Origin of the sequence: Barnesiella sp. WM24, assembly GCF_004570975.1 — a bacterium.
Classification (GTDB): Bacteria; Bacteroidota; Bacteroidia; order Bacteroidales; family Muribaculaceae; genus Muribaculum.
Window position 1 is genome coordinate 1 of sequence record NZ_SPPC01000011.1, and the last position, 56,534, is coordinate 56,534.

Consider the following 56,534-nt stretch of genomic DNA (forward strand, 5'->3'; position numbering starts at 1 on the left):
TATAAGAGACAGTTCCTGATAGAACACGATGGCGATGAACCAACAAAGATTCATAATTCTTTTGAGGACTTTCTTCGTACCATAATCGCTTGCTATAAGGGAAAAGTCTATTTTTTGGATGATGACGGGTATCTTGATATGGACTTTGACGAAGAACAACTTATCAGCCAAAAGTATAATCCCGATATTGACTACTGGTTTGAAGATTAAGAGCAAAGTAGGTCTCTCCCAAAAAACTGATGAGAATTTATCAACCGAGAGAGTCGATGCGTCCGTAAGTGTGCTATTACCTGGTGCTGGAAAGCGATGTGGACGGTGCCCATGCCTCTCGCTTCCTTGGCAAATTACAGGATGTAATCAACGATGACGAAGGTCTTGCAAATATGCGCAACCTCGGCGAAAACATGGCATGGTTGCTAAAAACATTATCCAATGAGTGAAGTAAGAATCGTTAATTTAAATAGTCATGCTTTGAAAAAGCCTATGGCTTTTTCCATTTATCTTCCCGATACATACCCACATAAGGGATTGCTGCCTGTACTATATTTCTTTCATGGTAGAAATGGGAATGAGTTATTTCTCAAACAGCTTGATATTCAGAACAAGGCGGACAAACTTATCAAAGAGGGTCTAATAAAACCGATGGCGATAGTCTGTCCTCGTATGGACAATACCAGAGGGCTTAACACTTCGGATAGTTCGGGTAAAATTACCAATGAGGGAATAGCTATTGATACAGGGAGATATGAAGACTATTTTATTCATGAAATCATCCCATATATAGAATCCAACTTTTCAGTATTATCTGACAAGTCAACAAGATTTGTGGGAGGAGCATCTGCCGGTGGATATGCTTCGGTTCACTACGGGTTAAAGTATCCTGAACTGTTTTCGCGGATTGGTGGACACATGCCTGCAATAGAGAAGCGGCTAGAACTTGACGATCTGCCTTACTATGGAACTGAAGAAGATTTCATTTTGAACGACCCACTTAGATTCAAGCCGTTCACAAATCTACATAAAGAACAGTCATGGTATCTTGATGCTGGTGATTGTGATGAGGGAGGATTCAACGAATCGGTATGCATCTTATCTCAATTGTTAAGTAGTCACGGTATATGTTGTGAGAGCCATATATTCAAGGGACATCATAACAAGGAATATATTGATAGCAATCTTGCAAAGTATCTTATCTTTTATGGCTCTGTTTAGAAGAAATAAATCTGATACTATTTAATTATTACAGCTTTATATCCAATGCGGTTTTGTGCATTATTTCACTGAGTACAAATGAACTTTGCATCTTTACGATACCATGGACTTTGGTCAGTTTCTCGAAAACGAACTTATTGTATTCATCTAAATCCTTCAATACAACCTTCAAAAGAAAATCGTAGAAACCGCCTGATAACATCAAAGGGACCCGGAACAACTCTTGAATTTGCACTTGTGCCATGTACAGCCTGACGTAATCTGAAGAAGCTGAGAACTCGCCTCGTATGGCGGACGCCATACCTGCCCTGTGAAATGTAGTTGCGGATATATCATATCTCGATTATTTTTTGTAACTTCGTAGTGCAAAATTAGATGATTATCAGCGTGGAATCAATGACTTACCTAAGGGCTTGACCCTTACCGAAAAGTTTGCATTGCTCTTAATCAGTCTTTTTGCAACTCAGGCTATGGCTAAAAAACTTGACTACGAATATTGCAAGGCTGCTCCGATGCTTGAATGGCTCGGCAACAAGTGGGCACTGGTTGTTCTCGTAAAGATTTCAGAGAACGGGCCGGTACGCTTCAACGAGCTGTACCGCAATATCCCGTCGGTCTCGGAGAAAGTGCTTTCGCAGGTGCTTCGTCAGCTTACAACCGACGGCATTATCCGCCGCGAACTCTTTCCGGATGTTCCTCCACGCACCGAATATTCGGTGACAGACTTTGGCAAGACACTGCTGCCTCATGTCGAGGCTCTGCTCAGCTGGGGGCGCGAGAACTTTGAACAGATAATTAAAAACCGACAAAATACAAAATAAACTATGTTTATCGCAATTCTGACCTACAAAAAGCCGCTTGAAGACGTTGACCGCTTTCTTCAGGCACATCGTGAATATCTTGCCGAGCATTATGACGCAGGCGACTTCATTGCATCCGGTCCGCAGACTCCCCGCGTGGGCGGCGTAATATTGATGAAGGCCGAAAGTCGTGCGGTTGTTGATTCTATCATCGAGCAAGATCCGTTCAACATCAATGGCATTGCTGACTACCGGATTGTTGAGTTTACACCGACAATGTTTGTAGAACCGAGCCTTTCCGACATTTTAAAATAAGGATTATACTAATGGAGAATAAAAGAGCTATAATTATTTGGCTGTCAGCCACCATCATTGTGATGCTTGCATTGCCTTTTGCTGTTGCCGGGCTTGCGTCTGAATGTTCCGGAATGGCACTGTGCATGATGCTTTTCTTCATTGTGAATCCAATTTATTCTGCGATTCTTGGTTATCGCTGCGGGAAAGACATAAAGAAAATGTGGAACCTTCCATTGGTGTCAGCCTTAGCGTTTCTTGCCGGCACATGGATTTTCTTTGATATACATGAATTGTGGTTTATCGTCTATGCAACAATATATCTTGCAATAGGCTGGACTGCAATGGCTATAAGCAAGCATATAAACAGTCCCAATAAGGGTAATGATATTTTCCCGTTTTCAGACGCTCCAAATACGGCTGTTTTCATATGCAGTCATATCCTGGATGGTAGAGAAAATATATTATTTGTTTCACACGATGCGGATGATGGAGCATGGCAATTCCTTTGTGGTAAAGAACACGACGAAAGCGATGCAAGGATAGTTTCATTAAAGTATGTATTGGATTTAGACCCGACTATCGTCAAGCTGAAAGATTTACCTCTTGGCTATTGTGCAGAAAGGAAATCCAAGAATGACAAGTGGGTGCTTGTAAAGAGTTAAACAATGTCATACATATCAATCGAAAGCATCAGACTGACTGATGAACATAAAAACACAGCTAATTGAAAATGAGCAACGAATCACACAGTATATTCCCGGGAATTAAAGCTCGTAAGCCGCAATATGTGCTGGGGACAGAGAATGGGACCAAACGCACATCAAACGTGACCGAGGCAAAAATTGTTGATGCCGTGTCTGACATAGAAGACAATGTGGCGATATACCTTGAAAAATGCGTACCGGTGGTATTGGTCCGCTATGCCGAAGCATATTCTATTGATTATTATAAGGACTGCAGCATTGCGGTGTGTTTCAGAGTCAACGGACATATGCTGCGCATGTGGCGGTCGGATGTAGATTGTGATATGGCGGCGGATATTATGTGTAACTTCTTCCGCACTGCCTCGCTTCCCGATATGACAGGCTGGCACTGTCAGAAAATCTATCCGGAGCAAGAGGAGCCGGAGACGAAACTATGTGTGGACGGCGAGGATTTCCGATACTTTGACATGGCTGACGTGTTCTGTGCATTGGAAAATATCATAGAGGGCAAATCGCTATGGATGCTTTATGATTTCATTAAAGGCGATGGCGGATATGTCAACATCCGCAGGCGCGACAATGATGCGGCTCCGACCGCCGTATATAAAGTTGAATATGTCAGATGGACTAAACCGACTCCGACCGGCTTCAGAGGTGTCGTTTCTGATGACGGACTTATGCGAAGCTGGCTGTGGAGTCTGATTGACAGCGAGAGGTTGCCCGATCCTTTGGATGATTGGGAGGAGTTTGACGTAAACAACCACTTTGAAAGACTGATGTTCAGATTTTTAGACGAAGAAAAAGATGAAAGGTAAATATAGCAAGCCGGTGAAAACGGCTGTCAAACTGATTTGGTCGAGTTTCGACCGTGAGAAAATACGCCAGGGCTATGCGATGCTCATGCAGGCAGCGCAACAGGGCGATGCCGATGCTCTGGCATTCATAGCCCGTTGCTTCATGGGCGAGGAATATGTGTGGGCACAGGCAGGCTTCACAGTTGACGATGCCAATGCATCGAAGCTAATGCAGAAGAGCGCGATGATGGGCAGTGCCACCGGCGTTCTATGTGCTGTGCGAAGCGCAAACCTCACACCCTCGGTGGAAAGGGCAATGCCGTTTGCTTCGTTTAAGGAAGCATTTGAGGAGATTCTCGGTCAGGCTGAGCGTGGCGACGCTTTCTGCTGCTACATGGTCGCCAACGTGTATTTCTGGGGCGACTATCTGCGTGTCGAGCCCGACTATGCCAAGCAATTCAAAGATGAAAGAGATTATAACGCATGGGCGTGGCCGATAGCAAAGGTGTGGTACGAACGTAGCTTCGACGGCGGACTTTGTGCCGGTTGGGGCAATTACTGCGACATACGCAAATCAGGTCTGGGCGACATCAGCCCGGATGTCTATGAGAGATACTATCAGATGCTGGCTGACATCTCGCCGATAATCTGCACTAACTACGGCTATTATCTTCGCAAAGAGAAGGGTGATGCATATGCCGGTCTGCTGCGTTATGTGGAAGCTGCCCGCAAGGGCGACCCTCAGGGCGCATACAATGCCGGGCACATCTATGAGGCAGGCGAGGAAGTTGATGAGAATATAAGCCTTGCCTGTCAGCTCTTTGAAATGGCAGCCAACGGAGGACTTGCTCAAGGGCAATTCGAGATGGGATATTACCATTTTGAAGGCTGTGGCGACTTAGAGCAGGACTATGCCCAGGCTGTGGACTGGTTTGAAAAGGCCTACTGGAATCCGAAGTGCTCTGAGGTTACCAAGGCGCAGTGTGCCGCCTATCTCGGCATCTGCTATCAGGAGGGGCTGGGAACGGTGCAGGACGACGATGTGGCGTTCGAGTATCTTCATGAAGCCGGCGATGGTGTCGATCATCTTTGGGATTCAATAATCGTCAGAGTACTCACCGCACTCGGCGTGGCTTATGCTTTCGGGCGTGGCACCGAGGCGGATATTGAGTTGGGATACCAGTATTTTGAAGATGCAGTAAAACTCGGTTCGGAAGAAGCCAAAGAGTATATCAGCTACATCAACTCGCCCGACTTTGAAGCCCGCGAGCGGAAAAAAGAAGAACCGACGACTCCCGTGGCTCCGTTCTGGCAGGGAGTGGCTGCAATGATCAGTGATGCGGTTGAAGCGGATCTGCGCGAAATTCTTGACCGCATAGACGATGAGCGCATTTACACAGTCGCTTTGGTCACCGACAGGTATTGTTGCTCGCTATTTCTTGCAGTGAACACCCTGGAGTATCTTGAAAGTGAAGACGAAGAGCCTGATGACGAAAGCAGATGGCATCCTGATGAATGGGGATATTCCGACGGGCATGACAGCGAACTGGTGAAACTCAGCAAAACTCTGTGGGAAAACCACAATACTTTGCCGGGAGAAGCCTTTTTCTTCAATGCAATGATTTCAGCGATGAAGCAGGTCAAAGATTCCGGAATATTAGGAGAACGCACCGATGAAATCACACTATTCATCTCGATATCAGACGATGAAGATGCTGAAAACCTCGAAGACTCGTCGGCTATGACGCTGAACAGCCCCGAACTGGCTGCCGCTTTCCTGGATAGAAACAGATAACATCATATTATGGCATATTATACTGTTTACTGGCCTCATGACTGGTTGGACGAACTAAGAAAATCAGATGACAACGGGCCTATAAAAGTAGTGTTTGGCAGCATCCACTCAAGGATGCCGTCAATAGCATCGATAAAAGTGGGTGATGTCGTATTCCCGGTCTCCCTTCTTGACAGGCACCTCTATATAATGGCAAGACTGGAAGTGACTCATAAGGAAAGAGCCTTCGACTATTGCATAAGAGAACTTGGGTCTCCTTACAGGTCTCTTATTCCAGAAGGCGTTGTCGTTAAGGCATCTGACACATTCTTTTGTGCAAAAGACGCTTCTTATAAAAGTCTCAAGAGTGTGCCTGAGAATCTCACGATGATTATTCCCGTTGACAAGCCCCATTGTAAGCATCAGGAACCGTTTAACTGCTGTGCCGAATGGGCAGTATGGGGAGACAATGGCAGCGTTATCCAACCGCGCCTCATTCCTGATGAAGTTGTGCCGCTTCTTAGATTCGGCTATCCAAAGAGTAAAGAAATGCCATTACGAATCAATTCAAAAGGAGTCGTGTTGGCTCAAAGCATTGCTGCAACCCGTCGTCTGTCGGAGGAATCCGCAATGGTTTTTGAAGAAATCATTAAAAAATCATGATAAAGTACACGAATAAATATACCGACACATCGTTCGATATCGCCAAATGTCGTGAATCGGCTGAATCGGGCTCTGTTCCCGCACAATATCAATTCGGTCAATGCTATGCCGATGGACATGGCGTGGAGCAGGATATGACCGAGGCTGTACGCCTGTACAAGAAAGCGGCGACCAACATAAATGAGAATACCGGATACAACGGACACGCCGGAGCCATGCGCTGCCTTGCCGACTGCTATGCCAACGGCGATGGCGTCAGAAAAAACGCGAAACAGGCCGCCGCATAGTATGCAAGAGCGGATTCCGCGAATGGCTGATGAACTGTCGTGAAGAAGCTGCAAAGTCGCCTCGTATGGCAGACGCCATATCTGCCCTGCGAAATGTCGTTGTTGATATATCATGTCTCGACTATTTTCATTAAATTTGCGGTGAGTCAGAGCGCTTTGCACCGGCTGCGCCGACATGCGCTCTAAGCTCAATTGGGGCGTGAGAATTTTAAACAGATGGAAAACCAACAAAATATTACTAACTATATGGATATGAAATTTTGTCAGAGCTGCGGAATGCCGCTCACAAATGATGTCATCGGCACGAATACCGATGGTACACCAAATGAGGATTACTGCATTTACTGCTACAAAGACGGCAAGTTCACGCAGGACATGACAATGGAGCAGATGATTGACCACTGCGCTCAGTTTACCGATGAGATAAACAGGAACTCGGGGCAGAATCTCACCGTCGAACAGATGAAAGAGCAGATGCGCCGGTTCTTCCCGCATCTCAAACGTTGGAAAAAGTAACAGACGATTATGAGTAACGAAGTTCTATATATACTCCTGCCGGACTATGCGGCGCATGAGGCGGTGTTTCTTTCGCAGGCCATTGCCTCTGATGAATATGCGATGAAGAAAAATCCGAAGTATGTCAATAAGGTGGTCGCCCCTACATTGGAGCCGGTGAAATCAATCGGCGGGTTCCGCACAATGCCCGATTATTCGTTTGATACGATGCCCGACGATTATGCTGCGCTGGTGCTGATTGGTGGTTTCGGATGGAGTACGCCTGTTGCTGAACGGGTTGTGCCAATTGTCAAAAAAGCAGTTGAAGGAGGAAAGATTGTAGGTGCGATATGCAATGCAGCATCGTTTATGGCAAAGCATGGTTTCCTCAATGCGGTGAAACATACCGGCAATGGTTTGGACCAACTGAAAATTTGGGGTGGAGAGAACTACACTAATCCCGACGGGTATATCCACGCGCAAGCCATAAGCGATGGCATCATGGTGACAGCCAACGGTTCTGCAACCCTTGAATTTGCAAAAGAGTTACTTACGTTGCTCGAAAACGATACACCGGAACGAATTGAAATGTACTATCAGTTCAACAAGCAGGGTTTCTGCAACCTTTTCTCGATCGAATGAATTATCGCGCAAGACCCGTTATATCAACGGCATTGCCGATTATCAGATTGTGGAGTTTACTCCGACAATGTTTCTAAATGATGATTTGAAAAATATACTTTCATAATGGACACTTACAGATTGATATTGAGACCTTGGCAGGAATCCGATGCCGAATCACTTTACAGATATGCGAGTGATCCCGACATCGGACCGATTGCCGGATGGCCTCCGCATGCCAGTGTTAGTGATAGCCTTGAAATCATACGCACTGTTTTTGCCGCTCCCGAAGTCTACGCCGTTGTGTTGAAAGACACCAACGAGCCGGTTGGCAGTTGCGGAATCATGTTTTCCAACGGTCTTCACTCGGCCAACATGACGCAGCGTGAAGCCGAGATAGGCTACTGGATTGGCAAGCCTTATTGGGGTCAAGGCCTTATTCCTGAAGCAGTCAACGCTTTGCTTTCACGATGCTTCAATGAGCTGGATCTTGATGCTGTGTGGTGTGGTCACTACGATGGCAACGACAAGTCTAAACGCGTCATCGAGAAAAGTGGATTCAAGTACCATCATACTGAGCATGATGTCGTTTCACCTCTTGGAGACAAGCGCACCGAACACTTTTACCGCATGACAAAAGAAGACTACAATGCCCTACATATCAATCGAGAGCGGCAAACTGACCGCTGAACAGAAGAAGCAACTTATTGAACGACTGACTGCAACAGCCTCCGAGATAACCCATATCCCGGAGCAGTTCTTTACCGTTACGATCAAAGAACTGCCCGATGAAAAGTTCTTTGCAAAGCAAAGCGCTAAAGCGATGATGGTATCGGCGGCAAGTCAATCGACGAGATTAAACAGAATTATAACGGTAAAAAAGTTTAGGAATGGCGTTTGACTACAAGAAAGAATACAAGAGTCTGTATATGCCCAAGGTTAATCCGACTATTGTGGAAGTGCCTAAGATGAAGTTTATCTCTGTCAATGGCTGTGGAAATCCTAATGAGCCGGACGGAGAATACCAGCAGGCTTTGGGCATTCTTTACCCGGTTGCTTATGCTTTGAAAATGAGCTATAAGACAGATTACCGTATCAATGGTTTCTTTGAATATGTTGTGCCGCCGCTTGAAGGTCTATGGTGGACCGACAATGCTATTTCAGATGATTTCACAGATAAGTCTGCTTTCCGATGGACTGCAATGATTCGCGTTCCAGATTTTGTGGATGAAGTTGACGTGGAATGGGCAAAAAGAGAGGTGTTCCGTAAGAAAGGGCTTGATTGCTCCTCTATTTACCATATGAGTTTTGAAGAAGGCCTATGCTCACAAATCATGCATATCGGGTCGTATGACACAGAGTCGGTGTCTCTTGACATTATCGACAAGTATATTGAATCAAACGGATACATGAAGGATATAACAGCTGCCCGCCGTCACCACGAGATATATCTTTCTGATCCGAGGAAATGCACTCCCGATAAAATGAAAACAGTTCTTAGAATCCCTGTTGCCAAACGCAAATGAGCCTCACATTACGCCCATATAAGCCGACGGATGCTGTGATAATCACATCTTGGCTGAAAAGCGAATACCTTATGCGCCAATGGTGTGCGGACAGGTATGAGCATTATCCCGTAACGCCCGAAGATATGAATTCATATCACGAGCGGTATATTGACGGCCAACGCTCGTGTGCCCTGACAATGACGGATGTCGACGAGGTTGTCGGTTACATCACATTGCGAACTCCGGCAGACGATACGACAGAACAGCGACTTGGATTTGTCATTGTAGATGATTCAAAGCGTGGTCGCGGTTTAGGGAAAGCTCTTGTCTCAATGGCGGTAAAATATGCTTTTGAAACGCTTGGAGCCACAAAAGTGTCGCTTGGTGTCTTTGAAAATAATCCGTCCGCCATCCATTGCTATGAAGCGGCGGGATTTCATCGTGTTTCACGGCAGGACACTGAGAGCTACCCATGTCTTGGTGAAACGTGGAACTGCATTGAAATGGAACAATATACAGATGCCATAATTCGCGATATTAAGTCAGACGAGATACCTCTGCTTACCGAGTTTCTTTATGAGGCGATATTCCAACCGCAGGACGCACCGAAAGTTTCGAGAATAGTTCTTCAGGAACCAATGATATGGGCTTATGTGAATGGATTCGGATTGCTCACCGGCGATTTCTGCCGTGTGGCAATAATCGGCGGTGTCATTGTCGGTGCGGCATGGTCAAGACTTGGGTGTTCATACGGTAAAGTGGATGCCTCCATTCCGGAATTGGCAATTTCACTATATCCGGAATATCGTGGAAGAGGTATAGGCAGCCGACTATTGGAATCCTTATTGAACACGCTTTGCGAGAATGGATATAAAAAGGTTTCATTGTCAGTCGATAAGACCAATTATGCAGTAAGTATGTACCGCAGATTCGGATTTGAGACTATCGTAGAGCGAGAGCATGATTATTTAATGGTCAAACATTTGAATCGCAAGTGTATAGACTGATAAATAACAATAGAAAGTGATCTTCCATGGGTGTCATTACGAAAGAAGCCGTTTTAGACCTGATAGACAGGATGCGTACCCCCGACCCGGAGGCAAAGGGATTTTATGAGGAGACAGTACAATGGTCAGCGTGGCAAGAAGCCCGGAATCTGACGGATATGTCGCTTATGCCGGTGCTGGAAGATATTATCCGTGAACATCCCGGCGATGAAGGGAGAGATGTACGTAAAACGGCTTATTTCATTTATCAGAAACTCCTTGGGCATCGGTTTGACGAGGCGGGATTCGTTTTCCTGCTTGGACGACTCGACAAGGAAATCACAAAAGGAAATGCCATCTGGTGGGTTGACTATCTCGAAGATATAGACGTTCAACCGGAAACATCCGTGCATACTTTGCTTTCGATAGCTATGCGCGGAGACAGAGATGACCTGAAATGGATAAGCCGCATCATCGAGGAATATGCCGGAAAAGGCAATATCGAAGCACGCAATGCACTGCCTGATTTGAAAGAGCGGATAAAGGCGGCATCTAAAACAGCGCGTCAGGCGACAGCCGATATTCTGAAAGAACACGGAGTTGTGTCGAAAGCCGATATGCAGCGGTTGCGGACGAGGATGGAGCTGTGCTTTATGAGGCATTGAAAGCAGGCGTCATGGAGGAATACGGCATCAGCCACAAACGGCTGGACAAGCTCATCGGAGAGATTCTAAAGTAAGTATTGGCTTAATTTTGAATGAAGAACTGATTACAGTATGGCTATTACACCTGACGACATTCTGAAATATTGCCTTGACAACTTTGAAGGGCTTGTAGAGGTAAACAGCTGGGGCGAGCGTGGGATTTTCTACAATCCCGGTGGTGTGCTTAAACGTGGTGTATATGTGTTGACAATCAAAGAAAAGGATGGTGACAATGACCGGGCTTCCCGCCTTGACCGCGAGGATGTGTGGCGTGTGAATATAGGAGTCAGAAAACAGACATTCCGCATTTTATTCGCCGAATTGCCACGACGCCCGGATAAAGGTTGTATTGTGGATATGCCGTATGACTTTACTGCAAAGGATGTCATTATGCCGCATCCGGTCTATGCATGGATGGGGTGGATTTGCGCTTTGACTCCATCTGAAACGACATTTGAATCATTGAAGCCTTACATCCTTGAATCTTACGAATACGCGAAAGAGAAATTCAGTAAAAAGATGACCGGGACAGTGAACCGGTTATCTGAGGACAATGACAGAACCTCTACCATTAAAGAAGCGATAAGGCGCTACAACGAAACTATTGAAAGCAACGAGCCTTTCTGTATGAAGGATGAGGCTTGGTATATGATGGGGCTTGCCTATCAGGAACTGTTCGACTATAAAAAAGCCTTTGCTTGCTTCAAGAAAGCCTCAGAGATGAATTATGACGAAGCCTTTGTCAAGATAGGAGATGCCTATATGGATGGGCTGGGAGTGAAGCAGAATCCGGTCATGGCTTACCGCTGGTATCGCAAAGGTGCTGACATGGGAGAGATGAACGCCATGCTGAAGTTGGCAGACTGTTATAAGCACGGTACAGGCTGCAAGGTCAATTATTCAAAGGCGATGGAGCAATACCTCTATCTGGCGGAACGCACCGGCCGCTATTGGCAGAAATACGCCGACGGCATAGGCACAGCGTTGTATGAAATCGGCAACATGTATCTTGAAGGCTTAGGCGTGCCGGTTGATTTGAAAAAAGCCTCCAAATATTTCCGACTTGCCGCCAAGAAAGGCAACCGAGATGCCGAAAGTATCCTTAATACCGAAAAATTTAATTACTTTGAAAAATAAAACATACTGCAATGAACCAACTGACAGAATATTATAAAATCTTACAACGCTTCTCCAGTCTGTACGCCGGGGAGGGCGACGACGAACTGGCGCTGCAGGCCGTCAATGCCATCACACCCTTAGCCGAAAAGGGCAACACCAAGGCGCAATATATGCTCGGACGGTATTACTCGTGGGGTTATCATCATCAATGTGATAATCAGAAAGCGATTTACTGGTTTGAAAAAGCTGCCGACAAAGGGAGCGACAAGGCTGCCGAGGCGTTGGCAAATCTCTATCGCTACGATTTTGGCGACGATGAGACGATCAGTGCGCAGGCTAAAAAAGACTTTACACACAAATGGCATTACCGCTGGATTGAGATACTGGAGGTAAAAGCCGTCAAGGGTGTGGCAAGCGCGGCTCAGGCTCTGATGAAACTCTATGCCTATGACTGTCCCGCTGACATCGACCGCGAAGAGGGAGTGAAGATTGCCTGCAAATGGTACTACTGCTGGGTTGAAATCCTGAAAGCGCGAGCCGACAAAGGCGATATGGCGACCAAGAAGCGTATTGCCGATATTCTGTCATGGGGTACAGGTGTTCCCGATGAAGTGTTGGAGATTGTCGAATATGATGATAATTACGAAGATACCGCCGCTGAGTTGTATACCGAAGTGGCTGAAGAAGAGAAGGATGCCGACGCATGGTTTAACCTCGGAATGATATATTACAGTGAGGCGACTGAAGAAGCTCTTCGGAAGTCATTTGACTGCTTTATGAAAGCCGCCGAAATGGGCTACAAAGACGCTTACCACTGCATCGGCGGCGCATACTTTGACGGGCGCGGTGTTGAAAAGGACTGGGGCAAGGCACTCGAGTGGTATCAAAAAGGAGCCGAAGCGGGCGATGTAATGTCGAAACTACATCTTGCCCAGTGTTATAAAAGCGGTATCGGCGGAGAAAAAGACTATGCCGAGGCTATGAAGCTCTATCGGCAGATTGCCTCCCGCCGCAACTTATACGGAAAATACAACCATGAAGTCAGCGTGGCACAGTACGAAATCGGCAACATGTATATGAAAGGGGTTGGCGTGGAAACCGACTTCCGCCAGGCTTTCGACTGGATTCGGCTTGCCGCTGAAAACGGCAACATCGCCGCCGAGAATGCGTTGAACAACAAGAAATTCAGAGATTTCAAAAGATCATAGCTGACGCTTTCAAGGGCAACATCAAAAGTCTGTTAGGTGAATTACATCATGTGCCACAAAAAAAAAGGATATGGAAAAAGAATTTGAAGGTTTTGATTTTACAAACTTCTGGGATGATAATTACTATGCTCGTGAAGAGTATATAAGTGATGCCCCCACTGATGAACTGATAGCCGATGTAGAGAAAGAATTAGGATACAAGTTGCCGGCGTCCTATATATGGCTGATGAAGCAGCATAATGGAGGCATCCCTTTCAATACTTGCTTCCCTACTGATTCACCCACAAATTGGGCTAAAGACCATATTGCTATAACCGGCATTTATGGTATAGGTAGGGAAAAGGACTATTCACTATGTGGTGAAATTGGCAGTCAGTTTATGATTGATGAATGGGGGTATCCTGCTATTGGAGTTGTTATTTGTGATTGTCCGAGTGCCGGGCATGATATGGTTTTCTTAGATTATCGAGAATGTGGTTCCCTCGGAGAACCCAAAGTTGTGCATATCGACCAAGAATCTGATTTCAAAATAACTCCTTTAGCAGAAAATTTTGAGGACTTCATACGAGGCCTTAAAAGTGCTGAAGAATACGAAGCAGAATGATAAATAAGGCACATAACAAGCGGATAAATCTCCCCAAAAGGTCGATTATCCGCCGGATATTATCGACCACTTCAAAAATATGGAAATGAGAAAAGAAAAGGTAATCAAATTATTAAGAAAAAGCGATGTTGGTTGGAGATTCTTCAATCAACATCAAGTTATTATTGATGAATATAGTCTTGAAAAAATCTTCATCAACAATAAAAACGACTCAATAAGAAAATGGACTGAAATAACAAATTCTAAGAAAGGTCACTTATTTAGATTGCCTGATTCGTTTTGGGATGGTCTGAATAAAATATCAACTCTATCTGTTGACTGGGACAAAATCAATTATCCTATAAGTTTATCCCCTTTTTTAGAAGCCAATGATAAGATTATATTGTTTTGGGGTAGTAACTGTTCGATTATCACTTTTGGTGATGTTTTTCTCACGTATTGGACTGATTTCTGCTACCCAGATGATGATAATATATTGATTGCTGTTCCTGCAAAAAATGTTTTAATTACTTTTGTAGAAGAGAATTTTGCATTTTATAATAAAAAGTCAAATGAGGTAGATAACAAGCTGCTCAACATCCCATAAGGAGTAGTTGGCTTCCGAACATTTGCATCATGTTGTATCACGAAATAAAAATTGAATGGAAAAAGAAATATCTTGTTTGATAGATGAATTTATTAGTCTATCTGATGAATTAAGGCCGGGTTATTCCTTGAGTATTGTAAAGAACAACGAGTTGCCCTTAATCCTTCCGGAATCATTAAATATATTGTACTCTAAAGTAAGTGGTACATATTACGAGAATGAAGATCAACGACTGATGGATTTCTTACCCGGTTATCTTCTAATCAGGGATGCTGAATACGAAAGTTTTATGCAGACTATAAAGGAAATGATTCCTAATGGAGAAGACAAGTATTATCCAATCCTTGTGAATTATTCCTCAGACTTTTACGCATTGAAAGTATCGGGAGGTAAAGAAGTTGGAATATTCCTGATAGATCACGATGGCGATGAACCAACAAAGATTCATAATTCTTTTGAAGACTTTCTTCGTACTGTAATCGCTTGCTATAAGGGAAAAATCTATTTTTTGGATGATGACGGGTATCTTGATATGGACTTTGACGAAGAACAACTTATCGGCCAAAAGTATAATCCCGATATTGACTACTGGTTTGAAGATTAAGAGCAAAGTAGGTCTCTCCCAAAAAACTGATGAGAATTTATCAACCGAGAGAGGAGTTGCGACCTTATGTGCGCTATTACTGGGTGCTGGAGAGCGATGAGCCTTTCAGCGTCCTGACATTTCCGATCGGTTGTCAGCAGATAATCTTTCATAAGAGAACTCCGCTTTATATTCCGGAACTCGACAAAAGCCAGTCGCAGTTTACGATTAGCGGTCAGGTGAATTTTCCTGCGCATATTCAATCCGGCGGAAGGCTGGAAATGATAGTGGCGGTCTTCTACCCGCATACCATCGGGATGTTTATCGACACTCCGCCCTCGACATTCTACAATCTTGAAATCTCCGGCTATGATATTGAGAATCGACAACTAAACGAAATAGCGCAAAGGATTTTCAACTGTGAGGATGACAGGGAGTGCATAGCTATTCTTGAACGGTTCTTGATGTCAAAGATAAATCCGTCATTGAATATCAAGAGGATAGGGAAATCAATAGGCACAATGCTTCGCAATCCCTCTACGCGTGTTGACGCTCTTGCCGGCAGAGCCTGTCTTGGCAGACGGCAATATGAGCGTGTATTTCGCGAAACGGTCGGGATGAATCCTAAGGAATATGCCCGCATCGTGAAATTTCAAAAGGCACTGTGGCTGATGCAACGAGGAGAAAGCAACTATGCCGGAATCGCTGCCGAATGTGGTTACTCCGACCAGTCACACTTTATAAGGAATTTCAAAGAACTGAGCGGTTATACTCCTGAGGCGCTTATAAAGCACTGCGCACCATACTCCGACCTGTTTACCAATCCGGTATAATGTCGCATTTATTCTATCGGGAGCGAGCCATGAGGTGTAATTTTGCATCAAAAATGATTATGCAAGAAGTAAATCCGGCAGCGACAACTCGCGCCTACGCCTATGAAATGTGGATGAATGCCCCGATGCCGATGGTGACACTGATAAAAACCCTTGATGTCACACGATTGCGTGCTATTAGCAGAAAGCGCGGTATGAAATTCAATATGCTGATGTGTTGGTGCATCTGTCGTGCCGCAACGCAAGTAAAGGAGTTCTATATGCTGCCTGTAGGTGATAAGCTAATCAAGTATGACGCGATTGCTGTCAACACAATTGTTGCCAACTCGGAGGGAGAGGTAAGCTCATGTGACATCCCGTTCTGTGATGACCTCAATAGGTTTAATGCCGATTATCTCCGCCTGACACGCGAAGTTGCCGATACATGTGAGAATCATGACATCACTGACAGTATGGTAATCGGCACATCAGCGTTGGCTCAATACGACATAGACGGTGCAGTCGGGATGTATAGCGGCATATTCAACAATCCCTTCATGATATGGGGTGCATACCGTCGCCGGTGGCTCAAGACGCGACTGACCGTATCATTCCAGTTTCACCACACCCAGATGGATGGAGCACACGCCGCCAGATTTCTTGGCAAATTGCAAGATGCCATTAACTCCCTTTAGTCAAATTGCGTTTGACCTCCTTCAAGTTATTGCGTCCCCATTCCGAGAGTTGATTGAGTATCGGGATTAGAGTCTTTCCTAAATCCGTCAACTCGTATTCCGTGCGAGGGGGAACTTCGGCATATAGAATACGCGTTACCAGCCCGACTGATTCGAGAGTCTTCAGATGTCCTGACAATACCTTCGGTGATATGTCGGGGATTGCCCTCGACAATTCGTTGAAACGCATTACGCCGAACTCGTCAAGTATGACAAGCAGGAGCATCGACCACTTGTTGGCGAAGTGAGCAATCACGTTTCTCATCGGGCATGATGCGATACAAGAATATTTTTCTGAAATTTTTTCTGCTTTCATATTGCTGATACTGACTAAAAGTGAGTTTAAAGTAAGTGGCTACTATTGAAGTAACCTCTTGTATGGTAATGTTTTGATACTTAAATTTGCGGTGAGTCTTGATGGCTTACGCCACCGCACACCGGCTTCGCCGACATGCGCTTCAAGCTCCCTCGCGAATGGGTATTTGCACTATCCGAAGGGTAGCTGTTATCCTTTGTAAAGTTAACAAAAAAGTAATAAATCTACAAATTATGACTGAAAACATTATCAGTATTCCGGTATCGGCAAAGCCTAAGGGAAAGGCTTCATTCGTGATGCTCGGAACTGGCTTCGATGAAATCGAAGCCCTTGCGCCCGTTGATGTAATGCGACGTGCGGGTATGGACGTATTCACTGTCTCCATGACCGACAACCGTCTTGTAAAAGGCGCTACCGGCAATAGTATTGTAGCCGACATGTGTGTCTCCGATTTAGACCCCGGACAGATTGACTGGCTCATATTTCCGGGGGCTGACAGTGAAGAGGCTGCCGTTAATCTTAGCGATAGCCTTATAATGCTTGTAAAAGAGCATTGGAATTGCGGTGGAAATATCGCGGCTATCTGTGCGGCTCCGGCACTTGTACTTGGACCGCTCGGGATTATCAGCGGAATAAAAGCGACAGGTTATCCGTTTCTGAAAGAAGAATTCAGGAATCACGGCGGTATCTATTCCGACGAGCCGGTAGTCGTCACTGACCGTCTGATTACATCAAAAGGGCCTGGCACTACTCTTGATTTTGCCCTCGCTATTGTCCGCAAGACAAAAGGAGAAGAGACAGAAATGGCACTCCGCGAAGGAATGGTGATACCATAAGCCGGATTGTAGCGACAAAGTATAAGCACTGCCTGCTGCTTAATAAAAGTTGCTGTGTCGCAAAAGATTAATTTAGATTGCGACACAGCAACTTCCCGGTATTTTCCCTGACAATTAATCCTTTTTCTCAAAGCATCCATTTGGACAGACAGAGACACATCTGTTGCACCCGACGCAACTGTAATAAAGTGGTTTTGCGTGTCTGTGCCACAGAAAGCGAATGCGAATTATAGCTTCATTAGGACAGATATCCACACATTTCCAGCACGCAGTGCAATTGCGGGACGAGAATTTAGGATGTTTTACTTCTTTTCTCATAAACTACAATGCTCACATAAAATTGTCTAAGCATGCAGGTGGAATTATTTATACGAAATCAATGCGTCATACAGCTCATGGAGTCTCTTGCGCAAGAACTTGACAGCATAGTGTTTTCTTGAAAGCAAAGTTGCTACAGATATGCCGGTTGCCTTTGAAATATCCTTTACCGGTATTCTGTCGAATACGGTCATGCAAAATACCTCGCTCTGCTCTGACGGAAGTTCAGACAGGGCGGCATCAAGCTCTTGCCACACCAGACTGCGCAAATATACTGTCTCCGGTGAATCCTGCAGCGGAGAGAAAAGAGTATGGGCTATCTCTTCACACAGGATGTCCTCCGTGTCAAGAGAGATTTCCCGCTTTTTCCTCCAGAAGTTCAATATTGAATTATGAGTCACGCGATAAAGCCACGATGACATACGCTCGATATCGGAGCCTTGCTCTGCCGATGCCCTGGCAAGCTGATAAAACACATCCTGAAGAATATCTTCCGCATCTTCAGGAGTGTTGACCTGCGAGCGGATGTAGTTGAACAGACGCGGAGTATATTTGACAACTATCTCGCCGATTTCATCATTCGGTCGCATCGGAATCAGCCGTCTTATGATTGCGCAATCCGAAATGCTCTCTTCGACGGCGCTCTATAAACTCGCGTTTCTGTTCCAGGGTCATGTTATGCCAGTGGGAATGCCAGTCGTCGGTATGATAATGGATTTTATGCATGATTCCGCCAACGAATAAAAACAGGAATATAAATCCTCCGGTCATGATTTGTCCAAGCAGAAACAATCCTGTACCTTGCCAGAAACATATTTCGGAAAAGCCGCATGTAGTGGCTATTATTGAATTCCAAAGCGGTGTTATTGCAAGCCCGGCAAGCGATGGTATAACTGCGATAACCACAAGAAGTGCTATGATTGTCTTAATTACTTTTTTCATAATTACTGCGTTAATTTATTTTGAGCGCTCTATTTATTAAGACACACAACGCTTAAAAATATTTTATCGCCTATGAAAAATTTCATTTTCGTTTCTGCTATCCTTTTCTTGGAATCTTGGAAACTATCTTATATTGCCAAATTTATGAAGTTGTGTCCATAAAATGTATTGCATATTTTGTGGAATCGTAAAATATATATAATTTTGCGTAATTAATTACGTAAATACATACATATATGGTCTTGTTTGAGAAATCAGGAATATTGACTATAGGCAGCAGGTTGCGCTGGCTTGCCGATGTGATTACTCACGATGCGGCAGAGATATATCAGCTCTACGGCATTGATATAAAGCCGAAATGGTTTCCGGTGCTTTATATGCTTTTCCATGGTGATGACGCTTCGGTCACCGGTATTGCAAAGGCAATCGGTCAGTCTCATCCATCAGTCAGTACGATTGTGAAGGAGTTGAAAGCAGCATCTCTTGTCGTGTACGGCAAATCGGATGATGACCGCCGCGCAACAGTAGTTAGACTTACTGACGACGGAGCAAAACTAAAGGAAAGGCTGCATGATGTATGTGAAGATGTCGAAAGGGTAGTGACGGCTATTGATTCTAAGGCGCCCAATAAGCTTTGGGCAGCACTCGACTGCTGGGAGAATGCATTGTCGGAGAAATCCTTGCTTAGACGAGTGAAAGACGTTAAATCATCTCGTGAAGAACAGAATGTCGAGATTGTAGATTATGAGCCCAAATATCTCATGACATTCAAAAGGTTGAATATAATGTGGATAAACAGCCATTGGTCACTTGAGCCCCATGACCTTGAAGTGCTGAATGACCCTGAGACATCTATCCTGTCTAATGGAGGACATATATTTGTGGCTCTCGTCAATGGCAAGCCGATGGGCGTAGTTGCCCTTTGCCCGATGGAAAATACGGAATATGATTTTGAACTCGCAAAACTCGCTGTCGACCCTGAATCACGCGGCAACGGAGTAGGGGAAAAGATATGTCGCACAGCGCTTGAATATGCACGGCGCAAAGGTGCGAAAAAGATTTTTCTTGAAAGCAACACCCTGCTTAAACCGGCGATAGGACTATATCGGAAACTTGGCTTCATGGAATTGAAAGAATATCATCCGGCATATGAACGCGGAGATATACAGATGGAATTAACCTTAAAATAAATTGATATGCAGAAGATTGTAGTAAAGAAAGAAGACGCATTAAACCGTGTGTTCAAAGGCGTTAATCTTGATTCGCTCGCTGTCGGCGAAAAATCAATGGTAACAAAAATGAATTACGTCAAAGGTAATTTCGCCACACTTCACAGTCATCCTCATGAACAATGCGGATATGTGATTTCAGGCAGCTACCGCCTTATAGTAGAAGCTGAACCGAGAATAGATGTGATACTTGCCGCGGGGGATTCCTATGCAATTCCCGGCAATGTGTCTCATTCGTTTGAGGTGCTTGAAGGGGGAGAGGTTGTCGATGTGTTCACCCCACAGCGAGAAGATTACCTATAGAAGGCGTCCGTTTCTGATCAGATTAACTCCATTGACTTTGCCAGACGGCAAGCTTCAATGGAGTTTTTTACTTGGAGTTTGGCAAGGATTTCTTGACGATGGCGATTTACCGTGTGCCTGCTGATGATGAGACGATCAGCGATTTCCACGCTCGTCAATCCTTCATCAATAAGCGACAGCACCTGACACTCGCGTTTGCTCAGTACAGTATTGTTGGTCGATGAAGTCAATTCCTCGGTAGTCCCGGTAAGCATATTGACAATGAGGCTTTTTCCCGTGAAGTCAAAAGGAAGCGGACCATAGAGGCATATCGCATACAAGACGTTTTCCTTCTCATCGTCATAGATGTAATACATGCGATGTAACACATTGACTCTTTTACCACCGGGCAGGCAGAATCGTAATTTGCCGATTAGACAAAAGTCACTTCGTTTCATCTTCGGCACATGACGCAGGAAATGGAAAAACCGTAACTCTGCAATGATTTTTAATTCTTGTTCTTCCTGTGACATCATGGAGAATATTCGGTTCTCCCATATTGAATCTTCATGAATATAGTCTTCAAGCCCGAGCATAGATGCAAAACCGCCGGCAATTATCCGGCTTCTTCCTTTAGACATATCGCTGACCACGGCTATGACGTTTTCCACGTTTGCTATTGCCTGAGCATAGCCGATTGCTTCTGAAAAGCGGCTGTCATCGCCGGCAGAATCACGCGACAAGAGCAGACTATCCAGCTTTTTTCGGTTCTTTATTGTCGATAAATGGTTATTTTTAGCCATTGCAGATTATATTACAGGTAATTAACTTTGCAAAGTTAAAACAAAAAGTGGTTATTAGCCCCATGTATGTAATTGATTAAGACAACCTGTAAAATCAAATTATAAAATAATGAAAACAATACTTCTCACATCTCTGTCAATGATTGCATGCATTTGTGTGTCAGCACAGACGAATTGGTTTAATGAACCGTCGGATTGGACCATATCTGACGGGAAACTCACAATGTCGGTAACACCCAAAAGTGATTATTGGCGTATATCACACTATGGATTTACCGTTGATGACGCTCCATTCTACTATGCTGAATATGGCGGAGAGTTTGAGGCAAAAGTAAAAATCTCGGGTGACTATAAAGTGCGTTTTGACCAGGCGGGCTTGATGATACGTATAGACCATGAAAATTACATAAAGACAGGAATAGAATATGTAGACGGGAAATATAATCTAAGTACGGTTGTGACACATAACACGTCAGACTGGAGTGTGATAGCACTGGACCGTCCCGTACAATCATTATGGATTAAGGCTGTGCGTCGTCTTGACGCTATTGAAATCTTTTATTCTTTCGATGACAAGGAGTACACGATGATGCGTAACGCATGGATGGAAGCAAATCGCCCCGTCAAAATAGGAATGTTTGCCGCCTGTCCTGACGGTGACGGATTCAAGGTCAACTTCTCTGATTTTAAGGTCACGCATCTCCCTGATAAGATAAGAACCGAATGGTTGAAAAGCAATTCAGATTAATCGCAGTTGCATAGCCGGCAATTTATCACTAAATTTGCACCGCCGATTATAAGCAGTAGTGTTTTGTAATCCTCATCGGAGGGCATCATACAATGCCGGATAAGATGACCGGGTAAAACCTCGATTCTTATTCGGCAATAATTATGTTTAACCCTTGATGTTGAGACAAAATGCAACGTGATTCAATTGACTTGGGGACAGTAAGGATTCCCCGGCTTTTCAGGATTTATTTTATACCTACATTACTTGGGATGCTGTCGCTATGTGCCGTAACAGCAACCGATGGCATTTTTGTAGGTCGTGGTGTCGGCAGTGACGGGCTTGCGGCGGTCAATATCTGTATTGCTCCTACAATGGTGATAATAGGCATCAGCCTTATGCTCGGAGTGGGAGCGTCGGTAGTGTCATCAATACATCTCGCCAACAATAACGTCAAGGCGGCGCGGCTAAATATCACGCAGGCTTTGATTGTCGCTACGATTATCGTGACTTTGTTCTTGATTGTGACATTATCGTCGCCTGCGGCAACAGGCAGACTGCTTGGCAGCTCAGAATCGCTTCTGCCGTTGGTAGAGAACTATATGCCTTGGATATTTGCCTCGTGTATGTTTCAGGCATGGTGTGGAATCGGTCTGTTTGTCGTCCGTCTTGACGGAGCACCAGGATATGCCATGTGGTGTAATGTCTTGCCGGGACTACTTAATGTGCTGCTTGATTACATTTTTATTTTTCCTCTTCAGATGGGGGTGAAAGGTGCCGCGATTGCCAGCTGTATAAGCTGCGCTGTTGGCGGTATAATGGTCATGTGCTATCTTGGCATTTTAGCAAGAAATCTGAAACTGATAAAGATTAAGCTGAGCCGTAAAAGCCTTCGGCTTACAGCAAGAAATATCGGCTATCAATGCAAGATAGGTATATCCGCTCTATTGGGAGAAGCGACAATGGGTATGTTGATGCTTATGGGTAATCTTACATTCATGCGTTATATGGGAAATGACGGAGTAGGGGCCTTTAGTATAGCTTGCTACTACTGTCCGTTTGTTTTCATGATCGGTAATGCGATAGCCCAGTCGGCGCAGCCGATAATAAGCTACAACTATGGACTTGGTCAAAAAGGCAGAGTTGCAATAACCGAGCGACTTGCTATTTTATCGGCAATCATATGTGGACTTACAGTCACAGCCGCATTTGTATTTGCCCCTGCCGCTATGGTGCGCCTGTTTCTTGACGGGGATGTAGCTGCCGCAACGATAGCCATCGGCGGATTCCCCATGTTTTCAACTGCATTTGTATTCTTTATATTTAACCTCACGGCTATCGGATATTTCCAAAGTATTGAGAAGGTTGTACCCTCAATTGTTTTCGCTCTGCTGCGAGGTGTAATATTTCTTGTGCCGGCGTTTATTTTCATGCCGCTATTAATTGGCGATTGTGGTATATGGCTTGCGCTATTTGTGTCAGAATTGCTCACATCGCTATGTATAGCAGGATATTATCTATATAACCGGCGGAGATAAGACAGTAAAAAAAATAAATGTCAGCTGCCGAAATGCAGCTGACATTTATTTTTACATGTAACGGGGAATTAGTCTTCTCCGTTTAGAATCTCAAGCATCTTTATTGCAGATACCGGGATACGGGTACCGGGACCGAATATTGCCGCAACACCTGCTTTATAAAGGAAATCATAATCCTGGGCGGGAATAACACCTCCGGCAGTGACAATTATATCCTCGCGTCCGAGCTTTTTAAGCTCTTCGATAACTTGAGGCACAAGAGTCTTGTGGCCTGCTGCCAGCGATGACACACCGAGAATGTGTACGTCATTCTCCACAGCCTGACGGGCGGCTTCAGCGGGGGTCTGGAACAATGGTCCCATATCCACGTCAAAACCACAGTCGGCATAACCTGTGGCAACAACTTTTGCACCACGGTCATGACCGTCCTGACCCATCTTCGCAATCATGATACGGGGCTGACGGCCTTCTTTCTTCGCAAATTCCTCACACATCTGCTGAGCGCGGATGAAGTCAGGGTCTTGCTTGGTTTCGTTGCTATACACGCCTGAAATAGTTCTGATTACTGCTTTATATCGACCGACAACCTCTTCACAGGCATCGGAAATCTCTCCAAGAGTAGCTCTCAATCCGGCTGCTTTGACAGCAAGGTCAAGCAGATTGCCCTTCTTGGTGCGAACACACTCGGTGATGTCGGCAAGCGCTTTCTTGACAGCCTCCTCGTCACGATGAGCCTTCACGTCGTTAAGACGCTCAATCTGCTCTTTACGCACTTCAGTGTTGTCAATTTCAAGGATGTCGATGGGGTCTTCATGCTCAAGACGGTACTTATTGATACCGACGATTGTCTGGCGACCTGAGTCAATACGGGCCTGGGTACGTGCCGAAGCCTCTTCTATACGCAGCTTGGGAAGACCGGTCTCGATTGCCTTTGCCATTCCGCCGAGCTTTTCGATTTCCTGAATATGCTCCCACGCACGGTGAGCTATTTCATTGGTCAAAGACTCAATATAGTAAGAACCGCCCCAGGGGTCAACCTGCTTGGTGACATAAGTCTCCTCCTGAATGTATATCTGAGTATTGCGGGCAATACGTGCAGAGAAGTCGGTAGGCAACGCAATAGCCTCGTCGAGAGCATTGGTGTGGAGTGACTGGGTGTGACCTAATGCAGCGCCCATCGCCTCGATACAGGTTCTGCCGACGTTGTTGAACGGATCCTGCTCGGTAAGAGACCAGCCTGAAGTCTGGCTGTGGGTACGAAGGGCAAGTGATTTGGGATTCTTCGGATTGAACTGGCTTACAATCTTCGCCCAAAGCATACGCGCAGCACGCATCTTTGCAATTTCCATGAAGAAATTCATGCCGATTGCCCAGAAGAATGACAGACGCGGAGCAAAAGAGTCTATGTCCATGCCGGCGTTTACACCTGCGCGAAGATATTCAAGACCGTCGGCAAGAGTGTAGGCAAGCTCGATGTCACAGGTAGCACCCGCCTCCTGCATGTGATAGCCGGAGATTGAAATCGAGTTGAACTTGGGCATGTTCTGCGATGTGTATTCAAAGATGTCAGCGATTATGCGCATTGAGAATTCCGGCGGGTATATATAGGTGTTACGCACCATGAACTCTTTAAGGATGTCATTCTGAATTGTACCTGCCATTTCTTCCAGTTTGGCACCCTGTTCGAGACCGGCATTGATGTAGAATGCGAGCACGGGAAGTACCGCTCCGTTCATGGTCATGGAGACTGACATCTTGTTCAAAGGTATACCATCGAAAAGCACCTTCATGTCTTCGAGCGAGCAGATAGATACGCCGGCTTTACCGACATCACCGACAACGCGCTCATGGTCAGCGTCATATCCGCGGTGAGTGGCAAGGTCAAACGCTACCGACAGACCCTTCTGTCCTGAAGCGAGGTTGCGGCGGTAGAACGCATTGGATTCAGCTGCGGTAGAAAATCCGGCATACTGACGGATAGTCCAGGGGCGTAGCGGATACATGGCGCTGTACGGACCGCGCAGGAAAGGAGGAATACCTGACATATAATTAAGGTGTTCCATGCCTTCAAGATCCTCTTTTGTATATATAGGCTTAACGGGAATCAACTCCGGAGTGAGCCAATCTTCACCGTTGGCAACGGCACCATGCTGAGCGCCGAAAGCATCTTTTGTTATATCAATTGTTTTAAAATCGGGTCGCATTGTGTTTCTTATTTAAGAAGTTTGGCATTGAATGATTGAAGAGTTTCGAGTACATTGCAGCGTACATGGATGAAGTCATTTATGCCGACGGCTTTAAGGTCATCCATGCAAGCAGGAGCACCGGCAACGACAAACATTGCACGTCCGTCGAGATATTTGTATGCTTCCGGAGCAAGAGCCGCATACTCATCATCACTTGAGCAGAGTACAATGACATCGGCGTTCTTCTCAAGAGCTGCATCAACGCCTTCCTCTACGGTGTTAAAACCGAGATTGTCGATAATTTCATAACCTGCGCAACCGAAGAAGTTGGTTGAGAACTGAGCGCGTGCAAGACGCATTGCGAGATTACCGATGGTAAGCATAAACACCTTGGGACGGTGAGATGACGCTTCTGTCGCAAGACGAAGAGCCTCGAAGTCGCTTGCCGCGCGCTTTGATGACAGTCCCTTGTTTTCTGACTCTCCTTCACCGTGATGACAACCGCAGGAGCAGCCTGTGGTCTCAATCTTTTGGGCAGCGGTCTCGTTGATGTTAGGATACTGGTTTGTTCCGAGAAGAATCTCTTTACGGCGAGCCACGTCGACGTGACGCTTTTCAGCAGTGGCATTAACCGCATCCTGGATGGAATTGTCGTTGATGCAGGCAAGGAAACCGCCCTTTTCTTCAACGTCAAGGAATAGCTTCCATGCTTCCTTGGCAAGCGACACGGTAAGAGTCTCCACATAATAAGAACCGCCGGCAGGGTCAACCACCTTGTCAAGATGGCTCTCCTCTTTAAGAAGGAACTGCTGGTTGCGGGCTATGCGCTCCGAGAATGCATCGGGCTTCTTGTAAGGCACGTCAAAAGGAACGGTGGTTATTGAATCAACACCGGCAAGAGCCGCCGACATAGTCTCTGTCTGAGAGCGTAGCAGGTTTACGTGAGCGTCGTAGATAGTCTGGTTAAAGCGCGATGTGACAGCGTGGCAGAGCATCTTTGACGAAAGCTTTGATTCAGGCTTGTACTGCTCTACAATCTGCGCCCATACCATGCGTGCCGCACGGAATTTTGCGATTTCCATGAAATAGTTGGACGATACACCCATGTTGAACTTGATGCGGCGAGCCACATCATCAGCCTTCACGCCGGCGTCGGTAAGCATAGATAGCCATTCAGCCCCCCAGGCAAGGGCATATCCGAGTTCCTGGAAAATATAGGCTCCTGCATCACAGAACATGAAAGAGTCTACGGCAAACACTCGAAGTTCAGGCACAATCTTTACTACGTCAAGAAGCTCAAGAGACAGAGCCTTGATGTCGCCGGGGAACTCAGTGCCATGTTTCAATGCACGACGCATCGGGTTGAAGTCGATTGAACCGTGGAAATCATTGAGAAGACCGTTATTGCGGAGATAATCGACAAGCACCTTTGCGAGGCTTACCGCCTTGCGGGGGCAGCACTTGAAGTTTAATTCAAATTTCTTTATGTCAATGCCGTCAAGAAGAGCCTTTACGTCAGCCTCCGACTCAAGAGCGACATTGAACCCGAGAGAGGTGATGCCTTTGGTGATAATCTCCTTTGCTATAGCATTGGCTTCTGCCGGGGTGTCGGCAAGGACTTCCTGACGGATAAGCCAGTCATTGTCAGTGCGTGTTCCGCGCACGTAGGGATACTCTCCGGGGAGTGTATCGACCGTCTTGAAGTCAGCAATGTTTTCAGCGCGGTAAACCGGCTCTACATTGAAGCCCTCATTTGTTCTCCATACTAATTTCTTGTTAAAGTCGGCACCTTTCAAATCGGCTTCGACTTTGGCTCTCCACTCTTCGTAAGAGCACTCAGGAAACATGTCGAACAATTTTTCTTTTTTTTCTGCCATGATCTTGGTATTAATTGGTATAAACTTTTAGTTTTTTAGTAAAGATGGTCTTGATTGTTTGGTTAAGACGGTAAATATCAGTCTACCGTCATACAAAGGTACAAAAACCGTGGCGATTAAAACAAATTTTTATAAGATAATAAATCCGAAATACCGAAAAAATTCCATAAATGCGCGTCGACTTAACGACACACACGCATGGTTGTCATTTTCTCGGATTAATTATGCGCTCGCCAAGGTATTTTGCAAACTCTCCGCGCAAGCGTTGCAGTCTCACATGAGCTTCCATAAGAGCGCGTATTTCCTGAGGATCGGCCCCGGGAGAAGAGGCAACGCGTTTCAGGTCGTCATGCAGTTTTCTTATGCGACATTCAAGTATCGCGTCTTTGTATTCAAATATAGCCCTGGGCACCAATTCGCCAAGGCGTTCTTCATCGGTCTCTATATGAGCGTATTTTGTATGCACTTTGCTTAACACATGCTTGTCGGCGACCAGTTCGAGCGTAAGATTCCGGATTGCGGAGTCGGGATGTGACGACAAAGACTTTTCTATGTACAGCATGGCAAAGTTATCCATGCCCTCCTGATACATGCTGTCGGCTGTCTCCATCAGCAACTTTTCTTTTCGCTCTATTGTGGCTATATCAGTCTCGCTTTCACGCAGGTGAGCCACGCCCTCCGCTATATATTGAGCACGCTTTTCTGTCAAGATTGCTTCGTTACGGCTTCTGTCGCTTTCCCAGTCCTCTTTGCTTGTCTTTATCGCCTCGTTAAATGTCGACAACACATCGGGGTTAGTGAACGTGAGGTCGTCCATGCGAAGCTCGTCACATATATAGTCGATCACCTTGACAGGGGAGATATTTCCGTCGTCATCCACGCTGTCACAGAGGTCAAGCATCCCGTAACGCAGCACATAACGCAAAAGCCCTTTCTCGAATTTTCTCAAAAACGCACTCGGACCGGAGGAGTCTTCGGCATTTCGCAGAGCGGTCTCGATATCCTTTTCTCTACGCGAGGTCTCTTCCTCCTCCTTTTCTTCAAGTCGGTCAAGCGACTCCTCAGCCGATTTTTTAAGACGTTTCTCCGCCGCTTTTTCTATAAGCGACTTTACCTGCTTGTTTACCTCGGCGCTTACAATGCGCTCGTCTATATCAAATCGGCGGGCACATTCGGTGATATATATATTACGGGTGACCGGCTCGGGAATCACAGCAATTGACCTGACTATGTCGGCAATCACTTTCGACCTGGCAATCGGGTCGTTTTCAACTCCTTGAAGCAATATGCCTATCTTGAACTGGATAAAGTCCACTTCATTGTTTTTGATATATGCTTCAAGTTCTGAAGATGTATGTTTCCTTGAAAAGGAGTCGGGGTCGTCGCCGTCAGGCAGCAACAGCACTTTTATGTTAAGACCTTCGGCAAGCAGCATGTCAATGCCTCGCAGCGACGCCTTGATACCGGCGGCATCACCGTCATAGATGACAGTTACATTCTCCGTAAACCGGTGAATCATCCTTATCTGACCTTCTGTGAGAGAAGTACCCGATGAAGCAACGACATTCTCCACGCCTGACTGGCTCATTGAAATCACATCCATGTAGCCTTCAACCAAAATGCATTTGTCATGCTTTACAATCGAAGGTTTTGCCTGATACATTCCGTAAAGCTGATTGCTTTTATGGTAAATAAGCGACTCGGGAGAGTTGACATATTTAGCCATGTCCTTTTTCAGGGTTCTGCCGCCAAAAGCTATGACTTTGCCGGATACAGAGAACACAGGAAATATCACTCGACCTTTAAACCGGTCATATACGCGCCCTTGGTCGGTGCGGATACACAACCCGGTGTCAACAAGGTATTTCACATTATAGCCTTTTCCGGTGGCAGCACGCAGGAGGTCGTCGCTCTGTTCCATCGCATATCCGAGATGAAACTTCTTGATGGAGGCGTCGGTAAGCCCACGGTCATAAAAATAGGAGAGACCTATCTCTTTTCCGTCGGAGGTGTCATAAAGATTGCTTTCAAAATGAGACAAGGCAAATTCATTCACGGCAAAGAGACTGGCACGCTCTGATTCACGTTCGCGCTCTTCATCGCTCATCTCATGCTCCTTAATCTCGATATTATACTTCTTGGCAAGGTAGCGTAGAGCCTCGCTATAGCTTATCTGCTCAATCTCCATCACGAAATTGACAGGCGACCCGCCTTTTCCGCAACTGAAGCATTTACATATATTCTTTGACTTGGATACCGAGAAAGAGGGTGTGCGCTCATTATGAAAAGGACACAATCCGAGATAACTCGACCCGCGTCGTTTCAGATTGACGTAATCGCTTACTACATCAACTATCTCAGCGGTGTCAAGAATGCGTTGGACTGTTTCTCTATCTATCTTTTTCACATTACAAAATTAGCAAAAAAAAATAAGACAGCCTCACGGCTCCCTTATTTTTCGCTTGTTGCTTGTTGAATATCTATTCTGTCTTTTATTGGAAAGTTACGTATGAAAAAGTATTCTATTATTACCTTTTTAGTTTGTGTCGGTCATGATATAAATTCAGATTAGCTAAGAAGTCTAACGGGCGGTTGTTCATCAACCGCATTACAAAGTTAGTAAATATTTTCGCAATCTAAATATATAATATTATATGTTTTACAACATATGTTGTGCATGTTGCACGAAAACCGCCTTATAAAATTATAATATTTAACATTAACTTAGTATCAAAATATAATAGCTCATAATTGACGCTCGGTTGCTTAATAATTTACAATAGTAAAAAGATGTTAAATCAAGTCAGACTATGATTATAATGCAATAAAAAGCGGCGCAAATCAAGTTTACGCCGCCATATTTGGTTGCATTATGTCAATCAATATAAGATATAAGATGTAAGCGGCTGCATCTTGCCTTTTATTACACCATCATTTACTTCAAAAGTCGCACCATGAACCTTATCGGTATATTTGCCTTGCTTTAACAAAGTCGGCATATCGATGTCTACCGCTTCCTCGCCAATGTTAATCAAGGCTACACCTTGCTCACCACGACACACTTCAATCACTTGACCGTCGCTGCTGACCTCTATTTTCTCCGGTTGTCCATGCATGGCGCTGCGGAACTTGTTGACTGCAACTACCTCCGGATTGAAGAACTCATCGTTGCCGCGTGCGCCCACACGGTTATTACCCCAATAATTCTCGCGTGTGCTACCGGCCGGACGGCTGAAGAACAGGGGAGTGCCAAATTGTCGTGCGGCAAGGAATACATATCCTTCGCGTATCTTCGCGTCGGAAATATCGGCCGATTCATGTTCATTTGCATATGTGTCGTGTGACTCCACCCATGTGACAAGCTTCTGCGGGTCAGCTGGATGATGCCATGAGGCAAGGCTGTCGGCATAATAATTGCCGGCACGCAGCACGTTGCGCAGTGCATGACCATAGCTGCTCGCTGTAAGCCCCATATACTCCGAATACTCCTTTTCCTTTACATTCTTGTCTTGAAGCACTTCGCCATATATGAACAGGCTGTCGGCAGGCAAGGCAAGCTTGAGTCCTTTTACCGCTTCACGACCTGTCGCCACATCCCAGAAGTTGTTGCGCTCTGCCAGAGAGTCAAGCGGGTCTGACGGAAGTCCTATGTGTTTTGCCGTGTCATAACGGAATCCTCTTGCGCCACAAGCCAGGAGGTCGTTGACATATTGCATGTAGTAATATTGAAAGTCAGGATTCTCTGTGTTTACATCGGGCAGACCACCCATTTTTCCGGTTGTACACTCATATCGGTCGTTGTAGTCTTTGATGTCTACAAGCCCATTGGCATGAAACAGCTTGTCATGACCGCCTACCGCGCTGTCAAGAGCTGCAGTCACGGCTGTGTGGTCTACTGCTGTGTGGTTAGGAAGCACGTCCACAATGACCTTTACGCCATACTTGTTTGCACTGTCACACATCGCCTTGAACTGGTCACGGTTGCCAAGAAGATAGTTACCTATTTTCCAGTCGATAGGCTGATAGTAGTAATACCACTTGCCTTTAACCGAGTCATCGGGAGTGCTGAAAAGTGCCATTCCGCCGCCTTCGCCAACGAAGCATGTGTTGGCAGGCGATGTCTGCACATAATTGAAGCCTGCATCGGCTATCGTCTTCATGTTTGCCGCGATGGTGTCAAATGACCATGACCAGGCATGCAGAATCACATCGTCATTAGTAGGGGAGGTCACATTCTGTGATTTCTTGTCACCGCATCCGCTCAGCACACCGGCAGCAGTTGCAGCCGCAGCCAAAGAGTAAATAAGTTTTTTCATTTTTTTTGAAATAGGTTAAGAATTATTTTACGCACTGCCAAAGATACAAAATCCTTAAATAATCTCAAAATTTGCTCTTGCCTCGTCTTGAAGATGCGATATTGGATTTCCCTTTTTTATGAGGATCATGGTAAGCCGGATAAAGACGGCGCAGCAAGTCGGGGCGATGTAGTCGGGTGAGCCCCTTTACGATGTCATCGCGGTAAGCGCGGTCATACCAAAAGAAGTAGCGTCGCTGTGCCAACTTCTCCTCCGGAGTCACTGCGCAATAAACCCGCTCTCCCGTATAAGGATGATAACCGGTGTAGTATATTTCCGTGGCGACGGTCATTGGCGTCGGTGTAAAGTCCTGCACCTGTTCAAGATGCATGTTAAGGTCTTTGGTCTCGACCGCAAGTTCAGCCATATCCACCTCCCGACAACCCGGATGGGAGGAAATGAAGTAGGGGATGAGCTGCTGTTTCATGCCACATGTGCGGTTTACTCTGTCAAATATTTTCTTGAAATCATAAAACATGCCAAATGGCGGCTTACGCATTATGTCAAGAACCTTATCGCACGTGTGCTCGGGTGCCACTTTCAATCGTCCGGAAACATGGTGCTCTATCAGCTCTTCGTTATAACGACGGTTAGCAGCGTCTATGCGTCCGTTGCCTGACTGGTGCATCGAGAGGTCATATCGCACCCCGCTGCCGATAAATGACTTTTTCATGCCCGGAAGATTGTCGACTGCATGATACAGGTCAAGCAGCGGCGAGTGGTCATTGTTTAGATTTCGGCAAGGCGACGGGTGCAGGCAAGAAGGGCGCATACATTTCTCGCATATGGATAGGTCTTTGCCTCCCATGCGGTACATATTTGCCGACGGACCGCCAAGGTCACTTATATATCCCTTGAAATCAGCCATGCCGATTACCTGCCGGGCTTCTCGCAACACAGATTCCTTGCTCCTTGAAGCGATGAATTTGCCTTGATGGGCGGAAATAGTGCAGAACGCACATCCTCCGAAACATCCCCTATGTAGATTTATCGAGTGCTTTATCATCTCCCAGGCGGGAATCGTCTTGCCCTTATATCTCGGATGGGGCAGACGTGTGTAAGGCAGGTCAAATGACGCGTCAATCTGCTCCGTTGTCATCGGGGGCAGCATAGGGTTGATTTTTACTGTCTTGTCGCCATGTCGCTGCCATATCGTGGCTCCATGCATGCGGTTGGACTGCTGTTCGACATGCTTGAAGTTAGCCGACTGCTTTTTCTTGTCACGGCGACATTCTTCGTAGGATGACAAGATTATATTATTGTTATCGGCGGCGGGCATTTCATCGGCAGGGAGCAGCAGTGCCGTCTGTTCAAGATCCCTGATTGACGAAATGTCAACACCGCTGTCAAGCATATCGGCAATTTTCACAATAGGAATCTCACCCATGCCATAGACCACCATGTCCACGGGCGAGTCAAGCAATATGGATCTGCGTAGACAGTCTTGCCAGTAATCATAGTGGCTTACTCTGCGTAGAGACGCCTCAATACCTCCTGCAATCACCGGGACATCGGGATACAGCTTTTTCAATATCTCGGAATAGACTATGGTAGGATAGTCGGGACGCATGCCGTGCCTTCCTCCGGGAGTGTAGGCGTCATCGCTTCTTCTACGTCGTGCGGCGGTGTAATGGTTGACCATCGAGTCCATAGCGCCTGCCGACACCCCGAAAAACAGCCTCGGACGTCCAAGCTTTTTGAAGTCCCTGAGGTCGTCACGCCAGTTGGGTTGCGGCACTATAGCCACTTTGTAGCCATGAGCCTGTAGCGTCCTGCCGATTACGGCTGCACCAAATGACGGATGATCAACATATGCATCACCCGAAAATATAATTATATCAAGTTGCTTCCATCCAAGAGCTTCCACTTCTTTAGCTGATGTCGGAAGCCATCTGGAAAAATTGTTGTCGTTGTTCATGTCTGTGTGTATTTTCATCATTCAATAGAGTTTAGGTGATCCTCCATTTTCATCAGCTCGTCACGCATACGCGCCGCTTCCATGAAGTCCATCCTTTTTGCTGCCTCGACCATTTCTCCGCGTAGACGCGTGATGGCACGCTGAAGTTCGTTTTTGTTCATGTAAGGTATTACAGGATCGGCGGCTATGTTTACCTTATGAGTATATTCCTCGATATAAGGAATATTTTTCTTTGACGCCACACCTTTATTGCGAGAGACGTTATTGTCGCGCATAACAGGTTCGTCGGTCTCGTCGACTCCGATTATTGCCTGGCGCGCCTTGACGATTGCCTGTGGGGTTATGCCGTGCTCCTCATTGTAGGCAAGCTGGATCGCACGCCGGCGTTCGGTCTCGTCAATTGTCTGCTGCATGGAGTCGGTAATCTTGTCGGCATACATGATGACCATGCCGTTAAGATTTCGTGCCGCACGTCCAACCGTCTGCGTCAAAGACCGGTGACTGCGTAAAAATCCCTCTTTGTCGGCATCAAGTATCGCGACAAGCGACACTTCCGGAAGGTCGAGTCCCTCACGAAGCAGATTGACGCCTATCAATACGTCATATATGCCTGCGCGCAGGTCGTCAAGAATTTTTATGCGGTCAAGGGTGTCGACATCGCTATGTATATATGCCGCCTTCACGCGCAGTTTAAGCATATACTCGTTAAGTTCTTCAGCCATTCGCTTGGTAAGGGTGGTCACAAGCACACGCTCGTCCTTCTCAATACGCAGCTGTATCTCTTCAAGCAGGTCGTCAATCTGATTTAGTGACGGTCTTACACTGATAATCGGGTCAAGAAGTCCCGTAGGACGGATTATCTGCTCGACTATCACACCGTCGCTCTTTTCGAGCTCATAATCAGCCGGAGTTGCGCTTACATATATCGTCTGATTTGTGAGTGCTTCAAACTCATTGAATTTCAGAGGGCGGTTGTCAAGTGCGGCAGGCAGCCGGAATCCATATTCGACAAGATTCATCTTTCGTGACACGTCGCCACCATACATGGCTCTTATCTGCGGTATCGTGACATGGCTCTCGTCTATGATTGTCAGGAAGTCTTTCGGGAAATAATCCAGCAGGCAGAAAGGACGCATGCCCGGCTGCCTTCCGTCAAAGTAGCGGCTATAGTTCTCGATACCTGAACAGTGACCGATTTCGCGTATCATTTCTATGTCATAGGTAGTACGCTCATACAGGCGGCTTGCCTCGAGTTCCTTCGCCTCGCGGCGGAAATAGTTGACCTGTTCGCCAAGGTCTATCTCCATGCTTGCAATCGCCTGTCCGACACGTTCACGCGAGGTCACAAATATATTTGCGGGATATATGTTAAAGCAATCGTGCTTGCCGAGCGATGTACCGTCGTCAGGATGCACCGTGGAAATCGACTCGATCTCATCTCCCCAGAATATTACTCGCAAAGTTATTTCCTCATAGGCGAGGCGTATGTCAACGGTGTCGCCTTTGACACGGAATGTGCCTCTGGAGAGCTCAATCTCGTTGCGGCTATAGAGCGCATCGACGAGCTTGCGCAGAAATACGTTACGCGCGATTTTCTGTCCGACCTTTATACTGACTACGCCGGCATGGAAATCTTCCGGATTTCCGATACCATAAAGACACGAAACCGACGACACTACAATGACGTCCTTTCTGCCGGAGAGGAGTGCCGATGTGGTGGCAAGCCTCAATTTATCAATCTCGTCGTTAATCATCAGATCCTTTTCGATATATTTATCCGATGACGGGATATATGCCTCCGGCTGATAATAGTCGTAGTAGCTCACAAAATATTCCACGGCATTGTTCGGGAAAAATTGCTTGAACTCGCCATAGAGCTGCGCGGCAAGAGTCTTGTTGTGGCTGAGTATCAGGGTAGGGCGGTTAACCTGCGCTATGACATTTGCCATAGTGAAGGTCTTTCCAGAGCCGGTAACACCGAGAAGCGTCTGTGCCTTGGCTCCGGAGTTTATGCCCTCCACAAGTTCTTCGATAGCCTGTGGCTGGTCGCCGGTGGGCTTATATTGAGATTCCAGTTTGAAATCCATAGTCAGAGATTGAATTGATTAACCTGCAAAGGTAGTGATTTGCCGCCACAAAACCATGAATAATAATCTTAAACGAAGTCAATATAGCCCTGTGGATTGATTCCTCGGAGAAAATCAGATGTCGACATTCGGCGTTTTCCTTCAAGTTGCAGTTCTTTAATCTCGTAGCCGCGGTCTCCGCCACATCCGGCATATAGCCTGTCTCCGTCAATTTTGAATTTTCCGGTAGCCACATTAACGTTGTCGGCAGGAGTTCCTGCAAATACCTTTAGTTGCAGTTGCTTGCCATCAACAGTGGTGAGTGATGTCCAGGCGGCGGGATAGGGCGACAATCCCCTGATGAGATTGTGAATCTTTACAGTATCTTCATTCCAGTTGATGCGACAGGTGTCCTTGAATATCTTTGGTGCCGGAGTCGGCTCTACGCCTTTGGTGAGTTCATCCTGGGAAGTGGTGGTCAATGTGCCGTCAAGAATCTTTGCGACAGTCTCCATCGTGAGTTCTGCACCCAGCACCATCAGTTTGTCATGAATGTCGCCTACATTTTCATCATCCCTGATTTCGATTTTCTTTTGGTCGATTATGTCTCCGGTGTCAATGTCATGTTTCAGGAAAAATGTGGTGACACCTGTTTCCTTGTCGCCGTTGATTACAGCCCAGTTGATAGGGGCCGCCCCACGATATTTCGGCAGCAATGATGCATGAAGATTGAATGTGCCGAGTCGCGGCATTGACCAAACAACTTCAGGCAACATGCGGAATGCGATGACGATAAACAAGTCGGCTTCAAGGCTGCGCAATTCATCGACAAACTCTTGATTTTTAAGGTTTGCCGGTTGCATGAGATGCAGTCCGTTGGCAACGGCATATTGTTTAACCGGCGACTGAAGCAATTTATGACCTCTGCCGGCAGGCTTGTCGGGCATAGTGATTACACCGACGATATTGTAACCACCTTCGTGAAGGCGTGAAAGGCTTTCAACAGCAAATTCAGGAGTGCCAAGAAACACTATCTTAAGATCTTCTTTCTTCATCGCGTAACTAATTTTGAATGTTTATATGGCAAAGTTACGATTATTTGCATAATTTTGCAGCGTCATGAATATAAAAACCATTATAACCGGATTGATGCTTATTCCGGCCATCATCACCGGCACCACAGTTTATGCGCAGGCACCGGTTGACTCGGTCGAGACAATGACTTGTCAGTATCCCTGTCAGGATAACACAACCCGGTTTAAGCCTACTCAACTCATTTTGCCGGGTGCGCTTATTGCAGTTGGTGCGTTCGGTATCGAAAACGGCTGGTTCTGTCACCTGAAACGTGATGTAAGAAACGAGTTTCAACATATGAGCCACGGACATCAGATAAAGGCAGACAAATATCTGCAATATCTGCCGGCCGCCGGCTATCTGGCAATGGGAGCGCTTGGCGTAAAGTCAAAGCACAACTTTAAGGAACGCGCCATCGTCACTGTGACTTCGCTGGCATCATATGGTGTCATTGCAGGCGGCATGAAGCTGTGTATCAACGAGCGCAGACCACAAGGCGACGAAAACAATTCATTTCCATCGGGCCACACGACACTTGCATTCATGGGGGCTGAGCTTATAAGAAGCGAATATCCTCTTGGAGTAGGTATCGGTGCATATGCTGTGGCTTGCGGTGTCGGTTTCATGAGGTTATACAACGACCGGCACTGGCTCAACGATGTTATAGCCGGTGCCGGTGTGGGCATTCTATGTGCGCGTATCGGATATTGGATGTTGCCGGTGTGGAAAAAGGTTTTCCGTCTTGACCGTCCCGGCTGTAACTCCATAGTGGCTGTGGCTCCCTTTTACAATATGGAGTACAGAGTTGCCGGAGCATCGTTTGTAGGTTATTTCTGATTTGTCGGATTAATAATACGAGTGACGGCGACGAGACCGGTCACGACATCGTTGGACAAAGTAGTCAGAGTGACACTCCCGATTTCACGGTGACGGTCAACCGGCATGCAGAGAATAACACCCGCTCCACCGTCGATGCGTCTGCCATACACTTCTTCAATGCCGAGAAGACCCTCAAGGTCATCGCTCACCTGCATATCCTTTAACGTATAGCGCAGTGGGCGAGGAGTGACCACCTTAAACGCATAGTCATCTATATAATAGTCCTGCTCTATCGGACACCAGTTATACGGTGGACGTAGAGGCAATGTATCATTTGTGCCATCTTTGTATGTGACCGTAATCCTGGCGTTATCCATGTGGCACTGCATGTGATTGGTGCTTCCGGCGAGCATAAAGGCAAGAGCATCGGCTTTTCCCGAAATATTGACCGTGACACTGTCAGGGTAGTTGTCAAACAGCGATGTGTATATCACATTCTTGCCTGTGATATTGCCTTTAAACGGGATTCCTTGCGGAGTAGTGAACGTCCCGTCGTTTTCCGCCAGAGCGTGTCGGAGTCCGCTGTCATCGATATTGGCGCTGTCTACCGGGTGACACCACTCTCCAATACCGTTGACCGGAATCTGTAGCGTAGTCGTTGCGGGGCGTGGTGACAGATACTTGTTGTTGAATATATCAGGAATCTCGGAGTTGTAATAATCTGTCAGGTCTACAGGCTCGTATATGCTTTCGGGGGTGTTAAGCATCGATATGCCAAATTCCGGTAGCTCTCGGGGACGATATGGCTCGGAATTCACCCACCATTTCATGTCACATTGCGCATACTCCGTGAACTTGCCGTGGATTCTCCCCGAGGGGACAGCCTTATCCAACGTGACTTCATCACCGTCCCATGCCACTTCAATCGCCAGGTCTCCGTCAATCTCAGTGTCGATACAGATAAACGGACGCCCTACGCTGTTGTCGTCAAGGCTCCAGGATACATTTTTGCCATTAACAATGACACTTCTGATTTTTTCATGTGTCGCCGGCAATAAAAATGACACACTACCAAAAGCATCTGACTTCAAACCAAGACGATAGGAGTCAATATTGCCGTCGCGACGAAATGATAATGAAAAATCAGGATGGGTTATTGATGCATGGTTCCAATCCGACGGAAATCCGGGCTTCACCTCAAGCCGGTGATTAATCGCGTCAGGTCTAAAACCAAACAGTCCTTCTACCACGGCGCGTGACATTACGCCTACGGGATCGGCAAAATCGCGATAACACTCTCCGCGTGCCGCGTCATAATAACTTATCTGCCCGATATTGCCGGGACTCGTGCCAAGATACATCCCATCAAGCACCGCGCTTTTAAGTAGGTTATATGCTTTGTCATATCTGCCTGCATTCCAATAAGCGAGCGAGGTATGCAACACTTCGGCAAACGCCACATTATTTATGCTCCATGCATATGGCAGCCAATCTGTAGTAGACAGTGTATGATACTCGCCATCCGGAATGCCATCGGCTTTAATCGGTATGTGAGGAATACAATTGTCTATGTAACTTGTGGCTGAATATTTCTGAAAAGCATCTCCCGTATCGCTGTCAATGGCATGGTATATGGTCCATAATGCAGGATGGTCATGCAGCCGCTTGTGTCCGAGGCTTTCTTTAAACTCTGCCCACACACCCGCATCGTCCATCCACAGGTTGCTGTTCATTGCATCCAGTATCAGCTGTGCCTCTTTTTCATATGGCTCAGGATCTTCGCCGATACGTGACGCTATCGCCGCAGCCGATTTGTTGGCAAAATAGTTATATGCCGACGAATGGGTCACACCTCCGCCGCTGTAATAAAGAGCGTCACTTGCCCATATACAGCAATATGCGTCATAAAGACCGTCATTGTCAGGGTCAAAATTGCGTTTTTCCCAGGCAAGATGAGACTTTATCACGCTCCACATCTTGCGGGCATAATCAAGGTCGCCCGTCCACGACAAGTGGCGCATAAGCTCATCGATGTAACAGAGATTCATGTCGTAATGGTGCATTTGGTTGTTGCGACCCGGATTGCGGCATATGTATCCGTTGCTATACATTTGTGTCCCCCAGCGCTTTTCCGCGCGGGCAAGTCGCAATGTGCTGTCTTGGGCAGGATGGGGGATTGTCGGCTCTACATCGGTCACCTGGGAAGTGGCATAAGCGTCAAAGTGAGCCCTGGCTCTGTCATGCCAGCCGAGACAGTCGCCCGTATAGGCTCCTCGCCAGCCGCTTAGAGGCATGCGCCAGCCTACAGCTCCATGTTGCCATGTCGTGCCGTCCCAAATACCGTCACCGGCAGCTATAAGCGTACTCCCAAGTGTGTTTATATAAGGGTCAGGAGTGTCAACGACCAATCTGTTCATAATGCTGTCGCGACAAGCCATAGTCTTTTTGTAATAGGCTGCAAGACCACCGGGGGACTCGGCAGAAAGTACACGGTCGTGATATTCCAGATATTTTACGGTCTTATTGCCACCGATTTCAAAGCTACAGGAATTAAGCGGTGCCTTATACTGGTCGGCGGCAAAACAGTCCTTAGGGTCCACACCGATGTCACCGCTGCGGCTTATCTTCACTTTTTTTGTCTCGCAGCAATTTGCGGTCATTATGGCTCCGGAAGGCATGTTCTCACTTACGATTTCCCATAGACATCCCTCTTTGTCGAAAGTGGCGACCGCTGTAATCCTTACCTGACCTTTGCCCCAGGAATGATCGGTCAGCACATAGCTCCTTTCACCTCCACGATAATAAGATTTGCAGTCACTGACAGAATCAAGTCTCACTTCATGTCCATTGCAAGTGATTGAAAAATTGATATTACGATTATCTTTCTTATGATAAGCTGCAAATACAGGCTTGTCGCTCGTCTCAATGCGAAACAGTGAGTGACCTCCATATAAAGCACGTGTATAGTTATTGTTGCCGTTATGAGACATTATGTAGCCGTCATCAGTAGGCTTATAGTTTAACTGCCGCTGAGCCATAAGCATAACAGGCACAATCGCAGCAACGAGCATCCAGGTTCTTTTCATGAATAAAATCAATTAAGGTTAAAGTCATTTACCATCGCTTGGTCATTCAATTTTAGCCGGGGCGTGGTGCCGGGCTATCTGCACAACAAAGATAGCTATTATACCATAAACATACCACACACCACTCCGAAAATCACCATCGGCACCCACATCACTATCTGTGAAATCAACAGAAACAGGAATATCTTCCATAAAGTTTTCAGACGCGTGGGCTGCGGAAATGCTTTATCAAGCACAATACCACCCATCACAAGCTCAAGCAAAACCCACAAGGCTGTGCAAACGTCATTGGACACAAAAGAGACCGGCAGAAGCACAATCTCTGTAATGATTACAAAATCAGCCATGTAAATCATAGCTACGGTATACTCCGCAATATTGAAGCGACGAGCCCCCGACTTGCGGTAAACCATCATAACCGCAATCATGTAAGGAATAAACATTGTCAACGCCTGAAATACCGGAGAGGACGTATAGAAATGCAGTATGGCGTTTATTATTCGTTCACTCATCATCTCGCCGGGCAGCATTGCCGATTCGGCATCTAAATAAAACACATTTTGTACCCCGAGGATTTTAGGGATTAAAGTCCCGAAAAGACATAGCACAATCAACATGGGAACCGGCGCGGTATAAATCACACGCTTACCATGAATATAATTGCGTATGACCGCCCAGGGTTCATATAGCAGATGATAAGCGGTATAACCGAATCCACGGTTGACACGCAGAAGGCTCAAAGCGGCATTGGTGAAAAAATCACGGGAAGCAAGGCGCCCCGTTGATATATGTTGACCGCAATTGTGGCAATATGCTCCCTTATATTCAGTATTGCAATTTAGACATCTTTTCTCTCCGTCACCGGGAGTCGATTCATTTTCCATTCAAGTATATTTATTAAAGTCAATCCGACTTAGCTACATTTAAAATCGGCATCACACTATCAAGACGGCATCACAACCATCTTGTCGCTACAAAATTACACCTTTTTATGGCTCACGACAATAACCTTGACTAAAAAATATCTTTACCGTTCCAAACCAATAAACATATGATTGGCAAATGAGAATGTTAATATAACAATACGGCAGGCATATCACTTAACCGTACTGATATGCCTGCCGTTATTGAGTCTTCTGAAATAGTCTTATCTGAAGAGCAGCGGTGCCATTTCTTTAAGGCTGCGCCGCCATGTGAGGAACTCATGTGCGGTGTCGTCTGAGATGTAGGATACCGCATTGAATCCGGCCACATTCAGGGCGTCTACTGAATTCCGGACCCTTTCCGGGTTTTCTTTTGCCCCGCAGGAAGTAAAAATCAGTTTGGGCTTGTTGTTTTTAAGTTCATCGGGAGAATAGGTGCCACCGCTGAACAGTCCATAAAACCCAAATACTTCGGGACGGCTGAGAGTTATGTTTTTAGTTTCCATTCCGCCCATCGACAGTCCTGCCATTGCACGATGATTCTTGTCGGGAAGGGTGCGGAAGTTTTTGTCTATAAACGGTATTAACTCGTCAACAAGCACAGTCTCAAAATCTTTGTAGTTAAACGAGCCGATAGAGCCGAAACGCGCGGTATTGGTCATGCCGTAGGTCATCACAATGATAAACGGTTTGCATTTGCCCTCGGCAATAAGATTGTCCATGATAAGATTGGCACATCCTTGATTATGCCATGCTGTCTCGTCCTCTCCCCAACCGTGCTGCAGGTATAGTACAGGATATTTCTTTTTGGGATTGGCCGAGTATTCTGCCGGGGTATATACAAACGCCCGCTTCTGCTCTCCTGTGCTTGGCGAATCAAAAATCACCTGCTGCACATTACCGTGAGGCACTTTTTTCAACGCATAGAAATCACGGTCATGAGCCGGTATCTCTATCCCGCTTTCCCAACGCGCCGAGCCAAAGTAATTTTTTGCTCCCGGGTCATTTACTACAGCACCGTCGATTATGAGATGGTAGTAATGGAATCCTTCATCCATCGGGCCCTCTGTCGTGCCTACCCACACCCCGTCTTTGTCCTTACGCAGCACTGTGCCGCCACGACCGCCAAGTCCCAAGCTGACGATAACAGACTTGGCTGTGGGCGCATCAATGCGGAAGCGCGCATATCCTTCAGAATTGACCATCGGATACTCCTGACCGGGCTGATTTAATTCACTTGGCACAAAATCTTCCTTTGGAAGAGTGTTGTCGAGCGTGGCATTGAAGTTTTTAACTGCATAGTAGGCTTTCTTCGGCTTTAGGTTCTCGTCAAAAACAAGCGGATGATTGTTCAGGCCGAGCCACGAATCGCGGTCACTAAGATTCCACATCGTCACATTGTCGATTACATCCTTGTGCTTGCGAAATACCCGGAACATACGTGCAAACTGATCTTCGTGAAGAGTGGACACATAAGAGGGCATAGCATTGTTTTCACCTTTGGAGAAGTGTAGCTGTCCACCCATCTCTTCGTTGCAGCGTATGTCAAGTTCTGTGATGTGGATATGGTCAACCAATTCCGAATATTTGGTAATGGCGGAATCCACATCTTCTTCCGACGGACCATATATATTATAATGACCTTGCATTCCTATACCGGTGATGGGCACGCCTGCATTCTGCATCTTTTTTACCATGTCATATATGCGGTCGCGCTTTGCAGGTGTTGCCGCATTATAGTCATTATAAAACAGTATGGCATTGGGGTCGGCTTCATGAGCATACTCAAATGCCTTTGCAATAAACTCGTCGCCGCAGAGCTGATAAAGCCTGCTGTTGCGATAGGGGTCGGGGGCTTTGCCATTCCATCCGCGCCCGCCGTCAGACATCGCTTCATTTACTACATCCCAGGCATATACAATGTCTTTGTAGCGGTTGACAACTGTGTGGATATGTTCGCGCAGACGCTTGTAAAACACCTCCTTGGATACGGGTTTGCCATTTTTGTCATTGAACATCCAGTCACAGAATTGAGAATGCCACACGAGGCAGTGACCGCGCAGCTTAATCCCGTTGGCACGACAGAAATCAGCGATTTTGTCGCCACGCTCCCAATTCCATACACCTTCTGCCGGATGCAATTCACCGGGCTTCATGTCATTTTCAGCGGTGATGCTGTTAAACTCTTTTTTTATCAACTCAATCTGAGTCGGGTCGGAAACATTACGCTGATTCACGGCAACTCCCATGGTGAAGTAGCCGTCATAAGCATCTTTCAGACTTGCAGGACCATTGTCCACAGGCTTGCCAAATTGGGCAAACGCCGAGCCTGCAATAAACATAGAAAGCAGACCTGATAAAAGTGTTCTGTTCATTTACTAAGATTTTTAGATTGATTTATTAAAAACTCTGTACGTGTTTTCACACTGCATTACGCTCGTTAGACTAATTTCTGTATAAAAGGTTTAATAAAGTCTTATTATTTTTTTCACAATCATGCGAAATTTAAAACAGTAATTTCGCAACGCGGCAATTGAAACCGCCGATTATCACGCTGCCGATATAAGCGCTGCAACGTAGGCTATATAACATACTGTCAGAATTATACCTTCAGACCTGGTGATGGTGCGTTCTTTGAAAAACCAGCCAAACAGCCAGAACAATATTGAAGCACCGGTCAAGACAAGCAAATCAAAGTTGCCTATGCCGTTGAATTTTAACGGATGAACCGTAGCCGAACAGCCAAGCACAAGAAATATATTGAAGATATTGCTTCCGATAACATTGCCCACTGCTATGCCGGTCTTGCCCTTGCGGGCAGCGGTCACTGATGTCGCAAGCTCAGGAAGCGAAGTTCCTGCGGCAACTATGGTAAGGGCTATTATGGCATCACTTACACCGAGACTTGACGCTATGCCTGACGCACCGGCGACAAAGCGATCGCCGCCAAATATCAATGCGGCAAGTCCTCCGATCACCCATATGACGGCTTTCCACATAGGCATCTCCTTCTTTGTCGCAGCTTCTTTCTCGGCAGGATCCACTCCCTGCGTCGATTTAGCCGAGGCAAATGTGTAACGCATGAATATCATGAAAAACAGTAATAAAACGATACCGTCTACCCTTGAGAGGACCATAGACTCAGCTCCGTCAAGCAGCGGGGCGTTTCCCATTGCAAGCAGCGCTATTGACGACAGTATCACAAGAGGAATCTCGTTTGTCATTATACTTCGTTCCACTTTTATCGGCGCCACCATTGCAGTGACTCCGATTATGGCGAGCACATTGAAGATATTGCTTCCCACCACATTTCCGATGGCAAGCCCGGTATTACCCTGCACGGCAGATATAAGGCTGATAACAAATTCAGGTGCAGATGTGCCAAACGCCACTACGGTAAGTCCGATTATCAGATCAGACACGCCCCAACGGCGAGCAACAGATGAAGCGCCGTCAGTAAGTATGTTGGCACCAAAGAGAATAAGCGCTAATCCTAATACAAGAAAGAAAATGTCAATAATCATAGAGTATATCTGCTTTTTATGTGGATACAAAGTTAACAAATCTCAACGCATTAAGTTAATCCTGATTATAAAATTAAAAGAGTAGGGCGATGCTTAGGATGACCGGATTTTTATTGAAAAAATGTAGTTGTAGAAAAGTTTTATTAAGGAATTTGCGAAGTATTAAAATTATTGCTTACCTTTGTACCGCAAAACCACAAGGAGTGGTGCTCGAGTGGTTGAAGAGGCACGCCTGGAAAGCGTGTGAGCAATTTAGCCGCTACAATAAGGAAAGATGCTCGAGTGGCTGAAGAGGCAGACCTGGAAAGTCTGTAACGGCCGAAAGCCGTTCGCGGGTTCGAATCCCGCTCTTTCCGCTTAGAAGCCTGGTATTTACCGGGCTTCTTTTTATCATTTACGTCTCTGAATGCTATTTTGACGTTCTTTAGGCATTGGGAGTTGGTACTTGATACTCGCGGTATGGTCGTTGTCTCACTATCCGTACTCGTTCTTAAAAAAAACGGTAAGTTTGCACTTTTTGGGTGTATTCCGATTGCTTTGGATTAAACCTACCCGCAAATTACCCGCAACTTTGAGAACTATGGTAACCACCAAATTGTATCTTGACCGGCGGGCAGTCAAGGATGAAACAAAACCGGCCCCACTGAAGATTGCCATCACGAAACGTGGCTCAACCTCATATATATCTCTTGGCATATCTTTGTTAGCATCGCAATGGGATTCTAAAGCCAATAAGGTTATAGGGCATCCCAAAAAGCAATTCTACAACACTTATATAAAAAAGCGTAAGCTTGAGGTCGACGAAATCGTTCTCTCGATGATTGCGAATAAGGATATTGAGGGGACAATAACGGAAATCAAAAACCGAATACTTGCGGTTGTCAATCCGGAAGAAGCCGAGTCTGTTCCCAAAAACCTTTTTTGCGTATGGCTGGAGAAATTTGCTGATAATAAAGGTGGTCGGACTAGGCAGATTTATCTTGCGACGCTTGAACGCATAAAAAAATTCAAGCCTAAGGAGTATGCTGCCCTTACGTTCGAGGAAATGACTTTGGAATGGCTTACTAATTTTGACCTTTTCCTTGCTAAGACTTCGCCGGCAAAGAATGCTCGCAATATACATTTTCGTAATATTCGTGCCGTTTTCAACTACGCAATCGACAACGAGATTACTGCCGCCTATCCATTCAGAAAATTCAAGTTGAAATATGAAGAAACAAGAAAGAGGTCTATGTCCGTTGAATCTTTGCGAAAAATAATGACGGCAGGCATAGAACCACATCTTGAGAAGTACCGGGATTTCTTTATGCTCTCGTTCTACTTGATTGGTATGAATGTTGTAGATATCTGCAATGCTACAGGTATAACAGATGGTCGTCTGCAGTACCGTCGCGCAAAGACGCATAAACTCTATTCGATTAAATTGGAGCCTGAAGCTGCGGCTATCATAAGCAAATATGCCGGTGAGCGGCACTTGCTTAACTATCTCGACCACCATAAAAGTTATCGGACATTCTATAATTGCCTTGTTCGCGGACTCAATAGCGTAAAGGTTGCGCTTAATAGCATAGACGACGGTATCACTTTTCAAGAGCTTACTACTTATTGGGCCCGTCATACATGGGCTACAATTGCATCGGATCTCGATATTCCAGACGCGACCATTGCGGCTGCTCTCGGACACTCCTATGGCAACTCCACCTCTGCAATATACATCAATTTCAATATGCGTAAGGTGGATGAGGCCAACCGACGCGTCATCGACTATGTTCTGGGGCAACTGTAAGGTCATCGCACAAAAAGAGCCAGGAGTTTCCTCGTGGCTCTTAAATCTTGCGCCCTCACGGGTTGGGATTGCAAATATGAAGTATCTTAAAGCTGGGAATTCCAAAATCGCAGGATTTCTTTTCCCAGATATATTTTCCTCGCGGTTTCCCGCCTGAAACTGCATTTTATATGACCTTCTTCAGTGTAGCGACGCAGTGTGTTACGGTGAATTCCGAGGTGTTCGCACGTCTGCTTCACTGTATATCGCCCGGTTGGGGCTACTTGGGGTTCTGTTGCTGTTACCATTACGCTATCTTATTATCGTTCTGCGAGCTTATATAAAGGAATGTGGTTGATATTCATGCTTTGGGTAATAAGACCATCTTCCACAAGGGATGCGATTGCCTCATCGAAGTCTTTGCAAATAACGGCCATTATTGCCTGCTTTGTAGCAACGACCGGTGCTACATGAGCATCTTGAACACGTTTTATCTCTTCCTTTATCAGTTCGTAGATATATGGTTGGAAAAAGTCTGCCATTAGTCGTCGGTTATTGTGAGATGATTCTCAATGTATTTATCTGTTATCGAGTTAACATCATCGATGTAATCCTCATTATTTACGATAAAATCAGACAACCCGGCAAAATTAGGATGGCAAACTATGCTGGCAAATTCTTGAGCCCGTTTTTTGATGTCGTCGAGCAGCGGAATTAGATGGTTTTCCTGAACTCCGAGCTTATCGAATTTATCCTTCAAATCGTAAGCGCAATCTGCGAGATAGTCTGCGGCCAAGTGTACTTTTACAATGGCATTGTTTATGCCGGACTTATTGAGAGTTTCTTTGTCAAAAAGCTCTGATAGTTTTTTTGGCAAGTAGCTTTCAGCTTCCTCTATTGCGGCTTCGACATCTTGGATTTTACCCATGGTGATGTTTGCCTGATATAGTTTCCCATTGCGCAACTGCTCGTTTAGTTTAGCGCGCAGTTCAGCTTTTCGTTTTTTGAGCCGGTCTAATTTTGAGTTTACGCTCATAAGAATTGGATTTTAGTGTCGGACCGGCATCAATAGCCGATCCGACATGATGGTTGGTTTCTTACTATGCTTTGTTCTTTTCGGGAATGAAGCAAAAATCTGCGTAAATCTCGATGAATTGTTTGGCTGCATACTCAGCCAGCTTTTCGCTTTTGAAGGCGAGCCGAGAGCCGTAGTTCGAGTACGAAGAAGCGAAATACGCGTCCGAGTAGACGAGACCGCCACTCGCGTACGCATAGTAGTTCGACCGACCGACGCACCGGCTCTTCTCTTCGTCAGATAGAGCTTCGTAGTCTTCCTTGCTGATAAGGTCGTACCACCCGTACCAACGGCGCTCGCCATCGACAAACTGAGGTTCCCAGCCCTCATTTAGGGCGGCGGTGATGATGCGAAGTTGGAAATATGCTTTGATGTCGGGCATTAGATCGCGGAGGCTCCATTCCACGGCACGATAGGCTTTTACTGCTTCGTGTTCTTCGCCAAGTTCTTCGATGGCATCTTTGATGGTTTTCACACGATCTGTTACGGGGAGTATCTCAGAGAGCTTTTCTCCTATCTGTTCTTTGATGGCCTTTCGACCGACGGCGTTACAGTTGCCATATACAGCTACTAACGTCTCTTTGTTTAATTGGATTGCTTCCATTTGTTTGAGTTTTTTGATTAGAATGTATCTTATTTGCACTTGCAAATTTAATCGAAAATAATCATTTACGCAAGTTTTGGGGCGATTATTTTAATCATATACGCAATATTTATTAGTGTAATAATCATTGTTACTATGTTTTGCCTAATTAGAGGGCACCGCATACTGCGATATAATATTCGGCATCTATGGCATCGCAATTTAGCAGTTGAACTCCGATGTGTTTGCAGAGTTTGCTAATAAGCTCTATTCGATTCTGTTTTCGATTCTCAGACGCAATGCAAGATGAGGTTCTGTAAATCTCGTCAGCTAAAGTGCTGAATACAATTTGAGCCTGGTCGGTTGACATTTCTATTTTCATGTTTATTGCTAACTAATTAAGGATTCATACTCATTCTTCCTATTGGCTTGTTCGCACCCTTGTTTGCCATATGCAGGCGTAATATTGGCGTAGCAATACACGCAGCTATGCCCGCAGGTATTATATGTTCCAATATCTTTGCTGAGGACGCAGCCACATGCAGCTCTTTGTCCGGGGTCTTTGGGAAAGGATTCTGGAGTACCGAACATATCCGAGTAGCCGAGCCATGACATTAGCCTTTCGTCGTCTTTGAATAGTCGCGTCATTAGTAAGGGGTCAACGCAACGATTCTTTGCTACGCCAAACTTACTCAAGTCTATTTGTTCTCCGCAAGTTGCGAGTTCATATCCAAGCGATTCATTAATTTTGGATAATTCAGTTGCAAAATCACACATGCTTTTTTGTGTGAAATCTACATACTTTATTCCGCCTTGGTTGAGATTGTATTGCACTTTACGATAGCTTGTGATGTCCGCGAAGCTGAATACTAGTTTCTCACAATAGTCTTTGAGTTCTCGACCGATCTTCTCTATTCTTTCAAGATGGTCTGTTATCTGAAGATTGTCTGTCAGAATAACTGGGTCATATCTCCATATGACAGAACCAACGCCTAAAACATCAACGAGGCGTTTGAATGTATCGATGCGCTGGTTTAGCGGTGGAATGCTCGGTTCAAACCCTTCGGCTGCATAATCATTGAGAGTAAACTGGATATAGCAGTTTACATTGCGACTGGATAGCTCTAGCATTCGGTCTATGAGTGCTATGGGGTTTTTAGACCAGAACACTACCACTCTAGTATTCTGAAACGAAACAAAAGATTGCTTTTGGTTAAATGGATTTACCCACGAGCAATATCCTTTCTTGAGTCGGTTGAAGAACCAATCCAAATGAAATGCTGGAATGTCAGTGCTCCGACTTGCCGATATGACGATGGGCGCGATAGCATCCACACACTCTCCAGTTTCGCGAATAATGCTTACCTTTTCGTGCTTATACATTTTCATTTCACTTCAACAATATATTCAATTCCGGAGCCCAGATATTCACGCAATGAAGTTTTGTCGACTGCATAATACTCTGCACATTGTCCATACCGCTTTACTACAAATTTCTTTAAGATATCGTGGAATGTGAAAGCCCAACCCTGCAAAGGAATGGCGTTGTTAAAGTACGAATTGGAGTTTACTTTGTGAGTAATCCAATTCTTTTGTGCTCTATTGAGTTTGATGCCGGAATTGATAAGTTCCCTTATTTTATAGACAATGCTGTCCTTGAGGGCATCTATGGGTTTGGTATCCCATGGAACAAATTTAAATACAGTCGCTGTCATCATTGGAACCAATATAATCTGACGAAGTCGTTATTGGGATCGCTGTTTTCAAACCATGTTTCCAAGCTCGATATAAGTTCTTCTACCGAAAACTCTGCTTCGCCCTCTTCGAGGTATCTGGCGTATCTCTCTCGACATTTCTTGACCTTCTTAATCGCTTGCTCAAATTCGTCTTTAGGTATTTCGAGTGTGTCTGCGCTCTCGATATACTCGCTGTTGCACCACAATCCGGGGCATAGGTCGTTGAGTAAGCGGTTTATACAATCTTGTTGGTATGACATGAAGCCATGATCATATTTTACGTCGTACTTGGTAGCGACGTGGCATCTGTACCCCATATTTATTCAGTTTTTGTTTCGTTGATTATCTCTTTTTCAATCTCGCAGAGGAATATCTTGAAGTCTTTCTTGTGATGGAGAAAGACCATTTCTATTTGAGCTTGCATTTTAGGAAGTCTCGCGAGCCCCATGCATTTTAGGAATTCGCTCACTAAAAACTGTTGGTCGTTACGGTTAGTAACTCCAATTCCGGAGCAAAGATCATTGATAGACTGTCTCGCCCGTCTTTTGAGCTTTTCTTGGTTCGGCCAATAGGTGCCGTCCGTTTGGCTCCTTGGATAACCGCATGCTTCGCCAAGATATTCACCGGTTATGGCATCCAATGTACCGTCGAGCATCATTTCTGCTATTTCCCCCATTTTATATTTGTCTTTTGAATTTGCGTTTGCAGGCAGAAGGGATGATGACATCTATCGGCCCATGCACCATTTCTTTAATTGAATCTACGCTTTTTTCATCGCCACGTTCTGTGGCGATATTTATGGCATCCGCTATTGCTCGCTCTTTGTCAAGGGCACTGTAACCGAATACTTCCTTCCGTCTTTTGTCGGAGAATTCTGGGAAAATGGCGGTTCCACAGCCGTAATATCCAAAGGTGGAGATGCGATAAAATGGCTCATAACATCTGCGAAAGACTTTCCCATCAACTATCAAGTATTCGCGACTTGTGAGTTTTAGATATGCGACATATTCCGCCTTTGTTGTGTACTCTCCGTAATTGGGGTATTTTCTGAATACGCTTTCCCAAGGGATGGCATCGAATTCATATTCTTCGGAGCGTTTGCCGTTATAGAATGAGATTCTAGCTTCTTTGTATAACTGGTTCTTGAACAACCGGACCTCCATCATCCGCTCCCTGAGGCTATGGACAATAAACGCAACCGGGGCCTCGGTTGCAGATGCCTCTCTTATTCTAACCTTGACCTTTTCTTTATGTCCGATTGGTCGCGGTTTTCGGCATCTTGGAGGAACCTCATTCTCATGGAATTCAATCTCAATCTCAATTACCATCGGTCTCTGATTTTATAAGATTGTCGAAGAAGTCTTTAATTTCAGTGTATAGAACTTCTTTCGGTGTGCTAATTGCCCTCCTACCCTCGAAGAATCTGCCGCCAATCTTGAAGCAGAATGGGTATAGGTCGTACTGGTAGCATTCTCCGACAAAGAAGGCGTTATGCAACATTCTTGCCGGCGGAAGACAATCCATAACATCGTAGTAGCGTTCTTCGTCTATTTCCTCGAATGGAGCTTTGTTGAGCATTGCTCGATGCTCGTTGACGAGTTCTGCGACTCTTTCAGGGGTTACGGCTATGAGATTAGGATTATCTTTGGCCTTTTTCAGAGCTTCGAGAGTTTCGCCTCCATAGTCGCTGTGGATGTCATCACTCATGCTTGTAACGACTGTTCCTTCAAAGGGGATAGTGGGGTCTATGATATATTTCATATTGCGTTTTCGTAAATTGTGGGTTCTGATGATACATTATATATAAAGGAGCCACAGCGCACGAGAAGAGCATTTTTACCATAGTAGAGTTTTCTCATACCAGTTACACTTCCGGACGCGCTGAAGTTGGGAAAGCGGTGTATATCCACGCGCTCTCCCTCTTCTATACAGATTCGTTTTACTCTTGGTGGCCGTGCCATAGCTTCTGTCCTAATTTTGACACTTCACTGACATCGTAAGTTCCGTTGGGACCACCGAGAATGACGCGGGCTGCACTATAGCATGCATTCTGCGTAAGCTGACGTTGCCAGCATGCATTGTTTCTAGACCATCGCCAGGCTTCTTTCTTGAGCAGGCTGATGACCTCTGGTGCCGGCTTTCCTTCGTGGAAGATTTGCAGGCGGTCTTCTTCGTAGTTCTTGACGATAGTGCAAGAATACATTTCGAACACTTCGTTTTCGCGGTTCGCGTTCTCGGTTTGCTTGGCAAGGGTTTCCTCTGCCTTCTCTACGAGTTTCCAGAACTTGTGGCGATCAGTGAATATCGGTTTGCCACCGGCGCTTTTGAACTTCGCATTGAGTTCTTTGATGAACTCGCCGGCTCTGCGGAGCATTTCGACTTTACCATTCTTCGCAAGGGTTTCCATTCGGTTGTAGAGGTTCGACACAAAAAGTGTTCGGTTATACGGCTCATTACGGGTGTCAATCCCGAAGATACTTCTCGCAGTATCCATTATTCGTGCCTTTACCGCTTGCCACTCTTCCTCTTCTCTTTGGTCTTGTGGCTTCGCGGCTTCCATGCGACGCTGGACTCCTTTGAAGAATCGGTCACGCCACTCTCGGAAGTTTCTGTAGGCTGTGTCGTAGGCGTCGCTGGCACTTTTGTTTCTTTTAGTCGGGAACTTCGCCGGCCCGACAATCATTGCGCTCATAACACGAGAGTGCTTGCTGAACAGCGTGGCAACCCATTCGCGGTATTTCTCGATGTAGGCTTCGTGTTCTGCCTCGGGGAGTTCCTTCAAGTCTTCCACAATTTCTTTCTCATAGTCACGAATGTACTGGACCGCCCTGTCTTCGGGAGTATGGCTTGTTCCGGAGAACGCTCTCACACCTGCATCGTAGAGATTTTCGAGGCTGACTTCGTAAAGCCAACTTGTGACTGCCCATTCTTTGAGATTGTAGTTGGAAATTTCGATTTCTTCGCCTGAAGGTGATGTAACTTTGTGGGCGTAGTTACAATACATGAATCCTTGGTGCTTGGCAATTGCCCGATAGTCGAAAGTGTAGTCGGGAGAGTCTGGCTGATTGACCGGGCGAACTGTCTTTGCTCTATGGCAGTTCTTGATTGATAAAATTGTTTCCATTAGGTATCTTATTTGCGTTTGTCTATCTTATTTGCATTTAAGCGAGTTTGTAAGTATTGATTTGGCCTAACCAGCGGCCTAATTGTTGAGCAACGATTTTCTCGCTGATTGCCACGCTGTACGTGAGCCATTTATCGTTGCCCCATTGCACATTTATATGGTAGTCGCAGTCGCCTCTTCCGAAGTGAGAGCCGTCAGTATTCAAGGCTTTTTCGTAGTGAATCTCAAATCTCCTTCCGGCAGAATCAATGATTACTACGCATGGTTCGGCACTGGGGAGTTTAGATTTATCTATTTTGAAAGAGCCTATTCCCAATAATTGGGATAACGTGTCTTTGAATGTTTCATAGGCGTGTTTCGCGTTTTCCTGACGCTTCGAGCGTTGTCTTTTTTGGGCTTCTTTTTCTCGGACGTCTTTGTCGATGACTTCCTTGCGAGAGGCATTAGCGATGCTTAGTAGGTCTTGGCTCATATCACGCGTTTTCTTTTACATCTTCAATATCGAAGAGTACGGGAACTTCCCCGAAAAATTCCTCAGTAATTTCTTTCATCGCTTTTTCGTTTGTCGATATTGCGATGAAGATGAGTGGGGCCCAACCGGGAACTACTGTCTTGCTCTTGTCTCCTTCTCCGGCAAATATAACTCTCCGGTCTTTGGTGGTTTGGCCGAGATCATTCTGATGATCGGCTACATCGTTGGCTTCCTGTCGGCTTTCGAGTCCTACGATGATTTTCTTGATGTACTTCATATTAATATTGTTTAAGCGTTATACTTTGCTACGAGTGCGGCGAGAGCCGAGCGATAATCGTGGCTTCCGAGTTCAGCGAGATCGATGAGCTCTTTTTCGCAAGCATCGAAGTTCAGGCTCTGTTCTTTAGAGGGTTCCTCGTAGAGCTTTCGGAGGCCTTTGCTTCCGTCGAGATATGTGATGAGAACTTTTTGCCCTTTGTTCGTCTTTACCAATTCGTATTTGGCGACTCCGCGGGCCTTGTCTTCAGCCGTTATAGAACGTCTGATTCGCTGTGCTTCCGTGAGAGCTTTTTCTATTTCGCATTCTTCGGTTTTTGGCTCGGTGTAGTAGAATTCCAAGGTTGCGTTCCAGACGTCGCACATTGCTTGGTGAAGTTCCTGGTCTGCGAGAGGGCGGATTGTGGAGAAGTAACTTCTCATTTGATTGTCGAACTTTGCATCGTAGCCGTTGTTTTCGTACCAGACCTGCTCCATGTCGAAGTTGGATTTTTTCTTCACACTTTTCAGGATTTCTATCGCTTTCTTTATGGTTTCTCTTGTATTCATATTGGTGGTCTTTTTTGATGTTTTTTATCTCATTTGCATATACAAAGATAATCAAAAATAATCATATATGCAAGTTTTAGGGGTGTTATTTTAATCATATCTGCAATTTATTTTGTCAGATATAATCAATATGATAATATTAAAGGCAACCCAAGCGGATTGCCTTTTTACAATGAAAAAGAGTTTAGAAAGTGATTATGTTGTAGGAAATTCCTATTCCAATATACGGCTGAACTCTATTCGGTATCATGCCGCAACCGAGTTGGATTCCGATTCCCCACTTTTTATCTTTGGTGGGCGACCTGATATAGACGGTCTCGGTGCGTTTGAAAATCTCAATGCTATCCAGAGCCGGACGATAACCGCTCACGTAGGCTCTGAAAGTGCTGTCTTCGTATATCTTTTGGGTAATAGGAATTACGACTTCTACACTATCCTTCGGGGACTCGTAACTCATCGAATCCACGATCGTTTCAATCGTAGCTGTCGGCGGACTGGGTTGTCTTGCGGCTGGCAGTCTTTCGGTGACATACCGAAGTATCACGCTATCAACGGGGACTGGCTGGCGATACGGGATTGTGTCGTAGATTGTGATTACCTTTTCTTCTGTATCTATGGGACCGGCTCTGGTCCAGAGCATCACATTAGCGAGAACGGATGCAAGCAGCAAGATTAAGAGAATTGTTATTGCCTTTTTCATACTGTTGGAATTTAGAGACTCTTGTATTCGGTGAGAGCATCAAATGACGGGCAAGCCTTGTTCGCAAACTCTCTATGACCGTGAATTGTTGACTTGGGATATTTCGCCTTTAACCCTTTGAGAAGTTTGACGAGAGCTGTTCTCTGCGCCGGCGTGCGTGTATCTTTGGGAACATGGCTACCATCGGCGACTTCACCACCAATATAGCATACCCCGATGGAGTTTGAATTGTGGCCCACGCAGTGTGCGCCAATTTTGGATTCTGCGCGGCCGGCATGAACGCTGCCGTCTCGATATATAACGTAGTGATACCCTATATCTGAGAATCCGCGAGCAAGATGCCACTCTCTGATTTGAGCCGTCGTGAAGTCCTTACCTTCAGGAGTCGCCGAGCAATGCACGATGAGTTCTGTGATATTCCGGGAATTTGTGGTAATAATGCCTAATTTTGCCCATGTGTTGGTGCCGACAACACCATCGACAGTAAGTTTGTTGGCTTTCTGAAATGCCCTGACAGCTTCGTCCGTAATCGGGCCGAAGATGCCATCTGCAATGAGATTGAGCCTTGTTTGCAGGGTCTTTACATCATCGCCCCTGCTTCCGAGTCTGAGTATAGTCATTTTATCGTTATTTATTCCGTGGTGTCACAGCTTTCTGATCCAAGTATCTGTTCAATTGATTCATAGCAATCCGCTCCAAGTTTCCTGTTAAGTGCGTCGAGAACACGTTTCTTAGCTAATTCATGGATTGAATCTTTTAAAGCATCATCGCCAATCCATTCGGCTATATCTCGGATTGTCTCAGGAATTTTTGCTGTACGGCATTTACGGCGTCTAGAGTGTTCAAAAACACTCTTGCCTTCAATCACTATGATGGCGACAGCAATAACCATTGACACATACGGCCATTCGTACCAAGTAAAGATGGTACCCATCAGTCCTAAG

At 45.8% G+C, this 56,534-nt stretch carries 63 protein-coding genes, 1 tRNA gene and 5 pseudogenes (1 of these 69 running past the window's edge); 32 read left to right on the top strand and 37 right to left on the bottom strand.

Annotation, left to right across the window (positions count from 1 at the left end):
• From E4T81_RS15650 to E4T81_RS11795, 3 genes and pseudogenes are all read left to right on the top strand, one after another.
• A pseudogene (locus E4T81_RS15650) lies at positions 1-210 on the top strand (hypothetical protein); the annotation flags it as partial.
• Between the two features lie 68 nt (positions 211-278).
• Positions 279-440, top strand: coding sequence for a hypothetical protein (locus tag E4T81_RS15775; RefSeq protein ID WP_209308190.1), 162 nt, complete (start codon positions 279-281; stop codon positions 438-440).
• Entirely contained in the window at positions 433-1,212 is a 780-nt protein-coding gene (locus tag E4T81_RS11795; RefSeq protein ID WP_135044811.1) for an esterase family protein, read from the top strand. The genes E4T81_RS15775 and E4T81_RS11795 overlap by 8 nt, the downstream gene beginning before the upstream one ends.
• 28 nt (positions 1,213-1,240) lie before the next feature.
• Here E4T81_RS11795 and E4T81_RS15925 read toward each other — a convergent pair.
• Positions 1,241-1,408 (bottom strand): annotated as a pseudogene (locus tag E4T81_RS15925) (Lrp/AsnC ligand binding domain-containing protein); the annotation flags it as partial.
• A gap of 23 nt (positions 1,409-1,431) precedes the next feature.
• Positions 1,432-1,548, bottom strand: a pseudogene (locus E4T81_RS16110) (radical SAM protein); the annotation flags it as partial.
• Between the two features lie 134 nt (positions 1,549-1,682).
• On the opposite strand from E4T81_RS16110, the gene E4T81_RS11805 reads away from it, so the two are divergent.
• The 21 genes and pseudogenes from E4T81_RS11805 to E4T81_RS11910 all read left to right on the top strand — a co-directional run bounded on the left by E4T81_RS11805 (position 1,683) and on the right by E4T81_RS11910 (position 16,452).
• Entirely contained in the window at positions 1,683-2,033 is a 351-nt protein-coding gene (locus E4T81_RS11805; RefSeq protein WP_135044815.1) for a helix-turn-helix domain-containing protein, read from the top strand.
• A gap of 3 nt (positions 2,034-2,036) precedes the next feature.
• Positions 2,037-2,327, top strand: a complete 291-nt coding sequence (locus E4T81_RS11810; protein WP_135044817.1) for a YciI family protein — start codon at positions 2,037-2,039, stop codon at positions 2,325-2,327.
• An 11-nt stretch (positions 2,328-2,338) separates the two neighbouring features.
• Complete coding sequence (locus E4T81_RS15780) at positions 2,339-2,971, top strand: hypothetical protein (protein ID WP_209308195.1); 633 nt, start codon at positions 2,339-2,341, stop codon at positions 2,969-2,971.
• Positions 2,972-3,039: 68 nt separating this feature from the next.
• On the top strand, positions 3,040-3,828 hold the full coding sequence (locus tag E4T81_RS11820; protein WP_135044819.1) for a hypothetical protein: 789 nt from the start codon (positions 3,040-3,042) through the stop codon (positions 3,826-3,828).
• Positions 3,818-5,602: a DUF4303 domain-containing protein gene (locus tag E4T81_RS11825; RefSeq protein WP_135044821.1), complete on the top strand. Its 1,785-nt coding sequence runs from the start codon at positions 3,818-3,820 to the stop codon at positions 5,600-5,602. The genes E4T81_RS11820 and E4T81_RS11825 overlap by 11 nt, the downstream gene beginning before the upstream one ends.
• A gap of 9 nt (positions 5,603-5,611) precedes the next feature.
• Positions 5,612-6,244 (top strand): hypothetical protein, encoded by a 633-nt coding sequence (locus E4T81_RS11830; RefSeq protein WP_135044823.1) that lies wholly within the window; start codon positions 5,612-5,614, stop codon positions 6,242-6,244.
• Entirely contained in the window at positions 6,241-6,531 is a 291-nt protein-coding gene (locus E4T81_RS11835; protein WP_135044825.1) for a tetratricopeptide repeat protein, read from the top strand. Before E4T81_RS11830 ends, E4T81_RS11835 begins: the two co-directional genes overlap by 4 nt.
• Before the next feature lie 246 nt (positions 6,532-6,777).
• On the top strand, positions 6,778-7,047 hold the full coding sequence (locus tag E4T81_RS11840; RefSeq protein ID WP_135044827.1) for a zinc ribbon domain-containing protein: 270 nt from the start codon (positions 6,778-6,780) through the stop codon (positions 7,045-7,047).
• 9 nt (positions 7,048-7,056) lie between these two features.
• Entirely contained in the window at positions 7,057-7,668 is a 612-nt protein-coding gene (locus E4T81_RS11845) for a DJ-1/PfpI family protein (protein ID WP_135044829.1), read from the top strand.
• Positions 7,669-7,773: 105 nt separating this feature from the next.
• Positions 7,774-8,337, top strand: coding sequence for a GNAT family N-acetyltransferase (locus E4T81_RS11855; RefSeq protein WP_135044830.1), 564 nt, complete (start codon positions 7,774-7,776; stop codon positions 8,335-8,337).
• Positions 8,297-8,535 (top strand): annotated as a pseudogene (gene dmpI, locus E4T81_RS11860) (4-oxalocrotonate tautomerase DmpI). The gene E4T81_RS11855 and the pseudogene dmpI overlap by 41 nt, the downstream one beginning before the upstream one ends.
• Before the next feature lie 2 nt (positions 8,536-8,537).
• Positions 8,538-9,173: a GyrI-like domain-containing protein gene (locus E4T81_RS11865; RefSeq protein ID WP_135044832.1), complete on the top strand. Its 636-nt coding sequence runs from the start codon at positions 8,538-8,540 to the stop codon at positions 9,171-9,173.
• A complete protein-coding gene (locus tag E4T81_RS11870) occupies positions 9,170-10,162 on the top strand; it encodes a GNAT family N-acetyltransferase (protein WP_135044834.1) in 993 nt (330 codons plus the stop codon). The genes E4T81_RS11865 and E4T81_RS11870 overlap by 4 nt, the downstream gene beginning before the upstream one ends.
• A gap of 26 nt (positions 10,163-10,188) precedes the next feature.
• Positions 10,189-10,806, top strand: coding sequence for a hypothetical protein (locus E4T81_RS11875; protein WP_135044837.1), 618 nt, complete (start codon positions 10,189-10,191; stop codon positions 10,804-10,806).
• Positions 10,807-10,917: 111 nt separating this feature from the next.
• Positions 10,918-11,982 carry a DUF6194 family protein gene (locus tag E4T81_RS11880; RefSeq protein WP_135044839.1) on the top strand — a complete coding sequence of 355 codons (1,065 nt, stop codon included), beginning with the start codon at positions 10,918-10,920 and terminating at the stop codon, positions 11,980-11,982.
• 11 nt (positions 11,983-11,993) lie between these two features.
• Complete coding sequence (locus E4T81_RS11885; RefSeq protein ID WP_135044842.1) at positions 11,994-13,172, top strand: SEL1-like repeat protein; 1,179 nt, start codon at positions 11,994-11,996, stop codon at positions 13,170-13,172.
• A gap of 70 nt (positions 13,173-13,242) precedes the next feature.
• Positions 13,243-13,776 (top strand): SMI1/KNR4 family protein, encoded by a 534-nt coding sequence (locus E4T81_RS11890; protein ID WP_135044844.1) that lies wholly within the window; start codon positions 13,243-13,245, stop codon positions 13,774-13,776.
• A 79-nt stretch (positions 13,777-13,855) separates the two neighbouring features.
• Entirely contained in the window at positions 13,856-14,362 is a 507-nt protein-coding gene (locus E4T81_RS11895; protein ID WP_135044846.1) for a DUF2947 family protein, read from the top strand.
• 55 nt (positions 14,363-14,417) lie between these two features.
• Positions 14,418-14,966, top strand: coding sequence for an SMI1/KNR4 family protein (locus E4T81_RS11900; protein ID WP_135044848.1), 549 nt, complete (start codon positions 14,418-14,420; stop codon positions 14,964-14,966).
• A 29-nt stretch (positions 14,967-14,995) separates the two neighbouring features.
• Positions 14,996-15,778: a helix-turn-helix transcriptional regulator gene (locus E4T81_RS11905; protein ID WP_135044850.1), complete on the top strand. Its 783-nt coding sequence runs from the start codon at positions 14,996-14,998 to the stop codon at positions 15,776-15,778.
• Between the two features lie 59 nt (positions 15,779-15,837).
• Complete coding sequence (locus tag E4T81_RS11910; RefSeq protein ID WP_135044852.1) at positions 15,838-16,452, top strand: CatA-like O-acetyltransferase, family 2; 615 nt, start codon at positions 15,838-15,840, stop codon at positions 16,450-16,452.
• On the opposite strand, the gene E4T81_RS11915 is transcribed toward E4T81_RS11910, so the two are convergent.
• Positions 16,439-16,807, bottom strand: a complete 369-nt coding sequence (locus tag E4T81_RS11915; RefSeq protein WP_167761881.1) for a helix-turn-helix domain-containing protein — start codon at positions 16,805-16,807, stop codon at positions 16,439-16,441. The two genes, E4T81_RS11910 and E4T81_RS11915, sit on opposite strands and share 14 nt — an antisense overlap.
• Positions 16,808-17,040: 233 nt before the next feature.
• On the opposite strand from E4T81_RS11915, the gene E4T81_RS11920 reads away from it, so the two are divergent.
• Positions 17,041-17,643, top strand: coding sequence for a DJ-1 family glyoxalase III (locus E4T81_RS11920; protein ID WP_167761883.1), 603 nt, complete (start codon positions 17,041-17,043; stop codon positions 17,641-17,643).
• A gap of 114 nt (positions 17,644-17,757) precedes the next feature.
• Here the strand turns inward: E4T81_RS11920 and E4T81_RS16115 are convergent, their stop codons facing one another.
• From E4T81_RS16115 to E4T81_RS11935, 3 genes are read right to left on the bottom strand one after another with little or no spacing between them, the layout of a single operon-like run.
• Positions 17,758-17,961: a 4Fe-4S binding protein gene (locus tag E4T81_RS16115; protein WP_135044856.1), complete on the bottom strand. Its 204-nt coding sequence runs from the start codon at positions 17,959-17,961 to the stop codon at positions 17,758-17,760.
• A 44-nt stretch (positions 17,962-18,005) separates the two neighbouring features.
• On the bottom strand, positions 18,006-18,551 hold the full coding sequence (locus E4T81_RS11930) for an RNA polymerase sigma factor (protein WP_135044858.1): 546 nt from the start codon (positions 18,549-18,551) through the stop codon (positions 18,006-18,008).
• Complete coding sequence (locus E4T81_RS11935; protein ID WP_135044860.1) at positions 18,538-18,903, bottom strand: hypothetical protein; 366 nt, start codon at positions 18,901-18,903, stop codon at positions 18,538-18,540. The genes E4T81_RS11930 and E4T81_RS11935 overlap by 14 nt, the downstream gene beginning before the upstream one ends.
• 236 nt (positions 18,904-19,139) lie before the next feature.
• On the opposite strand from E4T81_RS11935, the gene E4T81_RS11940 reads away from it, so the two are divergent.
• Positions 19,140-20,093, top strand: a complete 954-nt coding sequence (locus E4T81_RS11940) for a bifunctional helix-turn-helix transcriptional regulator/GNAT family N-acetyltransferase (protein ID WP_135044863.1) — start codon at positions 19,140-19,142, stop codon at positions 20,091-20,093.
• Positions 20,094-20,099: 6 nt separating this feature from the next.
• Complete coding sequence (locus E4T81_RS11945; protein ID WP_209308191.1) at positions 20,100-20,435, top strand: cupin domain-containing protein; 336 nt, start codon at positions 20,100-20,102, stop codon at positions 20,433-20,435.
• A 17-nt stretch (positions 20,436-20,452) separates the two neighbouring features.
• Here the strand turns inward: E4T81_RS11945 and E4T81_RS11950 are convergent, their stop codons facing one another.
• Complete coding sequence (locus E4T81_RS11950; RefSeq protein WP_135044864.1) at positions 20,453-21,217, bottom strand: response regulator transcription factor; 765 nt, start codon at positions 21,215-21,217, stop codon at positions 20,453-20,455.
• A gap of 109 nt (positions 21,218-21,326) precedes the next feature.
• On the opposite strand from E4T81_RS11950, the gene E4T81_RS11955 reads away from it, so the two are divergent.
• Positions 21,327-21,965, top strand: coding sequence for a DUF1349 domain-containing protein (locus tag E4T81_RS11955; protein WP_135044866.1), 639 nt, complete (start codon positions 21,327-21,329; stop codon positions 21,963-21,965).
• A 170-nt stretch (positions 21,966-22,135) separates the two neighbouring features.
• Complete coding sequence (locus E4T81_RS11960) at positions 22,136-23,482, top strand: MATE family efflux transporter (RefSeq protein ID WP_135044868.1); 1,347 nt, start codon at positions 22,136-22,138, stop codon at positions 23,480-23,482.
• 68 nt (positions 23,483-23,550) lie between these two features.
• On the opposite strand, the gene scpA is transcribed toward E4T81_RS11960, so the two are convergent.
• The 7 genes from scpA to fmt form a co-directional block, all read right to left on the bottom strand.
• Positions 23,551-25,686, bottom strand: coding sequence for a methylmalonyl-CoA mutase (scpA, locus tag E4T81_RS11965; protein WP_135044870.1), 2,136 nt, complete (start codon positions 25,684-25,686; stop codon positions 23,551-23,553).
• 8 nt (positions 25,687-25,694) lie between these two features.
• Entirely contained in the window at positions 25,695-27,545 is a 1,851-nt protein-coding gene (gene mutA / locus E4T81_RS11970; protein WP_135044872.1) for a methylmalonyl-CoA mutase small subunit, read from the bottom strand.
• 205 nt (positions 27,546-27,750) lie between these two features.
• A complete protein-coding gene (gene dnaG, locus E4T81_RS11975; RefSeq protein ID WP_245207074.1) occupies positions 27,751-29,952 on the bottom strand; it encodes a DNA primase in 2,202 nt (733 codons plus the stop codon).
• A 472-nt stretch (positions 29,953-30,424) separates the two neighbouring features.
• Entirely contained in the window at positions 30,425-31,861 is a 1,437-nt protein-coding gene (locus E4T81_RS11980) for an alpha-amylase family glycosyl hydrolase (protein WP_135044874.1), read from the bottom strand.
• Positions 31,862-31,925: 64 nt separating this feature from the next.
• A complete protein-coding gene (locus E4T81_RS11985; RefSeq protein ID WP_245207075.1) occupies positions 31,926-33,839 on the bottom strand; it encodes a YgiQ family radical SAM protein in 1,914 nt (637 codons plus the stop codon).
• Entirely contained in the window at positions 33,836-35,905 is a 2,070-nt protein-coding gene (uvrB, locus tag E4T81_RS11990) for an excinuclease ABC subunit UvrB (protein WP_135044876.1), read from the bottom strand. Before uvrB ends, E4T81_RS11985 begins: the two co-directional genes overlap by 4 nt.
• Before the next feature lie 68 nt (positions 35,906-35,973).
• A complete protein-coding gene (gene fmt / locus E4T81_RS11995; RefSeq protein WP_135044878.1) occupies positions 35,974-36,939 on the bottom strand; it encodes a methionyl-tRNA formyltransferase in 966 nt (321 codons plus the stop codon).
• A 64-nt stretch (positions 36,940-37,003) separates the two neighbouring features.
• Here fmt and E4T81_RS12000 point away from each other — a divergent pair, with 64 nt between their 5' ends.
• On the top strand, positions 37,004-37,795 hold the full coding sequence (locus E4T81_RS12000) for a phosphatase PAP2 family protein (RefSeq protein ID WP_135044880.1): 792 nt from the start codon (positions 37,004-37,006) through the stop codon (positions 37,793-37,795).
• Here E4T81_RS12000 and E4T81_RS12005 read toward each other — a convergent pair.
• The 4 genes from E4T81_RS12005 to E4T81_RS12020 all read right to left on the bottom strand — a co-directional run bounded on the left by E4T81_RS12005 (position 37,786) and on the right by E4T81_RS12020 (position 45,307).
• Positions 37,786-40,863 carry a DUF4450 domain-containing protein gene (locus tag E4T81_RS12005; RefSeq protein ID WP_209308192.1) on the bottom strand — a complete coding sequence of 1,026 codons (3,078 nt, stop codon included), beginning with the start codon at positions 40,861-40,863 and terminating at the stop codon, positions 37,786-37,788. The two genes, E4T81_RS12000 and E4T81_RS12005, sit on opposite strands and share 10 nt — an antisense overlap.
• 98 nt (positions 40,864-40,961) lie before the next feature.
• A complete protein-coding gene (locus tag E4T81_RS12010; protein WP_135044882.1) occupies positions 40,962-41,747 on the bottom strand; it encodes a DUF3667 domain-containing protein in 786 nt (261 codons plus the stop codon).
• A gap of 263 nt (positions 41,748-42,010) precedes the next feature.
• A complete protein-coding gene (gene xyn10D/fae1 / locus E4T81_RS12015) occupies positions 42,011-44,161 on the bottom strand; it encodes a bifunctional endo-1,4-beta-xylanase/feruloyl esterase (protein WP_135044883.1) in 2,151 nt (716 codons plus the stop codon).
• Between the two features lie 174 nt (positions 44,162-44,335).
• On the bottom strand, positions 44,336-45,307 hold the full coding sequence (locus E4T81_RS12020; RefSeq protein WP_135045122.1) for a calcium/sodium antiporter: 972 nt from the start codon (positions 45,305-45,307) through the stop codon (positions 44,336-44,338).
• A gap of 271 nt (positions 45,308-45,578) precedes the next feature.
• Between E4T81_RS12020 and E4T81_RS12025 the strand changes: the two genes are divergently transcribed.
• Together E4T81_RS12025 and E4T81_RS12030 are read left to right on the top strand one after the other, a co-directional pair.
• Positions 45,579-45,666, top strand: a tRNA-Ser gene (locus E4T81_RS12025).
• A 224-nt stretch (positions 45,667-45,890) separates the two neighbouring features.
• Complete coding sequence (locus E4T81_RS12030) at positions 45,891-47,096, top strand: site-specific integrase (RefSeq protein ID WP_135044885.1); 1,206 nt, start codon at positions 45,891-45,893, stop codon at positions 47,094-47,096.
• Between the two features lie 86 nt (positions 47,097-47,182).
• On the opposite strand, the gene E4T81_RS12035 is transcribed toward E4T81_RS12030, so the two are convergent.
• From E4T81_RS12035 to E4T81_RS12120, 19 genes and pseudogenes are all read right to left on the bottom strand, one after another.
• The gene (locus tag E4T81_RS12035) at positions 47,183-47,383 is read right to left on the bottom strand and encodes a helix-turn-helix domain-containing protein (protein WP_135044887.1); all 201 of its coding nucleotides are present in this window, start codon (positions 47,381-47,383) and stop codon (positions 47,183-47,185) included.
• 12 nt (positions 47,384-47,395) lie between these two features.
• Positions 47,396-47,617: a hypothetical protein gene (locus E4T81_RS12040; RefSeq protein WP_135044889.1), complete on the bottom strand. Its 222-nt coding sequence runs from the start codon at positions 47,615-47,617 to the stop codon at positions 47,396-47,398.
• The gene (locus tag E4T81_RS12045; RefSeq protein WP_135044892.1) at positions 47,617-48,111 is read right to left on the bottom strand and encodes a hypothetical protein; all 495 of its coding nucleotides are present in this window, start codon (positions 48,109-48,111) and stop codon (positions 47,617-47,619) included. The genes E4T81_RS12040 and E4T81_RS12045 overlap by 1 nt, the downstream gene beginning before the upstream one ends.
• Before the next feature lie 64 nt (positions 48,112-48,175).
• Positions 48,176-48,754 carry a hypothetical protein gene (locus E4T81_RS12050; RefSeq protein WP_135044894.1) on the bottom strand — a complete coding sequence of 193 codons (579 nt, stop codon included), beginning with the start codon at positions 48,752-48,754 and terminating at the stop codon, positions 48,176-48,178.
• Positions 48,755-49,123: 369 nt separating this feature from the next.
• Entirely contained in the window at positions 49,124-50,122 is a 999-nt protein-coding gene (locus E4T81_RS12055; RefSeq protein WP_135044896.1) for a DUF1848 domain-containing protein, read from the bottom strand.
• Positions 50,119-50,451 carry a molybdenum ABC transporter ATP-binding protein gene (locus tag E4T81_RS12060; protein WP_135044898.1) on the bottom strand — a complete coding sequence of 111 codons (333 nt, stop codon included), beginning with the start codon at positions 50,449-50,451 and terminating at the stop codon, positions 50,119-50,121. The genes E4T81_RS12055 and E4T81_RS12060 overlap by 4 nt, the downstream gene beginning before the upstream one ends.
• Positions 50,448-50,729: a hypothetical protein gene (locus E4T81_RS12065; protein ID WP_135044900.1), complete on the bottom strand. Its 282-nt coding sequence runs from the start codon at positions 50,727-50,729 to the stop codon at positions 50,448-50,450. The genes E4T81_RS12060 and E4T81_RS12065 overlap by 4 nt, the downstream gene beginning before the upstream one ends.
• A 59-nt stretch (positions 50,730-50,788) precedes the next feature.
• Positions 50,789-51,145 carry a hypothetical protein gene (locus E4T81_RS12070; RefSeq protein ID WP_135044901.1) on the bottom strand — a complete coding sequence of 119 codons (357 nt, stop codon included), beginning with the start codon at positions 51,143-51,145 and terminating at the stop codon, positions 50,789-50,791.
• 1 nt (position 51,146) lies between these two features.
• Positions 51,147-51,797 carry a hypothetical protein gene (locus tag E4T81_RS12075; protein ID WP_135044903.1) on the bottom strand — a complete coding sequence of 217 codons (651 nt, stop codon included), beginning with the start codon at positions 51,795-51,797 and terminating at the stop codon, positions 51,147-51,149.
• Positions 51,787-52,230 (bottom strand): hypothetical protein, encoded by a 444-nt coding sequence (locus E4T81_RS12080; protein WP_135044905.1) that lies wholly within the window; start codon positions 52,228-52,230, stop codon positions 51,787-51,789. Before E4T81_RS12080 ends, E4T81_RS12075 begins: the two co-directional genes overlap by 11 nt.
• Positions 52,227-52,430, bottom strand: coding sequence for a hypothetical protein (locus E4T81_RS15930; protein ID WP_135044907.1), 204 nt, complete (start codon positions 52,428-52,430; stop codon positions 52,227-52,229). The genes E4T81_RS12080 and E4T81_RS15930 overlap by 4 nt, the downstream gene beginning before the upstream one ends.
• Positions 52,409-53,593: a hypothetical protein gene (locus tag E4T81_RS12090; RefSeq protein ID WP_135044909.1), complete on the bottom strand. Its 1,185-nt coding sequence runs from the start codon at positions 53,591-53,593 to the stop codon at positions 52,409-52,411. Before E4T81_RS12090 ends, E4T81_RS15930 begins: the two co-directional genes overlap by 22 nt.
• Before the next feature lie 37 nt (positions 53,594-53,630).
• Entirely contained in the window at positions 53,631-54,065 is a 435-nt protein-coding gene (locus E4T81_RS12095; protein ID WP_135044911.1) for a hypothetical protein, read from the bottom strand.
• A 1-nt stretch (position 54,066) separates the two neighbouring features.
• On the bottom strand, positions 54,067-54,342 hold the full coding sequence (locus E4T81_RS12100) for a hypothetical protein (RefSeq protein ID WP_135044913.1): 276 nt from the start codon (positions 54,340-54,342) through the stop codon (positions 54,067-54,069).
• An 11-nt stretch (positions 54,343-54,353) separates the two neighbouring features.
• Positions 54,354-54,890, bottom strand: coding sequence for a hypothetical protein (locus tag E4T81_RS12105; RefSeq protein ID WP_135044915.1), 537 nt, complete (start codon positions 54,888-54,890; stop codon positions 54,354-54,356).
• A gap of 184 nt (positions 54,891-55,074) precedes the next feature.
• Positions 55,075-55,590: a DUF6808 domain-containing protein gene (locus E4T81_RS12110; protein WP_135044917.1), complete on the bottom strand. Its 516-nt coding sequence runs from the start codon at positions 55,588-55,590 to the stop codon at positions 55,075-55,077.
• 11 nt (positions 55,591-55,601) lie between these two features.
• Positions 55,602-56,027, bottom strand: coding sequence for an N-acetylmuramoyl-L-alanine amidase (locus tag E4T81_RS12115; protein WP_167761901.1), 426 nt, complete (start codon positions 56,025-56,027; stop codon positions 55,602-55,604).
• Positions 56,028-56,045: 18 nt separating this feature from the next.
• A pseudogene (locus E4T81_RS15935) lies at positions 56,046-56,210 on the bottom strand (peptidoglycan-binding protein); the annotation flags it as partial.
• A gap of 11 nt (positions 56,211-56,221) precedes the next feature.
• A protein-coding gene (locus E4T81_RS12120) for a phage holin family protein (protein ID WP_135044921.1) crosses the window boundary here: on the bottom strand, positions 56,222-56,534 show its 3' portion. Its footprint extends 230 nt past the window's final position; 313 of the gene's 543 nt are visible here — the last part of the coding sequence; its start codon lies off the right edge, out of view; its stop codon occupies positions 56,222-56,224.

Excerpts from the sequence above, each read along its gene's own strand:
- E4T81_RS12065 (WP_135044900.1), bottom strand. The coding sequence starts at position 50,729 with ATGTCATACCAACAAGATTGTATAAACCGCTTACTCAACGACCTATGC.
- E4T81_RS11795 (WP_135044811.1), top strand. The coding sequence starts at position 433 with ATGAGTGAAGTAAGAATCGTTAATTTAAATAGTCATGCTTTGAAAAAG.
- E4T81_RS11845 (WP_135044829.1), top strand. The coding sequence starts at position 7,057 with ATGAGTAACGAAGTTCTATATATACTCCTGCCGGACTATGCGGCGCAT.
- E4T81_RS11865 (WP_135044832.1), top strand. The coding sequence starts at position 8,538 with ATGGCGTTTGACTACAAGAAAGAATACAAGAGTCTGTATATGCCCAAG.
- E4T81_RS11980 (WP_135044874.1), bottom strand. The coding sequence starts at position 31,861 with ATGAAAAAACTTATTTACTCTTTGGCTGCGGCTGCAACTGCTGCCGGT.
- uvrB (WP_135044876.1), bottom strand. The coding sequence starts at position 35,905 with ATGGATTTCAAACTGGAATCTCAATATAAGCCCACCGGCGACCAGCCA.
- E4T81_RS11985 (WP_245207075.1), bottom strand. The coding sequence starts at position 33,839 with ATGATGAAAATACACACAGACATGAACAACGACAACAATTTTTCCAGA.
- E4T81_RS11805 (WP_135044815.1), top strand. The coding sequence starts at position 1,683 with ATGGCTAAAAAACTTGACTACGAATATTGCAAGGCTGCTCCGATGCTT.
- E4T81_RS11820 (WP_135044819.1), top strand. The coding sequence starts at position 3,040 with ATGAGCAACGAATCACACAGTATATTCCCGGGAATTAAAGCTCGTAAG.
- xyn10D/fae1 (WP_135044883.1), bottom strand. The coding sequence starts at position 44,161 with ATGAACAGAACACTTTTATCAGGTCTGCTTTCTATGTTTATTGCAGGC.
- E4T81_RS12090 (WP_135044909.1), bottom strand. The coding sequence starts at position 53,593 with ATGGAAACAATTTTATCAATCAAGAACTGCCATAGAGCAAAGACAGTT.
- E4T81_RS11930 (WP_135044858.1), bottom strand. The coding sequence starts at position 18,551 with ATGCGACCGAATGATGAAATCGGCGAGATAGTTGTCAAATATACTCCG.
- E4T81_RS11935 (WP_135044860.1), bottom strand. The coding sequence starts at position 18,903 with ATGAAAAAAGTAATTAAGACAATCATAGCACTTCTTGTGGTTATCGCA.
- E4T81_RS11945 (WP_209308191.1), top strand. The coding sequence starts at position 20,100 with ATGCAGAAGATTGTAGTAAAGAAAGAAGACGCATTAAACCGTGTGTTC.
- E4T81_RS12030 (WP_135044885.1), top strand. The coding sequence starts at position 45,891 with ATGGTAACCACCAAATTGTATCTTGACCGGCGGGCAGTCAAGGATGAA.
- E4T81_RS12105 (WP_135044915.1), bottom strand. The coding sequence starts at position 54,890 with ATGAATACAAGAGAAACCATAAAGAAAGCGATAGAAATCCTGAAAAGT.
- E4T81_RS11950 (WP_135044864.1), bottom strand. The coding sequence starts at position 21,217 with ATGGCTAAAAATAACCATTTATCGACAATAAAGAACCGAAAAAAGCTG.
- E4T81_RS11890 (WP_135044844.1), top strand. The coding sequence starts at position 13,243 with ATGGAAAAAGAATTTGAAGGTTTTGATTTTACAAACTTCTGGGATGAT.
- scpA (WP_135044870.1), bottom strand. The coding sequence starts at position 25,686 with ATGCGACCCGATTTTAAAACAATTGATATAACAAAAGATGCTTTCGGC.
- E4T81_RS12035 (WP_135044887.1), bottom strand. The coding sequence starts at position 47,383 with ATGGTAACAGCAACAGAACCCCAAGTAGCCCCAACCGGGCGATATACA.
- E4T81_RS11955 (WP_135044866.1), top strand. The coding sequence starts at position 21,327 with ATGAAAACAATACTTCTCACATCTCTGTCAATGATTGCATGCATTTGT.
- E4T81_RS11920 (WP_167761883.1), top strand. The coding sequence starts at position 17,041 with ATGACTGAAAACATTATCAGTATTCCGGTATCGGCAAAGCCTAAGGGA.
- E4T81_RS11900 (WP_135044848.1), top strand. The coding sequence starts at position 14,418 with ATGGAAAAAGAAATATCTTGTTTGATAGATGAATTTATTAGTCTATCT.
- E4T81_RS11915 (WP_167761881.1), bottom strand. The coding sequence starts at position 16,807 with ATGAAAGCAGAAAAAATTTCAGAAAAATATTCTTGTATCGCATCATGC.
- E4T81_RS12010 (WP_135044882.1), bottom strand. The coding sequence starts at position 41,747 with ATGGAAAATGAATCGACTCCCGGTGACGGAGAGAAAAGATGTCTAAAT.
- E4T81_RS11825 (WP_135044821.1), top strand. The coding sequence starts at position 3,818 with ATGAAAGGTAAATATAGCAAGCCGGTGAAAACGGCTGTCAAACTGATT.
- E4T81_RS12050 (WP_135044894.1), bottom strand. The coding sequence starts at position 48,754 with ATGGAAGCAATCCAATTAAACAAAGAGACGTTAGTAGCTGTATATGGC.
- E4T81_RS11910 (WP_135044852.1), top strand. The coding sequence starts at position 15,838 with ATGCAAGAAGTAAATCCGGCAGCGACAACTCGCGCCTACGCCTATGAA.
- E4T81_RS16115 (WP_135044856.1), bottom strand. The coding sequence starts at position 17,961 with ATGAGAAAAGAAGTAAAACATCCTAAATTCTCGTCCCGCAATTGCACT.
- E4T81_RS12080 (WP_135044905.1), bottom strand. The coding sequence starts at position 52,230 with ATGAAATATATCATAGACCCCACTATCCCCTTTGAAGGAACAGTCGTT.
- E4T81_RS11870 (WP_135044834.1), top strand. The coding sequence starts at position 9,170 with ATGAGCCTCACATTACGCCCATATAAGCCGACGGATGCTGTGATAATC.
- E4T81_RS11830 (WP_135044823.1), top strand. The coding sequence starts at position 5,612 with ATGGCATATTATACTGTTTACTGGCCTCATGACTGGTTGGACGAACTA.
- E4T81_RS12095 (WP_135044911.1), bottom strand. The coding sequence starts at position 54,065 with ATGAGCCAAGACCTACTAAGCATCGCTAATGCCTCTCGCAAGGAAGTC.
- E4T81_RS11810 (WP_135044817.1), top strand. The coding sequence starts at position 2,037 with ATGTTTATCGCAATTCTGACCTACAAAAAGCCGCTTGAAGACGTTGAC.
- E4T81_RS12000 (WP_135044880.1), top strand. The coding sequence starts at position 37,004 with ATGAATATAAAAACCATTATAACCGGATTGATGCTTATTCCGGCCATC.
- E4T81_RS12110 (WP_135044917.1), bottom strand. The coding sequence starts at position 55,590 with ATGAAAAAGGCAATAACAATTCTCTTAATCTTGCTGCTTGCATCCGTT.
- fmt (WP_135044878.1), bottom strand. The coding sequence starts at position 36,939 with ATGAAGAAAGAAGATCTTAAGATAGTGTTTCTTGGCACTCCTGAATTT.
- E4T81_RS12070 (WP_135044901.1), bottom strand. The coding sequence starts at position 51,145 with ATGGGGGAAATAGCAGAAATGATGCTCGACGGTACATTGGATGCCATA.
- E4T81_RS12075 (WP_135044903.1), bottom strand. The coding sequence starts at position 51,797 with ATGGTAATTGAGATTGAGATTGAATTCCATGAGAATGAGGTTCCTCCA.
- E4T81_RS12045 (WP_135044892.1), bottom strand. The coding sequence starts at position 48,111 with ATGAGCGTAAACTCAAAATTAGACCGGCTCAAAAAACGAAAAGCTGAA.
- E4T81_RS15780 (WP_209308195.1), top strand. The coding sequence starts at position 2,339 with ATGGAGAATAAAAGAGCTATAATTATTTGGCTGTCAGCCACCATCATT.
- E4T81_RS11905 (WP_135044850.1), top strand. The coding sequence starts at position 14,996 with ATGAGAATTTATCAACCGAGAGAGGAGTTGCGACCTTATGTGCGCTAT.
- E4T81_RS12055 (WP_135044896.1), bottom strand. The coding sequence starts at position 50,122 with ATGAAAATGTATAAGCACGAAAAGGTAAGCATTATTCGCGAAACTGGA.
- E4T81_RS11840 (WP_135044827.1), top strand. The coding sequence starts at position 6,778 with ATGGATATGAAATTTTGTCAGAGCTGCGGAATGCCGCTCACAAATGAT.
- mutA (WP_135044872.1), bottom strand. The coding sequence starts at position 27,545 with ATGGCAGAAAAAAAAGAAAAATTGTTCGACATGTTTCCTGAGTGCTCT.
- E4T81_RS11895 (WP_135044846.1), top strand. The coding sequence starts at position 13,856 with ATGGAAATGAGAAAAGAAAAGGTAATCAAATTATTAAGAAAAAGCGAT.
- E4T81_RS11875 (WP_135044837.1), top strand. The coding sequence starts at position 10,189 with ATGGGTGTCATTACGAAAGAAGCCGTTTTAGACCTGATAGACAGGATG.
- E4T81_RS11940 (WP_135044863.1), top strand. The coding sequence starts at position 19,140 with ATGGTCTTGTTTGAGAAATCAGGAATATTGACTATAGGCAGCAGGTTG.
- E4T81_RS11960 (WP_135044868.1), top strand. The coding sequence starts at position 22,136 with ATGCAACGTGATTCAATTGACTTGGGGACAGTAAGGATTCCCCGGCTT.
- E4T81_RS11885 (WP_135044842.1), top strand. The coding sequence starts at position 11,994 with ATGAACCAACTGACAGAATATTATAAAATCTTACAACGCTTCTCCAGT.
- E4T81_RS15930 (WP_135044907.1), bottom strand. The coding sequence starts at position 52,430 with ATGGCACGGCCACCAAGAGTAAAACGAATCTGTATAGAAGAGGGAGAG.
- E4T81_RS12060 (WP_135044898.1), bottom strand. The coding sequence starts at position 50,451 with ATGATGACAGCGACTGTATTTAAATTTGTTCCATGGGATACCAAACCC.
- E4T81_RS11855 (WP_135044830.1), top strand. The coding sequence starts at position 7,774 with ATGGACACTTACAGATTGATATTGAGACCTTGGCAGGAATCCGATGCC.
- E4T81_RS12100 (WP_135044913.1), bottom strand. The coding sequence starts at position 54,342 with ATGAAGTACATCAAGAAAATCATCGTAGGACTCGAAAGCCGACAGGAA.
- E4T81_RS11880 (WP_135044839.1), top strand. The coding sequence starts at position 10,918 with ATGGCTATTACACCTGACGACATTCTGAAATATTGCCTTGACAACTTT.
- E4T81_RS12005 (WP_209308192.1), bottom strand. The coding sequence starts at position 40,863 with ATGAAAAGAACCTGGATGCTCGTTGCTGCGATTGTGCCTGTTATGCTT.
- E4T81_RS12040 (WP_135044889.1), bottom strand. The coding sequence starts at position 47,617 with ATGGCAGACTTTTTCCAACCATATATCTACGAACTGATAAAGGAAGAG.
- E4T81_RS11835 (WP_135044825.1), top strand. The coding sequence starts at position 6,241 with ATGATAAAGTACACGAATAAATATACCGACACATCGTTCGATATCGCC.